The following is a 45,862-nucleotide window of genomic DNA, read 5'->3' as shown; positions in this document are numbered from 1 at the left end:
AGTCTTCGTATGTCCGGGGCGGGACGGTCGGTCAAGGGTGGAGCGCAGCGACATCGCGAAGCGACGCGACGACGAAGGAGGAGCGCCCTTGAGGGGCCGGCCCGACACGGAGAGACGATGAGACTGACGGGAAACCCCCATACGCCTCCCTGATTCCGCCCGAGCGGCTCCCGCCCCCCGAAGCCCCCGCCACACCTCCCCCCCCGCCCCCACCCCCGGCACATCGCGCCGCTCTGTCAGAGCGTGCCAGAAGGGTGGCCCCGAGGCTGGTTTCTGACGTACCGTCATATCCGCCTGAGCCGCCCCCCGAAGCCGCCCCCGAGCGGCCCCGAAGCCGTCCGTCCAGGAGGTTCGCCATGCCCGCCGACCGGCCCGTCGCGCTCGACGAATACCCCATCCACCAGGCGCCGTTGTCGATGAAGCACGTCGTCAGCGGTGACCGCAACGCCTACGACCGGTGCATCTTCCACGTCTTCGATCACGCCGGCCGCGCCGTCCTGATACTCGGCCTCGGCGTCTACCCCAACGCCGGGGTCATCGACGCCTACGCCACCCTCCGCGTCGGCGACGAGCTGCTCGCCGTCCGGGCCTCCGACGCCCTCACCGACGACCGGATGAACCTCTCGGTGGGGCCCTTGTCCATCACCGTCGACGTGCCGCTCAAGCAGCTCACGCTGCGCTGCGCCGCCGATCCGGCAGACCCGCACGGGCTCTCGTACGACATCACCTGGACCGCCGAGTTCCCCGCCGTCTGGGAGCCGCACCACGTCCAGCGGCGCGGCGACCGCCTCATGCTGGAAGGCCGCCGCTTCGTGCAGGCCGGCCAGGTGACCGGAACCATCCGGGCCAAGGGGGAGGAGCTCACCCTCACGCCGGGGGAGTGGACCGGCACCCGCGACCGGAGTTGGGGCGTGCGGCCGATCCCGGGGGAGGAGGGGGGCCGCGCGGCCGAGGAGCACCGCCCCGAGGGCTTCCACTGGCTGTGGATCCCGGTCCGTTTCGAGGACCGCTTCGTCATGGTCATCGCCCAGGAGGACGCCGACGGCCACCGCACCCTGAACGAGGCCGTGCAGGTCTTCCCCGAGGGCAGCGGCCGCCACGACGTCCAACTCGGCTGGCCGCACACCGAGATCCGCTACCGGCCCGGCAGCCGGCACCCCGAGCGGGCCGTCGTCCACCTCACCGACCCCTCCCGCAAGCCCCTCGAACTGGGCGTGGAGATCCTGAACTCCTCCCCGCTCGCCGTCGGCGCCGGATATCCGCCCGCCGGTGACTGGCAGCACGGCACCTGGCAGGGGCGCGGCTGGAGCGACCGCCGCGTCTACGACCTCTCCGACCCCGCGGCCCACCCGATGGCCGCCTTCGGGGTGACCGACCACTCGGCCCGCTTCACCCTCGACGGGCGGATCGGCCACGGCATCTTCGAACACGGCAGCTTCGGGCGTCACGACCCGAGCGGTTTCGCCGACTACTCCTCCGTCGCCCCGTAGGAAACCCGGCAAGAAGCCCAGAAGCCCAGTAGGAAAGGGGATCGACCATGGCCACCGCACCACGTCCGCGCACCTCCACCCGGGAGCCCGAGGAGCTCGGCCGCCGTCTCGCCGCCTGGCTGGACACCAGGCTCCCCGGCGCGCAGGTCACCAACGTCTCCGTCCCCGGATCGAACGGGATGTCCAGCGAGACCCTGCTCTTCGACATAGAGCACCCCGACACCCCGCTGCGCGCCTGCGCGCTGCGGCTCGCCGCCGACCCGGCGGCCTACACCGTCTTCCCGACGTACGACATGCCGCGCCAGCACCGCGTGATGAGCCTGGTCGCCCGGCACACGGACCTGCCCGTCCCGCGCGTGCAGTGGCTGGAGGAGGATCCGGGACCGCTGGGGGCGCCGTTCTTCGTGATGGCCCGTGCGGAGGGCCGGGTCCCGCCCGATGTCATGCCCTACACCTACGAGGGCAACTGGCTGCACGCCGCCACCGACGCCGAGCGCGCCGCCCTCCAGGAGGCGAGCATCTCGCTGCTGGCCCGGCTGCACGACCAGTTCCCGTCCAAGGAGGCCGAGTTCCTCCTCCCCGACGGCGAGGGCACCCCGCTGCGCCGGCACGTGGACGCCCAACGCGCCTACTACTCCTGGGTGGTGGGCGGGCTCGCGCCGTCCCCGCTCATCGAGCGGGCGTTCGCCCGCCTGGAGGAGCTGTGGCCGCAGGACGAGGGCCCCGCCGTCCTCAACTGGGGTGACGCCCGCATCGGCAACGTCATCTACGACGGCTTCGCGCCGGTGGCCGTACTGGACTGGGAGATGGCGGCGTACGCCCCGCGCGAGGTGGACCTCGGCTGGACCGTCTACCTGCACCGGTTCTTCCAGGACCTCACGGTCGGCTTCGGCCAGCCCGGCCTGCCGGACTTCCTGCGCCGCGAGGACCTGGAGCGCCGGTACGCCGCGCTCACCGGCCACACCCCGCGCGACATGGAGTTCCACACCCTCTACGCGGCCCTGCGCCACGGGATCGTGATGCTGCGCATCGCCTACCGGCAGGCCCACTTCGGGGAGGTCGAGGTCCCGGCGGACCCGGACAGCCTGATCCTGCACCACGCCAGCCTGGCCGCCATGGTGCAGGGAACGTACTGGTAAGGGAGCGGAGCGGCCGTCAGGCCGCCTGCGCGTGCTGCTGCCGCGTCTGCGCCTGCGGCCGCGGCAGCACGGGGCTCATCACACGGACCGGGCGCGAGCCCGGACCGCCGACGTGCGAGAAGGGCTGCGTCCGCCAGTCCAGGCCCTGGGGCAGGTCCGACAGGACGACGGGTTCGAGCTCCTGTGCCTCCACCGGCTGGATCATGCCGACGGTGGGCAGGGCATCGGTGGCGGGCCGGCCGGTGCCCGCGCACACGGTGAGGCCGAAGGGGTTCCACGGGGTCAGGCAGAGGGCGTGCTGCGGCAGGAACTCCTCGTCCGCGACGAGGGCGATCGACTGGCCGCAGTCGGGGCAGATCGCGTGGTGGATCTCGAATCCCTCGATCTCGTCGAGGTAATCGCCGTCCCCGCCGTCGTCCGGGTACGGTCCGTCACCGGAATCGAGCAGTTCCAGGGGCTCCGGTTCGGTGCGACCGGCGCGCTTGGTGTTCAGCATGGATGTACTCCCCCTTGGGTGGGCCGGGCGGGCAGGTTCTTCGGCCTCGGCCACAGCAACCAATTCCCGTCGAGCGTCACGAGTAACCACAACAGACAGGCCTCCACCTGCATACCCCTGTGGCCTTGGTCACATGCCTGCCGCAGATGCCTCCAGTGGGCGGACAGCACTGGGCCTGGAGCGCCCTTGGGCCGTAAGTTGAGCGGCTATGAGCGCAATGGAGGAGCTGGACCGCCAGATCGTTGATCTGCTCGTGCGGGACGGGCGGATGAGCTACACGGATCTGGGCAAGGCCACGGGACTGTCCACGTCGGCAGTCCATCAGCGAGTACGACGTCTGGAGCAGCGCGGGGTCATCCGCGGCTATGCGGCCGTGGTCGATCCGGAGGCCGTCGGCCTGCCGCTGACCGCGTTCATCTCGGTCAAGCCCTTCGACCCGAGCGCCCCGGACGACATCGCCGACCGGCTGGCCGGCGTCCCCGAGATCGAGGCCTGCCACAGCGTCGCGGGCGACGAGAACTACATCCTGAAGGTGCGCGTCGCCACCCCCCTGGAGCTGGAAGACCTCCTGGGCCGCCTGCGCGCCCTCGCCCACGTCTCGACGCGCACGACGGTCGTCCTGTCCACCCCCTACGAGGCGCGCCCGCCCCGCGTCTGACCCGCGCCCGAGCGGGGACCCGGTGGTCGGGCCGGGGTGGGCGACGCGGGACACTGGTCGGCATGACTGACCGCACCGCCCACTCCGCCGAGGCCGCCGGAGCACCGACCAGGACCGTTCTCCTCCGCGGGGGCGAGGTGCACAGCCCCGCCGACCCGTTCGCCACCGCGATGGTCGTCGAGCGCGGCCGCATCGCCTGGGTCGGTTCCGAGGGCGCCGCCGACGCCTTCGCGCAGGGCGTGGACGAGGTCGTCGACCTCGGCGGCGCGCTCGTCACGCCGGCCTTCACCGACGCCCACGTCCACACCACCTCCGCGGGCCTGGCCCTCACCGGGCTGGACCTCTCCGGGGCGCGCACCCTGCCCGCCGCGCTGGACCTCGTACGCGCCTACGCCGCGAGCCGCCCGGCCGACCGGGTGCTCCTCGGGCACGGCTGGGACGCCGCCCGCTGGCCCGAGCGCCGGGCCCCGTACCGCGCCGAGCTCGACGAGGCCACCGGCGGCCGCCCGCTCTACCTCAGCCGCGTCGACGTGCACTCGGCCGTGGTCACCACGGCCCTGCTCGCCCTCGTCCCGGCGGTACGGCCCGACGGCGACCGGCCGCTGACCGGTGACGACCACCACGCCGTACGGAGGGCCGCGCTGGCCGCAGTCACCCCCGCCCAGCGCGCCGAGGCCCAGCGGGCCGCCCTCGACCGGGCCGCCTCCCTGGGTATCGGTTCCGTCCACGAGTGCGGCGGGCCCGAGATCTCCTCCGCCGAGGACTTCACCGGTCTGCTCGCCCTGGCCGCCGAGCGGCCGGGGCCGCGCGTCTTCGGGTACTGGGCCGACCGGGACCTGGAACTGGCCGCGGAGCTCGGGGCCGTCGGAGCCGCCGGAGACCTGTTCGTCGACGGCGCCCTCGGCTCGCACACGGCCTGCCTGCACGCCCCGTACGCGGACGCCGCGCACACCGGCACCGAGTACCTCGACGTGCACGCCGTCACCGAGCACGTGGCCGCCTGCACCGAGGCGGGTCTGCAGGCCGGGTTCCACGCCATCGGGGACGCGGCGATCACCGCCGTCGTAGAGGGTGTCCGGGCGGCTGCCGAGAAGGTCGGCCTGGCCCGGGTCCGCGCCGCCCGGCACCGGGTGGAGCACGCCGAGATGATGACCCCTGCCACCATCGCGGCCTTCGCGGAGCTGGGGCTGACCGCCTCCGTGCAGCCCGCGTTCGACGCGGCCTGGGGCGGCGAGGACGGCATGTACGCCGACCGGCTCGGCGCCGGGCGGGCCCGCACCCTCAACCCGTACGCCGCCATGCTCAAGGCCGGTGTCCCGCTGGCCTTCGGCTCGGACGCGCCGGTCACTCCGCTCGACCCGTGGGGCACCGTCCGCGCGGCCGCCTTCCACCGGACCCCCGAGCACCGGATCTCCGTACGGGCCGCCTTCACCGCCCACACGCGGGGCGGCTGGCGGGCCCTGGGCCGCGACGACGCGGGCGTCCTCGTCCCCGGCGCACCGGCCGACTACGCGGTCTGGCAGACGGGTGACCTGGTCGTCCAGGCCCCCGACGACCGGGTCGCCCGCTGGTCCACCGACCCCCGCTCGGGCACCCCCGGACTGCCCGACCTGACCCCCGGATCCGCCCTGCCGGTGTGCCTCGCCACCGTCGTCGGCGGGCGGGAGGTATTCGTACGCCCACAGGGGTGATCCGGCGGGCCTCGGTTCGGTACGGGCGGTCGGACCCGGATAGGTTCGGCCGGGTCCACCACAGGAAGTCCGTGCCGGACGACTCCGTCTGCGCAGCGCGCCCGCGCCTCGGGGGCGAGGGAAGGTTTCGCCGGGCGGCGGGTGGCCCCGGTCGAGGTCCGCGGTCCAGTAGACAACGGTCACGGCGGCCCGCAGCCAGCGGGCGTCTGACCGGCCCGAAGGACCGCGGGCCCCGGCCACTGTTCTAAAGTCATCCTCTGCGACCAGACGTACAGGACGTGCAAGCGCACAAAAGGGGACTCAGTGAGCGACGGCGGACAGCGGACCTACGGACCGCTCGGTACGGCCTTGGTGATCATTCCGACCTACAACGAGGCGGAGAACATCGGGCTGATCGTCGGGCGTGTGCGCGCGGCCGTGCCCGAGGCCCACATTCTCGTCGCGGACGACAACAGCCCGGACGGCACCGGCAAGCTCGCCGACGAGCTGGCGGTCGGCGACGACCACGTCCACGTGCTGCACCGCAAGGGCAAGGAGGGGCTGGGCGCCGCCTACCTGGCCGGCTTCGTCTGGGCCCTGGAACAGGGCTACGGGGTGATCGTCGAAATGGACGCCGACGGTTCCCACCAGCCCGAGGAGCTGCCCCGCCTGCTGACCGCGCTGGCCGGCGCGGACCTGGTCCTGGGCTCCCGCTGGGTGCCGGGCGGGCGGGTGGTGAACTGGCCGAAGAGCCGGGAGTTCATCTCGCGCGGCGGTTCGACGTACTCCCGTCTGATGCTGAACCTCCCGATGCGGGACGTGACCGGCGGCTACCGGGCCTTCCGCCGGGAGACCCTGGAGGGGCTGGGGCTCGACGAGGTGGCCTCGGCGGGCTACTGCTTCCAGGTCGACCTGGCGCGAAGGGCCGTGCAGAAGGGCTTCCGCGTGGTGGAGGTCCCCATCACGTTCGTCGAGCGTGAGTTCGGCGACAGCAAGATGAGCAAGGACATCCTGGTCGAGGCGCTGTGGCGGGTCACCCAGTGGGGCATCAAGGCCCAGGCCTCCAAGCTGCTGGGCAAGGACAGCGGCAAGGACAGCGGCAAGGGCGGCGGCCCGGATACCGGCAGGCCGGGCAGCGGGGCCTGACGGGCCGGACACCCCCTAGGGGATGTCCGGTACCTCCGGCTGAGGCCGCTTTTATGCGGCCCCAGGCACACTGGATGCTATGACGACCGGCATTTCCACGGCCCCCCGGCGGCGCTCGCCCGCCCGTACGTTCCTCCCCCTGGCGATCGCCGCCTGGCTGATCCTGGAGATCTGGCTGCTCACCGTGGTCGCGGACGTGGCCGGCGGGCTCGCCGTCGCCGCGCTGCTCGCGGGCGGCATCGTCCTGGGCGCGGTGGTCATCAAGCGGGCCGGGCGGCGTGCCTTCAAGAACCTGGCGAGCACCTTCCAGCAGGCCCAGCAGGGGCAGCAGCCCACTCCGCAGCAGCCCGGCCAGGGCAACGGCCTCACGATGCTGGCGGGCCTGCTCCTGATGCTTCCCGGCCTGATCTCCGACGTGGCGGGCCTGGTCCTGCTGCTGCCGCCCGTCCGGGCCTGGATCGGCCGCAGGGCGACCCGTTCGCTGGAGCGGAAGATGGCCTCGGCCCCCGCCGGCAGCTTCGGTGACGCCTTCCAGCAGGCCCGCATCCACCATCCCGACGGCAAGGTCGTCCAGGGTGAGGTCGTCCGCGAGGACCGGCCCGGCCGAGAGGGCGGCCCGGACGCGGCGTACCGCCCGCCGCTGGCCCCGTAAGGCGCCCGCAGAGCCCCGGCAGGGCCTCGCGTGAGGCGAAGAGAACACGGACAAGCCGAGGGGCCCCGCCACACAGTGTGTGGCGGGGCCCCTCGGCTTGTGTATCCGTCCGGCTGTCAGGCGGACTTGCGGCTGTCCCGCGGATGCACGGCAATGTTCATGGCGCCGGAACGCAGAACTGCAAGCCTTTCGGCCAGCACTTCCTCCAGCTCCTCGCGGGTGCGTCGCTCCATGAGCATGTCCCAGTGCGTTCGCGCAGGCTTGCCCTTCTTCTCTTCGGGCCCATCCCCGTCCACCAGGAGTGCCATGGCGCCGCACGCCTTGCACTCCCACTCCGGCGGAATTTCTGCCTCAACCGAGAACGGCATCTCAAATCGATGTCCGTTCTGGCATGCGTACTCCACCGCCTGGCGCGGGGCCAGATCGATGCCGCGGTCCGTCTCGTAGCTGGTAACCACGAGGCGCGTACCGCGGAGAGCTCGCTCACTCATGAATCGTGCCTCCCGGGCTTGTCGCCCACAGGACAGGTGTCGCTGTCGTCGTCATCCGGTCAACGTCCGGTCGGCGGTATAGATTCCCGCTCCGGGTCGTGCGTCGCCCGTCGTGCCGCCCCTTGTTGTACCCACCAGTGCCCGTTTTGTCACATCTGGCAGCAGATGTCACCCAACGTCCACGCTTCTTGAGCGCGCAGTAACGGTCCGCCTGGCAGGCCAAAGGCGTACACTACCGGCCCTTTGCTTCAACGTCTAAATTCGTTCGGAATTCGTTCGCAGATCCGGGCGGGGCGCACTCGCGGACCCACTCTCAGATCCGCTCCGGTACAGGATTGCCTGCCGCCTCCACCGCGCGCCGCACCGGCACTCGCGCCAGGAGCACGAATCCCAGTGCGAAGAAGACCACCAGCGAGATGATCGCGTCCCGGTAGCTGCCCGTGAGCTGGTACGTCAGGCCGAACACCAGCGGCCCCACCCAGCTCAGGCCCCGGTCGCTCATCTCGTACGCCGAGAAGTACTCGGCCTCCTTGCCCGCCGGCACCAGGTGCGAGAACAGCGAGCGCGACAGCGCCTGGCTGCCTCCCAGCACCAGCCCGATCATCGCGGCGAGTGCGAAGAACCACACCGGGGTCCGGGCCGGCAGGAAGTATCCGGCCGCCAGCGTCACCGCCCACGCGGCCAGCGAGCCCAGGATCGTCCGCTTGGCTCCGTAGATCCGGGCGAGGCGGCCCATGCCCAGCGCGCCCGCCACCGCCAGGATCTGCACCAGCAGCACCGCCCCGATCAGGGTGGACTGCTCCAGCTTCAGCTCCTCCGAGCCGTAGATGGAGGCCTGGGAGATCACGGTCTGCACGCCGTCGTTGTAGATCAGGTACGCCAGCAGGAACGACAGGGTCAGCGGATAGCGCCGCATGTCCTTCAGGGTGGCGACGAGCTGCTTCCAGCCACTGACGGCCGGAGCCGCCCCCGGCTCCCGCACCACGGCCCGGTCCCGCAGTCGGCGCAGCGGGATCAGGGCAAAGGCCCCCCACCACAGGCCCGCGGAGGCCAGGCAGATCCGGATCGCCATGCCCTCGGAGAGGCCGAAGGAGTCGTGCCCCATGTAGAGCACCAGGTTCACCACCAGCATCACGGACCCGGCGGTGTAGCCGAAGGCCCAGCCCCGCGAGGAGACGGTGTCCCGTTCGTCGGGGGTGGAGATCTGCGGCAGATAGGCGTTGTAGAGCACCATCGAGACGGACAGCGAGGCGTTCGCCACGACGAGCAGCAGGCCGCCCAGCAGATAGCGCTCACCGCCCAGGAAGAACATGGCGGCCGTCGCCGCGGCGCCCGTGTAGGCCGCCGCCGCCAGCAGCGGCTTCTTGCGACCGGTCCGGTCGGCGACGGCCCCCACCAGCGGCATCAGCAGGACGGCCAGGATCACCGAGGCCGAGACGGAGTAGGCGAAGAAGGATCCGGCGCGCACCGGGATGCCCAGCGGGTGCACGAAGCCCTCGGCGTCCGCGGCGGCCTTGGCCACCGCGGTCAGATAGGGCCCGAGGAACACGGTCAGCACGCTCGCCGAGTAGACCGAGACAGCAAAGTCGTAGAAGTACCAGCCCCGCTGCTCGCGCTTGCGCTCGGCGGTCGCGGCGGTCGCGGCGCTCGCAGCGGTCGTGTCGGCCTTGGTCGTCGTGGCGGCCGCGGCTCTGTCGTCCTCCGCCCCGGGTTCCGCTTCCTCGGTCCTGCTGCTCTCTTCCGCACTCATGCGGTGTCCCCCTCGCTGGTCCCGTTCCGCAGCGGCATTCCGGCCCGGGCGAGGGGTGAAGGGCGAGTCAGGCCCAGGCCCCGCGCCGGTCCAGCACCGTGCGCAAGATGTCGATCCGGTCGGTCATGATGCCATCGACACCCAGGTCGAGGAGAGCCTCCATGCGTTCCGGTTCGTTCACGGTCCAGACGTGCACCTGGAGTCCCCGCTCGTGCGCGGTCCGTACGAACCGGCGGTCGACCACGCGGATGCCGGCCTGGGTCTCCGGAACCTGCGCCGCCACCGCGCCCACGCGCAGCGCCGCGGGAATGGCGTACGAGCGCAGCCTCAGGCCGAGCACCCCGCGCACGCCGTAGGAGGTCGCCAGCCGGGGCCCGGCGATCTTCTGGGCGCGGGCCACCCGGCTCTCCGAGAAGGAGCTCACGCAGACCCGGTCCCAGATCCCGGCCCGGGCGACCAGATTGACCAGCGGGTGCAGTGCCGACTCCGCCTTGACGTCGATGTTCCAGCGGGCGTCCGGGAACTCCTCCAGCAGCTCCTCGAAGAGCGGCAGCGGCTCGGTGCCCCCCACCCGGGCCTCACGGACCCGCTTCCAGGGCAGTTCGGCGATCCGGCCCCGGCCGTCGGTGACCCGGTCCAGCGTGGAGTCGTGGAAGGCGACGAGTTTCCCGTCCGCCGTGGCGTGCACATCGGTCTCGAAGTACCGGTAGCCCGCTTCGGCGGCCCGGCGGAAGGCGGCGGCGGTGTTCTCCAGCCCGTCCGCGGCACCGCCCCGGTGCGCGAAGGGGATCGGAGCCGGGTGGTCCAGATACGGATGGCGAAGGCGTACGTGCGTCACGGCGGCAGTATGCCTCTTGTTACCCGTGGGGAGGGTGCGGCCCGGTGGCTGCGTGGTGAACGGCGCGCCGTTCACAGCCGTGCGGCCCCACCGCCGGGGGTTCAGGTACCCCCCGCCCCTGGTCCGGGTGGCCCCCGGCGTGACAGGGTGTAGGGGCGGAAGCAATCCAATACAGGCCGCGCCCGGGGTCGGGCGGGGCCAATTCGACGAAGGTGGACCGGACAGCATGGCCGAATGGACCTCAGCGGTCGGTGCCGCACAGCTCGCCCGCCTCATCACCTCCCAACAGGAGCGGCCGAGCGTCCCCGGGGCGCGCAAGCTGCCCGCCTACCGGACCCTCGCCGACGGCATCCGCCTGCTCGTCCTCGAAGGCCGCGTCCCCGTCGCCGCCCGGCTGCCCGCCGAGCGGGAACTGGCCGTCGCCCTCTCCCTCAGCCGCACCACCGTCGCCGCCGCCTACGAGGCCCTGCGGGGCGAGGGGTTCCTGGAGTCCCGCCGCGGCGCAGGCAGCTGGACCTCCGTCCCGGCCGGGAACCCGCTGCCCGCCCGGGGCCTGGAGCCGCTGCCGCCCGAGTCCCTCGGTTCGATGATCGACCTCGGCTGCGCCGCGCTCCCGGCCCCGGAACCGTGGCTCACCAAGGCCGTCCAGGGCGCTCTGGAGGAGCTGCCGCCGTACGCGCACACCCACGGGGACTACCCGGCGGGCCTGCCCGCGCTGCGCCGGATGCTCGCCGACCGCTACACGGAGCAGGGCATTCCGACCATGCCCGAGCAGATCATGGTCACCACCGGTGCGATGGGCGCCATCGACGCCATCTGCAGCCTCTTCGCCGGGCGCGGGGAGCGGATCGCCGTCGAGTCCCCCTCCTACGCCAACATCCTCCAGCTCATGCGTGCCGCCGGGGTCCGTCTCGTGCCCGTCGCCATGGCCGCCGGCCTCAGCGGCTGGGACATGGACGTCTGGCGGCAGGTGCTGCGCGATTCGGCCCCCCGCCTCGCCTATGTGGTCGCCGACTTCCACAACCCGACCGGGGCCCTGGCCTCCGAGGACCAGCGCCGCGCGATGGTGGAGGCCGCCCGCTCGGCCGGCACCGTCCTGGTGGCCGACGAGACCATGGTGGAGCTCCAGCTGGACGCGGACCTGGCGATGCCCCGCCCGGTGTGCTCCTTCGACCCGGCCGGCAGCACGGTCATCACGGTCGGCTCCGCCAGCAAGGCGTTCTGGGCGGGCATGCGGATCGGCTGGGTCCGCGCGGCCCCCGACGTGATCCGCAGCCTGGTCGCCGCCCGCGCCTACGCCGACCTGGGCACCCCGGTGCTGGAACAGCTCGCGGTGAACTGGCTGATGCGGACCGGGGGCTGGCAGGAGGCCGTCGGGATCCGCCGCGAGCAGGCCCGCGAGAACCGGGACGCGCTGGTCGCGGCGGTCCGCCGGGAGCTGCCGGACTGGGAGTTCGCGGTGCCGCAGGGCGGGCTGACCCTGTGGGCCCGCGCGGGCGGGCTCTCCGGCTCGCGGCTGGCCGAGGTGGGGGAGCGGGTCGGGGTACGGGTCCCCTCGGGGCCGAGGTTCGGCGTGGACGGGGCCTTCGAGGGCTACGTCCGGCTGCCGTTCACCGTGGGCGGGCCGGTGGCCGAGGAGGCCGCCTCCCGGCTGGCGGCGGCGGCCCGGCTGGTCGGCACGGGCGCGGGCGGCAGCGGGGCGGAGCCGCCCCGTACGTTCGTGGCGTAACCCACCGGACCCGCTGCCCGATGCCCGCTGGCTGTCGGGGTCGGGTGCGTGCCGGGGCGTCCCCGCAGGGCGCCGAACGCGGCCACCCCTCGCGCTCCGGCCCCTCGCCGCATTCGGCGTCCGAGGAGATGCCCCGGCGCGCCCGGCCCCGTCTCAACCGGCCTACGAAGCCTCGGCCTCGGCCGGCACCTCCGCGATCTCCGGGACGTCCAGAGCCGAGCCCTGCGCCGGCGGCTGCCCCTGGAGCGGCTTGCCCAGCGTGCTCCGGTCCCGCCCACCGCCCCCGACGGGCGCGAGCCGGTCCGGCAGGAGCTCCAGCACGGCCTGGCGGTACGCCGGGTGCGCGGCCTCGTCGTACGGGTCCGGGGTGGCGGGCACCTGAAGCCGGTGCACGGGCCCGGTGCCGAGCCGGGCGTACCCGCGCCCCGGCGGCACCTGGGCCGTCGGGGTGGTGTGCGGCGGCAGCCCCAGTACGTCGGCGACCTGCTGGACCGCGGCGGGCCCGAGCACGACGCGGGCGCGGGTGTGCTGCCAGACGGCGTCGTTCAGCAGTTCCAGGTGCCCGAACTGCTCGGCCACCACCACGGTGACGTGCGCGGGCCGTCCGTGCCGCAGCGGCACCTGCAGCTGGGCCAGCGGGTCGGGGCCGCCCTCGGCGACGGAGAGGTGGGCCAGCACGCTCGGCTGGTCCAGCAGGATCCACAGGGGCCGCCGGGTGTCCTCGGGCGCGGGCCGGCCGACCTCGCGGGCCCGGTGGGTGGCGATGAGCCGCCGTTCGGTCTCCTGCGCGGCCCATTCCAGCGTGGCCTGCGCCCCGGTCGGGCCGCACTCCACGGCGAGGACGCCGCTGCGGCCGGACAGGCAGGAGTACTCGCCGCTGCCGCCGCCGTCGACGATCAGTACGTCGCCCCCGTGCCGCAGGGCCTGCAGGGCGACGGAGCGCAGCAGGGTGGAGGTGCCGCTGCCGGGCTGGCCGACGGCCAGCAGATGGGGCTCGGTGGAGCGGGGCCCGGTGCGCCAGATCACCGGCGGCACGTCCCGGGGCTCGTCGCCCTCCAGGACGGGCAGGGTGCGCTGCACGCCGCCGGCGTCGGTGAAGCCGAGCACGGTCTCGCCGGGGGAGGTGACGAACGGCTGGGCGGCGATGCCCGTCGGCAGCGCCGCCAGCACCCTCAGGCCGAGCTGGTTGCCCTCCTCGTCCCAGTCGAAGAGATACTCCCGTCCGCGCCCGGACTTGGCGTGCAGCAGTGCCTCGATCCGGGTCCGTGAGGTGGCCTCGCCGTCGGTGAAGTAGGCCGGGTAGCGGATGTGGAGCCGGGTGATGCGGCCCGCCTCGTCGAACTCGTAGCCGCTGAAGGCCTTGTCCCAGTCCCCGCCGTGGGCGAAGAGCGGACTCGGGTCCTCCGGGATGGAGAAGTACGGCACGAGGGCTTCGTAGAGGGAGCCGAGCCGTTCGGTCTCGGCATCGCTGGGTCCGGTCTTCGCCGGGGTGCGGTCGCGTCCGTGCCAGGCCGCCGCCGCCATGAGGGTGATCAGGGCGAGGAGGGGGCCGTAGGAGACGAGTGCGACCACCAGGACGCAGGCGGCTCCGAGGAACAGCGCGGGACCACGCTTGTCCTTGGGGGTCTGCGACCACCGGCGCCGCCCGGCCGCGGCCAGGATGCGCAGGCCGCGTCCGATGACGAGGAGCGGATGGAGGACGTCCGTGGCACTGTCGGCGGCCGTGCGAGCGAGGTCGCGGCCCCGGGCCAGCGACGTGGTGCCGCTGCTGAGGATGCGGGGAAGTGGGCGCCGGGCCACGGGCGTCTCCTGGAGTTGTGGGTGTGACGGTGTTCCGGGTGCTGCTGGTGTGGCTGCCTGATGGCCGGGCTAGAGCTTGATCCCGCCGAGCAGGCTCGCGAGGCTCGCCGTGCTCGCCGTGATGCTCGGGGCGATGGCGGAGCCGGCGAGGAAGAAGCCGAAGAGCGCGCAGACGAACGCGTGCGTCAGCTTCATCCCGTCCTTCTTGAAGAAGAGGAAGCAGATGATGCCGAGCAGGACCACGCCTGAGATGGACAGGACCATGAGGTTTTCTCCTGGTTGGTGGGGACAGTCACCATCAGTTCTTCCAGGCTCACAGGAAGTATCAATGCGACAAAAGGTGCATACGGGTGAATTTCAGGGTTTTTCACTTGACCGGCTCAGCCCGGCTGGCGTGCCCGGCGCGCAGGCGGTCGAAGGTGATCATTGCCTCGGCCCGACCCGGACATGTGCAGGCCAGGGCGCTACTCTGGCGATTCACCCGTACGGACGCAGCGCCGTGCACCCCCCTGCCTCCGACCGGGTCTTCGACGTCGTGACGGGCGGGCGGACCATGTCAGCAACGAGTGAAAGGCGGTACGAACCATGAGCGAGCACGCAGCCGGGGGCTCCGGTTCCCAGGACGTCCCCGACGAGGACGTCATCGAACTGGCCACCAAGATCTTCGACCTCGCCCGCCAGGGTGAAACCGAGGCGCTCACCGCCTACCTGGACGCCGGGGTTCCGGCGAACCTCACCAACGACCGCGGCGACACCCTGGTCATGCTCGCCGCCTACCACGGCCACGCCGACGCCGTGTCGGCCCTGCTGGCCCGCGGCGCCGAGGCCGACCGCGCCAACGACCGCGGCCAGACCCCGCTCGCCGGCGCGGTCTTCAAGGGCGAGGAGGCCGTCATCCGCGCGCTGCTCGCCGGCGGGGCCGACCCGAAGGCCGGAACCCCCTCCGCCGTGGACACGGCGCGCATGTTCGCCAAGGCCGACCTGCTGGAACTTTTCGGAGCCGAGTAGTCCGGTTTCGTCGGGGATCTGGCCGGGCCCGGACGCATCCCCAGCTCACAGGTTGGTCACGGCGGCCATAAATGTGGTCGCGGCGCACAAACCGCCTGGGTCATCATGGCGTCGGATTCGATTCGCGAGCACGGGGGACGGGCAGAAGCGGGCGAGCGAGAACACGAAGGGTGTGCGAGGCCAGCCCGGCCTCCATGATCACGAAGCACCGACGAGAGTGAGAAGGCAATGGTCTACATCGAGCGGAACATGACGGCGGACGTCCTCACATGCTGTTACGCGGCCCTGTGAATCCCGATTCCCGGTTGCGTCCCCAGCTTGATTTGAGGCCATTCCCATGTTCGAACCAGTCATAGCGCCGAGCGGTACCCTGCTCGGGCTCCTCCAGCGGGGCCGTGGCGACGGCACGCTGCACGCACTCGCGGCACCCAGGGCGGAGGCCCTTGAGGCCCTCAACCAGTGCGTGCTCCGCGATCCGCGCCAGGACTGGCAGGTCGAGAACCGCTCCTTGTACTACGCCCGGCTGTACCTGGACCTCGCCGGTCCCCTGGGCGAGATCGAGGCCCACCTCTTCAGCGCCGACGACCTCGTCGACGAAGAGGACCACCGCACGGGCCTCGCCCTGTCCGTCCTGGGCCACCTGGCCTCCTACGGCCGCGACGACGCGCTCATGCTGCTGCGCCGCTACGCCGCCTCCGGGGCGAACTGGGCCTGGGCACTCGACGAGCTGGCCCTGCGCGACGACGACGAAGGCCTGCGGTCCCTGGCCTCGGCCGTCCTCGCCCGCTTCCCCGCCACGGCGGAGGGCGAGGCGCGGCTGGCCGCCGCCGTCCGCGACGCCTACGAGCCCCGCCCGTGGTGCCTGTGGGAGGAGACCCCCCAGTACGGGGAGCGCCTGCGCGCCGCCCGTCAGCAGGGTTCCTTCGACCGCTGGCAGCGTCAGATGACCCCGAGCGGGCCCCGGCCCGGCTGGGGCGTCCAGGCCGTCTTCGACTGGGCCGCCGACGGGCTGCGCCGCGGCACCCCGCTGCACGTCCCCGCGGCCCGCTGTCTCGCCGCCGTGGCCCAGCCCGAGGACCGCTCCGCCATCCTCGCGGCCGCCGCCGGCGCCGACGGAGAGGCCGCCCGGGCCACCGCCCTGCACCACCTGGTCCTCGCCGAGCCGGACAACCCGGCCGTGCTGGACCTCATCGAAGCCGCCGCCGACGAGCCCGCCGTGGCCGCCTACGAGCGCATGTGCGGCCCCGAGGCCGTCGAACGGGCCCGGCGCTGGGTCCACCGCCCCGACGCGCTCGGCGGGGCCGCCGCGGCCATCCTGGCCGCCCGCGGCGGAGCCGAGGACGCGGGCCTGGTGCTGGGCGCCCTGCGCTCCACCGTGCGCGGTGCGGGCCCGGACACCCGGCGCCTGTTCGCCCTGGTGGACGGGGTCGGCCGGCTCGCCGTCGGCTGCGCGGCCCCCGTGCTGCGCCACATCTACCGCGAGACCGCCTCGTCCCACCTGCGCGGCCGGGCCGCACGGGCCCTGGCCAGCACCGACCCCTCCTTCGCGGCGGGCTTCGCCGTCGAATGCCTGTGGGACTGCGAGGAGACCACCCGCGAGGTGGCGGCCCGCCACGCCGAGACGGCCGACGCCCGCGTGGCACCCCGGCTGCGCCGCCTGGCCGCCGATCCGGCGGAGGAGGAGGACGTCCAGTCGGCCGTCCGCAGCCGCATCGCACCGGAGTCCGCCGTGTAGCCCCGCCGGCAGCCCCACCGACACCACTCGGCCCGGCCCCCTGACAAGAGGGGGCCGGGCCGAGTGTTGTGACGGCGTGCGGCCGCGCAGCGCGATCAGGGCGAAGGCGTCATGGTGGCCGGCAGGGTGGGGACTCGGGTGGGGGGCCCCGACCGCTGCGCCTCCAGGAAGGCCTCCCGGTAGTCGTCCGCGCAGTACGGGACGTGTTCGTTCGGCAGGATTCCGAAGGCGAGTCCTTCCCTCCCCTCCCACCACGGCTGGAAGTACGCCCACGCGAGCACGAGTGTGTGTCCTGCGGGGACCGCCTTCGGGTTGACCTTGAGGGTGTGTCCGTCATCGCCGCGCGACAGACCGGCCGCGGGATCGGCCTGCGGGCCGCGTCTCCAGCCCTTGACCGCCTTGCACTCGGTTTCCGGCAGCGGCGGGACCGCGACGGCCCGGACCCCCAGCTCCTTCAGCCGGTCGGCCAGAGCCGGGAGCTGCGCCTGCCGGGGCGGATCGAACCGCAGCGACCCGTCCGGCTCCTTCGTGATCTCGGGCGCGCCCGAGGCCGAAGGGGTCGGCGTGCCGGCCGGCAGGGGCCCGGTGCGGCTGCCGCCCGTGAGCGTCATGACGGCGACCACGGTGGCCGTGGCGGCGCCCACCGCGAGCGGAATGCCGTACCGCCGGGCGAAGGACCGGGCGGGGGGCGTGGGCACCGCCTCCGGGAGACGGGCCAGGAGCGCGGCCTTCAGTCGCTCCTCGAAGCCACTGGGGCTGCTGTTCATCGGGCTGCCTCCATCTGGCGTGCGGTCATGGAGCCCGGGGCGCCCAGGGCGCGCCGGGCCCGGTGCAGGCGGACGCGGATCGTCGCCTGGGTGACGCCGAGGGCCTGGGCGGCTTCGGCCGGGGTGAGCTGGTCGAGCACGACCAGGTCGAGGGCGGCGCGCAGCGGCTCGGACAGGGCGGCGTGGCGCTCCGCGAGCTCCCTGAACGCGCGCTGGGCGTCGATCCGCTCCTCCAGCGCCGCCACGTCCTCGTCGTCGAGCAGGCGCCGCCCGCTCAGCCGCGCCAGCGCGCCGCTCTCGCGGGCCAGCCCGCGGGCGTGGCCCGACAGGACGTTGCGGGCTATTCCGAACACCCAGGCGACCGGCGCTCCCCTGTCGGGCCGGTAGCCGCGGGCCGAGCCCATCGCGGCGAGGAAGATGTCGGCCGTCAGGTCCGCCGCCAGGTGCGGGTCGGCGACCCGGCGCGTGACGAAGCCGAGTACGGCGTCGATGTGTTCCTCGTAGAACGCCGCGAACCCCTCGGGCGTGGTGAGGTCCGGTGGTCCGGTCTCGTGTCGTGGGCTGGGCACCCGGTTCCTCCCCTGCGCGGGGGACCCGGTCGGCCCCCTCAACCAGTACTTGGCCGAAGCCGCCCCGAACGTTTCACCGGGACCTCACGAACCTGACCGGCGCGCCCGGCCGGGCCTGCGCCGCCGCGTCCAGGGCCGGGCCCGGCGGGACCACGCCCACCACCGGGTAGCCGCCCGTCACCGGGTGATCGGCCAGGAACACCACCGGCAGCCCGTCCGGTGGCACCTGGACCGCGCCCAGCACCATGCCCTCGCTCGGCAGCTCGCCCGCCCGGGCGCGGACCAGCGCGGGGCCCGCCTCCGTCCGCAGCCCGATCCGGTTGGACGCCGCCGACACCCGGAACGCCGCCCGCCACAGCCCGGCGAGGGACGCCTCGGTGAACCAGTCCGCCCGCGGCCCGAGCCGCAGCGGGAGCAGCAGCTCCGAAGGCGGCCCGGGCAGGCCGCAGGCATCCGCCCCGGGGGCCGGGTCCGGGCCCGGCGGGCCCACCGGCAGCAGCATCCCGGCCGACAGGGCCGGCGGCCCCAGCCCGGACAGCAGGTCCGTGGAGCGACTGCCCAGGACCGGCGGGACGGTGAGGCCTCCCCGCACCGCGACGTAGCCGCGCACTCCCGACTCCGCCCGGCCCACCTCCAGCTCAGCCCCCGCCGGGAGCCGGACCGGCGCCCCCCAGGCCACCGGACGGCCGGAGATCCGTACCGGACAGGGCGCGCCCGTGACCGCCACGGTGGTCGCAGCCAGGGCCCGCAGCCCGACCCCGTCCAGGGTCGTCTCCAGCGCCGCCGCGTCCGGCGCGTTGCCGACGAGCCGGTTGGCCAGCGCGTACGCCGCCGTGTCGAGGGCTCCCGAGCGCGGGACCCCCAGATGCGCGTACCCCGGGCGCCCCCGGTCCTGGACCGTCGTCAGCGCACCCGGCCGCACCACGAGCAGCCCCGGGAGTTCCTCAGCCACGGCCGGCCTCCTCCGTGAACCGGACGCGGACCCCGGGCGCGAACAGCGCCGCCGGTTCGCGCCGCGGCTCCCACAGCACCGCGTCCGTGGAGCCGATCAGCTGCCAGCCGCCGGGGGAGGAGCGCGGGTACACCCCCGCGTACTCCCCGGCCAGCGCCAGCGAGCCCGCCGGGACGGCCGTACGGGGCGTCTCGCGGCGGGGGACGTGGAAGCGCTCCGGCAGCCCCGTCAGGTACCCGAAGCCCGGCGCGAAACCGCAGAAGGCCACCCGGAAGACGGTGGCGCCGACGATCCCCGGGACCTCCCGCGGGGCGACCCCCCACAGCCGGGCCACCTCCACCAGGTCCGGGCCGTCGTACCGCACCGGCACGGTGACCTGCGGCCCCTGCGTCGGCGCGAGCGGCGGCACCTCCCACCGCGCGATCCGGGCACCGAGCGCCGCCGGGTCCCGTACGCCGTCCAGCAGCACGGTCCGCGCGGCCGGCACGAGGTCCCGTACGGGCCCCAGCTCGCCCGCCTCCCGGCGGCGCAGCAGCTCGGCGTGGAGCGCGGCGACCTCGTCCGCCGAGTCCAGTTCGATCAGCAGCGCCGCACCACCCACCACCAGGGGCCTCACGCGAAGGCCTCCACCCGGACCCCGGCCGCGCCCAGCGCCTCCCGGACCCGGCGGGCGAGCCCGGCCGCCCCCGGGGTGTCCCCGTGCAGGCACAGCGAGCGCGCGGCCACCCGGACCGGCGACCCGTCGGCCGCCGTCACCGCCCCCTCGGCCGCCATCCGGACGGCCCGGGCCACGACCGCCTCCGGGTCGTGCAGCACGGCGTCCGGCTCGCCGCGCGGGACCAGCGTCCCCGCCGGCGTGTAGGCGCGGTCGGCGAAGGCCTCCGGTACGGGAGCCAGCCCGGCCTCCCCGGCGGCGGCGAGCAGCAGCGATCCGGGCAGCCCCAGCAGCGGCAGGCCCCCGGTGGCACCGGACCCGGCCGCCATCCGGACGCCCGCGACCACGGCGGCGGCCTGGCCCGCGTCGTGCACGGTGCGGTTGTAGAGCGCGCCGTGCGGTTTCACATAGGACACCCGGGAGCCGGCCGCCCGGGCGAACACCTCCAGCGCCCCGATCTGGTAGGCCACCTCGTCGGCGAGCTCACCGGGCGGCACGTCCATGGAGCGCCGCCCGAAGCCGGCGAGATCGCGGTAGGACACCTGCGCGCCGATCCGCACGCCCCGCTCCGCGGCCAGCTCGCACACGCGGCGCATGATGGACGGGTCACCGGCGTGGAAGCCGCAGGCCACATTGGCGCTCGTGACGACGGAGAGCAGGGCCTCGTCGTCGGTGAGCGTCCAGCGCCCGAAGCCCTCGCCGAGGTCGGCGTTGAGGTCGATCACCGGAACGGATGCGATCATGGAATCCATGCGCCGAGCGTAGAGCAGGCGGCCGGACCGGCTGCCGGGACGATCCGGCCGAACCATGCCGTTTGGGATGTTGTCAGTAACAGGACCTAGTCTTTGTCCGTGACTCTCCCCGCCCCGGCGAAGACCCTTCCGTCCCCGGCGCCGGGCCCGGCCGCCGACGAGGGCCTGGCCCGGCGGCTGCGCGCCCTCGCCTGCACCGCCCCGCTCCACGACCTCGACGTACGCAAGGCCAATCTGGCCGGCGAGTACGGGGTCTACGCGATGGCGGAGGTCGCGCTGGCCGCGATCGACCTGGTCACGCTCAACATGGACTTCGACACGGGCGCCGACCACGAGCAGATAGTGGCCAGGCTGCTGCCCCGCGTCGCGGCCCAGGCCCCCGCCCGCCCGGCGGCCGAGCACGAGCGGGTGGCCCGCTGGGTGCTGGAGAACCTGATCAACGTCGGCAGCGTGGACCGCGGTTTCCGCGCGATCTACGGCACCTTCGGCACCGACGGCGTCTACGTGCGCCGGGACTACGACTTCAAGCTGATCGAAGAGGTCCCCGGCTACGGCGGCGTGGTCTACCTGCGCACCACCGACGAGGCCGTCAACGTCCTGGTCGGCGCCCTCGACACGGACGTCACCAGCGCCCAGATCGCCGCCGAGGTCAAGCTGGAGGTGCTGATCAGCCGCGGCCGCCTGGCCGACGCCCAGCTCGCCGCCGAGCAGGCCCGCTACCGGACCGTCCAGTACGCCGAGACCCTGCGCCGCACGCTGGACGCGACGCGCCGCAACGTCCGGGCGGTGGACTGGCTCCAGGCCGTGCCCGACATGATCGCCGAGGCCCTGGACCACGTCGCCGACCGCTACCGCCACGAGAACGCGATCCTGACCAACATCCGCAAGGCGCGCGACGAGGCGGAGGCCGTGTTTGATTCAAAAGCGGGGGAGAACAAGCGGCGCGCGGCCGAACTCGTCGACATCGTCAAGGACTGCATCCGCCGTCACACCCAGCTCCAGTCCCGGCTGCTGGACGCCGGCCCGCTGTTCCGCGCCGAACAGGACCGCCAGGCCTTCGCCGCCCCGGCACCCCGCTCCGGCATCGACCTGTACGGCCAGCTCGTCGCCCCGCTCCTGCCGCTCCCCCTGGAGCAGGCGAGCCGGGTGACCGCCGCCTTCTTCGCCTCCGGCGCGGGGCTGCGCACGCCCGTCTCGGTGCGCGTGGCCGACCTGGTCGAGATCCTGCTCACCCCGCCGGTGGAGCGCGAGCACCTCGGCGCGGAGATGCCCGAACCGGACCTCATCGCCACCCCGGACGACAGCCGCTTCAGCGAGGAGCAGCTCACCGCCGCGATGGAGCTCCTGGACCTCCCGCACGACGCCCCGCGGCGGCTGTCCGGACTCCTGGCGGAGGCCCGCCGCAGCGATCCGGAACTGCCGTACCTGGTGGCCCTGCTGGCCGTCCACGCGGCGAGCCCGGCCGTCGGCACGGCCTACCGGCAGGGGGAGGAGCGCCTCCTCTTCGCGGTGGACGACGGCACGCAGCTCGACGACCCCGAATTCGGCGGCGCCGACCTCATCGTCGGCACCGCCCTCCTGGACGCCGCCGGCATGGCGGCCGACCGTGCGGAGGCGGTGTGACCGTGCACGCGGCTGCGCTGCCACGCCGGGCCCGTTCAGCCTCGGCTCGGCCAAATCCAGCCTCGCCGGCGTTTGAGGCGCAGGTCCGGGCGGAGCCCGGTGCCCGGCGGAGCCGGGTTCCCTGGGGCGCCGCCCCAGACCCCGCGCCTCAAACGCCGGCGAAGCTGGATGTGGCTGAGCCACCGGCCGGACGCCCGCGCGTCGCGAACCACGCCGGCGAGGCCGCATCCCCTGCGCGGCTCGGCCGCACGCTCCGTACCGCCCGAACGACCCGCACCGCCGAGGAGACCCACCCGTGAGCGACCACCACGCCGAGCACCCCGCGTGGAGCGAGCCCGTGCCAACGGCCCCGGCCGCGCCGGTCCAGGCCGCCGCGCCGGTGACTCCCGCCGACGCCGCCGACGCGGCCCGGCTCGTCGCCTTCGGGCTGCAGCCCAAGCTGCTCCCCGCCCGGGACGCCGAGTACGCGGAGCTGCTCCGCCGCTACCGCGAGGACCCCGCCTTCGGCCGGCTCGCCGACGCCGTCGCCACCGGCCTCGGCCTCGTCGTCCTGGAAGTGTCCCCGCGCGCCGGCATGGCCGTGGCCGCCGGTGAGGACTCCGTCTTCGCCGTCCGGATGGGCGACTACGCCCGCCGCACCGCCGCCGACTCCGCCGACCGCTTCCTGCACGGCCTCGCGCACCTCGCCGTGGCCGCCCTGGCCTTCCCGCGCCCCGAGGACCTCGCCGACGACGGCTACATCGGCCGCATCACCGTCAACGGCGTCGACGCCTTCGTCCGGCAGACCTGCCGCCGCCTGGAGGAGCGCGCCGAGGAACTCGGCGAGAACACCGACCCGGCCACCGACGCCCCCGGCCTGGAGGCCGCCTGGCGCGTCTACGCCCGCCGCAGCGCGACCGGCGCCACCAAGGACGCCCGCCGCCTCGCGGGCTCCACCACCGGCATCGTCGGCAAGGCGGCCGCCTTCCTCACCGACTCCGGTTTCCTCCAGCGCACCGCGGACGAGGCCGGCGGCACCTACCGCACCACCCCCCGCTACCAGCTCCAGGTCCGTGACATGGCGGGCAGCGCGGCGATGGCCGAGCTCCTGGAACTCGGCGTGGTCCCCGTCAGCGACGGCTCCGCCACCCTGCTGCCGCCGCCCGAGGGCGACGACCTGGAACTGGCCGCCGACGCCGGGCTCCCGTTCCACGCCTGAGCCCCCGGGCCCCGCGGCCCGCGCCCCGATCCCCGTACGTCCTGCCTCACCAAGACACCACGAGAGTCCGCCGCCATGTACGAGCTGTCCCGGATCCGCCTCTACTCCATCGGGCCCGCCGGCGCGCGCTACGCCGACACCGTGCTCGACCTGCGCGGAGTCGGCGAACCGGTGCCCCACCCGGCGCCGACCCAGGCGGAGTTCTTCGAGGACGAGCCCACCGGCCCGCCGCGCCGGCCCGCGCCCGCCGGGGTGCTCTTCCTGGAGAACGGCGGCGGCAAATCCGTCCTCCTCAAGCTGATCTTCTCGGTGATGCTCCCCGGCCACCGCAACACCCTCGGCGGCGCCAGCTCCGGCGTCCTGCGCAAGTTCCTGCTCGCCGACGACTGCGGCCACGTCGCCCTGGAGTGGCAGCACACCCAGACCGGCGAGTGCGTGGTCGTCGGCAAGGTCAGCGAATGGCGCGGCCGCCAGGTCTCCAACGACCCGCGCAAGTTCGCCGAGGCCTGGTACTCCTTCCGCCCCGGCCCCGGCCTGAGCCTCGACAGCCTGCCCGTCGCCGAGGCCACCTCCGTGCGCCCGCCCGTCGAAGGCGCCTCCGGGGCCCAGGGCCGCCGCCGCACGATGAAGGGCTTCCGCGACTCCCTCACCGAGGCGGGCAAGGCGTACCCGCACCTGGAGGTGTACTTCGAGGAGATCCACGACCGCTGGAACGAGCACCTCACCGAACTCGGCCTCGACCCCGAACTCTTCCGCTACCAGCGCGAGATGAACGCCGACGAGGGCGAGGCGGCCGGCCTCTTCGCGGTCAAGAAGGACTCCGACTTCACCGACCTCCTGCTGCGCGCCGTCACCGACACCCGCGACACGGACGGCCTCGCCGACCTCGTCCACGGCTTCGGCAACAAGCTCGGCCGCCGCGCCGAGCTCATGGCCGAACGGGACTTCACCGCAGGCTCGGTGGACCTGCTCACCCGCATCGTCGAGGCCGCCGGAGCCCGCTCCCGGCTGCGCGACGTACACGCGGGCGCGGAACGCCGTACGCGCACCCTCGCCCGGCGGCTGTCCGCCCGCGCCGCCGAGGAGCGCGGCCGGGCCGCCGACCTCGCCCAGCAGGTCACCGGCGCCGCCCACCAGGTCACCGCCGCCGAGTCCGCGCGCACCCGCAGCGCCGCCGTCTCCGCCGAACTCGCCTACCGGCATGCCTCGCTGGCCCTGACCGTCGCCGACAAGGCCGCCGCGGCCCAGCGCCGCGAACTCCTCGAAGCCCGGACCCTGCACTCCGCGTGGCAGGCCGCCGAGAACGTGCTGCGCCACCGGGCAGCCGCCGACCGCTCGGCGCGCGTCGCCGCCGCGATCCTGGAGGCCGAGCGGGACGCCGCCCCGGCCCTGGCCGCCCGCGCCACCGCCGCCGGTGAGCTCGTCCGCGCCCTGCACACCGCCGCCGAGCACGGCGAGCGGCTCGCCAACGAGGAGGAGGAGCGTTCCGCCGCGCTCCAGGCCACCGGCGAGGACGCCCACCGCGACGCCACCGCCGCCGCCACGGCCGCCCAGCGGGCCCGCAGCGAGGCCGAGCACCTGCGCTCGCGGCTGGCCGAGGTCCAGCAGGAGACCGCCGAGGCCGTCCGCGCCGGCTGGCTCGACGACACCGCCCCCGACGCCGACCCGGCCCGCGCGGCCCTCGCCGCCGCCGACGCCGAGAAGACCGCCGTGGCAGCCTGGGACGAGTCCCGGGAAGCCGCCCGCGCCACCGCCGAGGCCGCCCGCGAGGCCGCCGCCGCGGAATCCCGCGCCGAGCTCACCGCCGCCCGCGCGGCGGACGCCGCCGACGCGGCCGGGGCCGCCCACGACGCGGAGCACCGGGCCGCGGCCTCCCTCGCCACCGCCCCGCGCCTGGCCGAGCTGCTGGGGCTCCCGTCGGTCCCCGCCTCCTTCCTTCCCCACCCGCGCACGCAGAGCGGTACCCCCGGCGCCCTCGCGGGCTCCGGCGCGCAGGCCGCGTCGGCCGCGTCGGCCGGGGCCGCGCACGGATCCGCCGGGCACGGCCCCGCCCCGGCCGGTCCCGCCGGCCGCCCCGAAGCCGCCGGCGGCGGGCTCACCGTCGCCGACCTCGACCGCAACGCCGACGACCTGCGCACCCTGCTCACCGACGGGGTCGCCGCGGCCGAACGCCAGCTCTTCGAACTGCGCACCGCGGCCGCCGACGACGCCCGCATCCTCGGCGCCCTCGGCGACGGCGGCCTGCTGCCGCCCGGCCCGGACGTCCTCGCCACCGTGGAGTACCTCGGCGAGCACGGCATCCCCGCCCTCCCCGGCTGGCGCTACCTCGCCCAGTCCGTGGACCCCGCCGACCACGCCGCCGTCCTCGCCGCCCGCCCCGAACTCGTCGACGGCGTCGTCATCACCGACCCCGACACCCACGGCCGGGCCCGCGAGGTCCTCTCCGGCGCCGCGCTGCTTCCCCGTTCCACCGTCGCCGTCGGCACGGCCGCCGCCCTGCTGGCCCCGCTGCCGCCGGCCGGAGACGACACCGACACCGGGGTGTTCCTCGTACCGCCGAACCCGGCCATGCACGACGAGCACGCCGCCGACGAGGAGCGCCAGGCGCTGCGCGCCCGCGCCGCCGCCCGCGACACCGAGATCCGCGACCTCGCCGCCCGCCTCGGCGGTGACCGCGAACTCGCCGCCCGCCTCGCCTCCTGGCGCACCGGCTGCCCGCCCGGCCGCCTCACCGAACTCGCGGAAGCGGCGGCCGCCGCCCGGATGTTCGCCGAGGAGACCGACGCCGAGCTCGCGGAGGCCCGTACCGTACGCGCCGAGGCCGACGAGGCCGCCGCCGACGCGGCCCGCGTCCGCGAGGAGCGCCAGGACGCCGCCCAGCGCGCCCGCCGCGCCGCCGACGCCCTCGCGGGGCTGGCCTTCCGGCTGCGCGAGCGCGCCGGCTGGCAGGCCAGGCTCCGCGAACTCGCCGACGACGCCGCCGAGTCCGAGGCCCGCGCCGAGGTGTGCCTGGACCGGGCGCGCGCCGCCGACGAGGACCGCCGCGCCGCCCAGCGCGCCGCCGACGACGCACGCCGCACCGCCCGCGCCCTGCGCGCCGAACGCGCCGAGATCGCCGGCGCCCCCGACCAGGTGACCGACAGCGACGGTGACGGCCCCCGGGCGCCGCTGCCCGACCTGCGCGAGGCCTACCGGGCGGCCTCCCAGCTCTACGAGAAGGTCGGCGTCGGCGCCGACCTGCGCGCCGAACAGGCCCGCGCCGAGAGCGACGAGAGCGCCGCCCTGGCCGAGCTCGACCGCCTCACCAACAAGGTCCGTACCCGAGCCGCCCAGCTCCTCGAAGGCACCGACGGTGCCGACGGCCCCTCCCGGCAGGCCGCGGCCGCCCGTGCCGAGTCCCTCGTGCAGATGCTGGAGACCCGTGCGTCCACCGCCAGCGAGCAGCTCGGCCGGCTGCGCGGCGAGGCCGAACGGCACGCTCCCACCGAGGGCGAGGCGCACACCGAACTCCCCGAGGAGCTCGTCCCCGAGGACGTCGAACAGGCCCAGGCCCTGCTGCGTACGGCCACCGCCCAGCTCGCCGCCCACAGCGCGGCCGTGGAGAGCGCCCGGGCCGCCCACGCGGACCTGCTGCGCGCCCACCGCACCGCCGAGGACGGCGCCGGCGGCTTCGACGAGACCGCGGCGATGCTCCGGGACCTGCTGCGCGACCACACCCACCAGGACGACGAGCAGGAGCCGGTGCCCCATGCGGGCACTCTGGAGGAGGCCCGCCAGTCCGCGACCGAGGCCCGCCGCTCCCTGCGCGGCTGCTCGGCCGACCTCTCGGCCGCCGAGTCCGCGGTGCGCGAGGCGAGCGACATCCTGGTCCGGCACGCCAACGCCACCCGCTACGAGCAGGTACGCACCCCCGCGCGCCAGCAGATCCGCGAACTGCCCGCCTCCGCACTGCCCGAGCACGCGGCGGCCTGGGCCGCGGCCTTCGCGCCCCGGCTGCGCGTCCTCACCGACGAACTGGCCCAGCTGGAGCGCAACCGCGACAGCATCGTCGACCGCCTGCGCGGCCTCGTCGAATCGGCCCTGGCCACGCTCCGCTCCGCGCAGCGGCTCTCGCAGCTCCCGGAGGGCCTCGGCGAATGGTCGGGCCAGGAGTTCCTGCGGATCCGTTTCGAGGAGCCGGACCAGGCCACGCTCACGGAGCGGCTCGGCGAGGTCATCGACGAGGCCACCCGCGCTGCCGTGAAGAAGAACAGCAGCGCCTCCTTCGGCGAGGGCCGCCGTGACGGCATGTCCCTGCTGCTGAGGGGCGTCCAGGCGGCCCTGGAGCCCAAGGGCATCTCCGTGGAGATCCTCAAGCCCGACGCGGTGCTGCGCGCCGAGCGGGTGCCGGTGGGGCAGATGGGCGACGTGTTCTCCGGCGGGCAGCTGCTGACCGCCGCGATCGCGCTGTACTGCACGATGGCGGCGCTGCGCAGCAACGACCGCGGCCGTGACAAGCACCGGCACGCGGGCACGCTGTTCCTCGACAATCCGATCGGCCGCGCCAACGCCACGTACCTGCTGGAGCTCCAGCGGGCCGTCTCCGACGCACTGGGCGTCCAGCTGCTCTACACGACCGGCCTGTTCGACACCACGGCCCTCGCCGAGTTCCCGCTGGTGATCCGCCTGCGCAACGACGCGGACCTGCGGGCGGGCCTGAAGTACATCAGCGTCGAGGAGCACCTGCGCCCGGGGCTGCCGCAGCAGTCCGCGGAGACGGAGACCATCCACGGCGAGATCACGGCGACCCGCATGTTCCGCCGCAGCGGCGTTTCCTGACACGCGGGGGCGCCGGTACGAGGGCGTCAGCGCGCGGAATACCGGCCGGAGGCCGCCAGAGGGCCCTCCTCGCGGGGTATTCGGCCCGCGGCGGCCTTCCGGGCCTCCCGGGCCGCCCGGGAGGCCCGACGGGCCTCCCGGCGGCGGCTGCGTGCCGTGCTGCTCGGTTCCGACAGGACCCCGTACCGCTGGTTCCAGGTCTGCCGGGTGATCCACACGTCCAGCACGCCCCAGGTGGCCACGATCGTCCCCGCTATCGCGCCGAGCCCCATCGGAAGGGCCAGCCAGGACCCGGTCAGGGTCAGGAAGAACGTGATCGCCGCCTGCGTCAGGGTCACGGCCACGATCAGCACCGCCCGCACCGCGGAGGTCCGTACCGAATCCGGCATCCGGCGCCGCCGGGCCGGCTCCTCGACCCACAGTCCCCGCCCGGCCCCACCGGCACCCAGGCCCGCACTCGCGCCGCCGCCCTCGTCACTGCTCATGGTCCGCTCACTCCCCACCGCGCGGTCCGTCATGCCTGCTCGCCCTGCCTACTTGCCACGTCTGCCCACCACGTCCACCCCTCACGTCCGCTGCGAGGTTCCCCCTCGAACAGACAGACGTTCGGCGGTGCCGAGAGATTCCCGGATCGCGGATACCCTCGCGGGCCGGAATGATCGCGGAACGAACAATTCCAGCCATCCATCGAGTTGCGGGAACCGACGCCCCACCGAGTGTCATCTGCCACATATCGGGCCGCAGTTGACCGGAAGTGTCGGACAACTGGTGATCTTCCTACCGGGGTCAGGCCGAAAACGTCCGGACACGCCTTCGAAGCTGCCCCGCAGCAGTAGTAGGCTCACGCCGTTTAAATGACGGAACACCGACCCCCGGCAACGGGGTTGACCTGGGGGAGGCTGGGGAGGCCATGCGCTTTCGCGGGAAGTCCATCCGCCGGAAGATCGTGGCGTTGCTCCTTGTGCCGCTCGTCTCCCTGACCGCCCTCTGGGGCTTCGCGACAGTCATCACCGGCCGTGAGGCCGTCCAGCTCTTCGACGTGGCCTACATCATCGACAAGGTCGGCTACCCCGTCGAGGACATCGCCCGCGTCATCCAGAAGGAACGGCGCCAGACCCTGGTCGTCCTCGGCGACCCCCGGGCCGCCACCGCCACGGCCGAACTCACCAAGCGCCGCGCCGAAACCGACCTGGCCGTCGAGCAGATCAGCGTCAGCGCCCGCGACCCCAAGGTCATCGACGAGCTGAGCCCGCAGAGCGCCCAGCGCCTGCGCTCGATCGTCGCCGCCTTCCAGGGCATCGGCACCATGCGCCGCTCCGTCGACCAGAACGCCGTGGACCCCACGCAGGCCCTGGATCTCTACAACCGGCTGGTCGACCCCTGCTACGACTTCCTCATGAACCTCCACGGCCTGGACAACGTGGAGGTGGACAAGGAAGGCCGTGCCCTCATCGGCATCAGCCGCGCCCGCGAACTGCTCTCCCGCGAGGACGCCGTCATCGCCTCGGCCCTCGCCGCGCGCAACGTCACCGCTCCCGACGTCCGCCGCGTCTCCGACTTCGCGGCCAACCGCGGCCTGCTCTACGAGTTCAATCTCGTGACCCTCCCCGCCGACGACCGGGAGCGCTTCGAGAAGTACTGGAAGGACCCCGCGACCCAGCCCCTGCGCGACGCCGAGGAACGCTTCATAGCCGGCGGCGCCGTCAACAAGCCGCGCAGCGTCACCGCCGCCCAGTGGGACGAGGCCTCCACCAAGGTCCTCGAAGACCTGGCCGCCATGAACACCGACGCCGGCAACCGCTACCAGGAACGCATCGAGCCCGTCGCCATGGACGTCATGGTCCAGGCCGCCGCCGCCGGCATCCTCGGCTTCCTCGCCCTGATCGTGTCCCTGGTGCTGTCCGTACGCATCGGCCGCGACCTCGTCCGCGACCTGTCCCGGCTGCGCAAGGAGGCCCACGAGGCCTCCGGCGTCCGGCTGCCCAGCGTGATGCGCCGCCTCGCCGCGGGCGAGCCCGTGGACGTGGAGACCGAGGCACCCCACCTCGAATACGAGAAGGACGAGGTCGGCCAGGTCGGCCAGGCCCTCAACACCCTCCAGCGCGCCGCCGTCGAGGCCGCCGTCAAGCAGGCCGACCTGCGCCGCGGCGTCTCCGAGGTGTTCGTCAACCTGGCCCGCCGCAACCAGGTGCTGCTGCACCGGCAGCTGACCCTCCTCGACACCATGGAACGCCGTACCGAGGACACCGAGGAACTGGCCGACCTCTTCCGCCTCGACCACATGACCACCCGCATGCGCCGGCACGCCGAGGGCCTCGTGATCCTCTCCGGCGCCGCGCCCTCCCGCCAGTGGCGCAAGCCCGTCCAGCTGATGGACGTCGTACGCGCCGCCGTCGCCGAGGTCGAGGACTACGAGCGCATCGAGGTACGCCGGCTCACCCGCCTGGGCATCGTCGGCCCGGCGGTCGCCGACATCACCCACCTCGTCGCCGAACTCCTGGAGAACGCCACCGTGTTCTCGCCGCCGCACACCGCGGTCCAGGTGCACGGCGAGCGCGTCGCCAACGGCTTCACCCTGGAGATCCACGACCGCGGCCTCGGCATGACCCCGGAAGCGCTGCTCGACGCGAACCTCCGGCTCGCCGAGACCCCCGAGTTCGAGCTCTCCGACACCGACCGCCTCGGCCTGTTCGTCGTCAGCCGCCTCGCACAGCGCCACAGCGTCAAGGTCGTCCTCCAGCCCAGCCCGTACGGGGGCACCACCGCGGTGCTCTTCCTGCCCGCGGCCCTGCTGACCGAGGCTCCCGAGACCAACGGCGCGGGCGCGCGGTTCGACGGCGCCCGCGCCGCCGCCAAGCCCCTCCGGTCCGACAAGGCCGGCCACCTCGGCCGCGCCGGTTCCGAGCGGCCCGCACCCGCCGCCATGGAGCGCGCGCCCTCCGGCCGCCAGCTGCCCGCCGCCGAACTGCGCGGACCGGTCGAGCTGGAGGCCCCGCTCCCGGCCGGCGGCCTGGACCGGCTGGACGGCCTCGACGACGCCGCCGCGCTCGACGGCGCCCCCACGGCGATCACGAGCCGCATCGGCGCCGCCGGCCGCCCGGTCATGGCGACGCTCGACGACGAGACCCCGCCGAACGGCATCCCGCGCAGCGCCCTCCTGGGCCTGCGCCCGGCGGACCGGCCGCACACCGACCGGCACGCGGACCGCGGCGGCTCCCGCAAGGGCGACCGCGACCGCGAGGCGCTCGCGCCCACCGGCCCGGTCCGGCTGGACACCCAGCGCGTGGAGACCCCGCATCCGGACAGCTCCCGCTCCCAGGGCGCCGTACCGCTGCCGCGGCGCCGCCCGACCCCGACTCTGGTCGCCGAGCACGGCCGCCGGGTGGAGCCCCGCCCGGTGTCCGTGGTCCCGCAGCCCTCCCCGGCCGCCACGGCCGGATCCGATCCTGGATCCGATGCCGGGGCCGCCGCACCCGGCCCCGGCATCAGCGGGCTGCCCCGCCGGGTCCGCCAGGCCAGCCTGGCGCCCCAGCTCAAGAAGTCCCCGTCCGCCGCACCTGCCGAAGCCGCCCCCGACCAGGCGGCCGACCGCGACGCGGATGACGTACGTACGCGCATGTCCGCACTCCAGCGTGGCTGGACGGCGGGCCGCAACCAGCACGCACAGCAGAAGTCCGAGACCGAGGCCGGCACATCCGCCGCCGACGGTCCCGCGAACGAGAACGAAGGGGACGGTCGATGACCGCACCGCAGACCGGCAACGACACCAGGGGCCGCGGCTCCGGCCCGCTCAACTGGCTCCTCGACGAGCTCGTCGACCGGGTCGGCTCCATCCGCAAGGCGGTGGTCCTCTCCGGCGACGGCCTGCCCACCGGCAGTTCCAAGGACCTGACCCGCGAGGACAGCGAGCACCTGGCGGCGGTCGCCTCCGGCTTCCACAGCCTGGCCAAGGGCGTCGGCCGCCACTTCGACTCCGGCCGGGTCCGCCAGACCGTGGTCGAGCTGGACGAGGCCTTCCTCTTCGTCATGGCCGCGGGCGACGGCAGCTGCCTGGCCGTCCTGGCCGACGCCGACTCCGACGTCGGCCAGGTGGCGTACGAGATGACGCTCATGGTCAAGCGCGTCGGCGACCACCTGGCGACCGCCCCGCGCACCGGGCTGCCAGCCGGAGGGTGAGTCGTAAGGCATGAGCGATTCAGGCCAGGACCACCCCACCGGAATTCCGGCCGGCTTCACCGTCGACCCGTCCTACTCCGACCCCGACCACCTGGACCCCGACCACGCGCACTGGTTCGACGCCGACGCGGGGCCCGTCGTCCGCCCGTACGCCATGACCCGCGGCCGGACCAGCCACGCGGGCCAGCACCGACTCGACCTGATCGCACTCGTCGTCGCCGAACCGGCGGCCGACGATCCGGTCTGGGACATGACCCTCTCCCCGGAACACGCCCACATCCTCGGGCTGTGCCGGGGCCGACCACAGTCGGTCGCCGAACTCGCGGCCGATCTCGACCTCGCCGTCGGGGTCGTCCGCGTCCTGATCGGCGACCTGGTCGACGAGGAACTGGTCCACGTGACCAGGCCGGTACCACCGGCAGAACTGCCCGATGAATCCATTCTGCGTGAGGTGATCGATGGCCTTCGGGCGCTTTAGCCGCACCGGTGCCATGCACGCGGTGTCGCCGGTCGAGCCGCTGACCTTGAAGATCCTGGTCGCGGGCGGCTTCGGGGTGGGCAAGACCACCCTGGTCAGCGCGGTGAGCGAAATCAGACCGCTGCGCACCGAGGAACGGCTCTCCGAGCCGGGCGTCGGTGTCGACGACACCGGGGGAGTGGAGGGCAAGAGCACCACCACCGTGGCCATGGACTTCGGGCGCATCACGCTCCGCGAGGACCTGGTGCTGTACCTGTTCGGCACGCCCGGGCAGGACCGCTTCTGGTTCCTGTGGGACGAACTCGCACAGGGTTCGCTCGGCGCCGTCGTCCTCGCGGACACCCGCCGCCTCGCCGACTGCTTCGCCGCCATCGACTACTTCGAGCGGCGCGCGATCCCGTTCGTCGTCGCGGTCAACTGCTTCGACGGAGCCGACCGGCACCCCGTGGTGACCGTACGGACGGCACTGGACCTCGACCCCGGGGTACCGGTGCTGCTGTGCGACGCACGGGACCGGGAATCCGTGAAGGACGTGCTGGTGGGGGTCGTGGAACACGCGATGTCCCTGGCCCGCGAACGGCGCCGGAGCCTCTCGGCGGGAGCCTGACACGGAGGCGGCCCGTACCCCCGCCGACTGGGGTACGGGCCGCAGCTCTCACGGGGGGACCAAGGTCCCGGTCGCGGCGCGGGACTGTGGAGCGAGTGTGAACCTGCCGCCGGGGGCCGTCAAGCGTTCGGACAACACCGGCAGTTCAGCGCACTGCCACGACGGCCGACCCGTGCCCGAACAGCCCCTGGTTCGCGGTGATCCCGGCCCGCGCACCGGGCACCTGCCGCTCCCCGGCCGTACCGCGCAACTGCCAGGTCAGCTCACACACCTGCGCGATCGCCTGCGCCGGCACCGCCTCCCCGAAGGAGGCCAGCCCGCCACTGGTGTTGACCGGGATCCGGCCACCCAGCGCCGTCGCCCCCTCCCGTACGAGCTTCGCCCCCTCCCCCTCCCCGCACAGCCCGATGTCCTCGTACCACTCCAGCTCCAGGGCGGTGGACAGGTCGTACACCTCGGCGAGCGAGAGGTCGTCCGGACCGAGCCCCGCCTCCTCGTAGGCGGCGCGCGCGATCGAGGACCTGAAGGACCCGGCCGCGGGGGCCACCGCCACCGCCGAGTCGGTGGCGATGTCCGGCAGGTCCAGCACCGTCCGCGGATAGGTGGGCGTCACCGTCGAGACGGCCCGGATCCGCACCGGATCGGCCACCCCATGGGCTCGGGCGAAGTCCATGCCGGTGAGCACCAGGGCCGCGCCCCCGTCGGAGGTGGCGCAGATGTCGAGCAGCCGGAGCGGATCGGCGACCACCGCCGAGGCCGCGACCTCCTCCGGGGTGACCCGCTTGCGGTAGCGGGCGTACGGATTGAGCAGACCGGCCGCCGCGTTCTTCACCTTGACCTGGGCGAAGTCCTCCAGGGTGTCTCCGTGGAGGGCCATCCGGCGCCGGGCGTAGAGCGCGAAATAGGCCGGGTTGGTGGCCCCGAGCACGCGGAACCGCAGCCAGTCCGGATCGTCGGGCCGGTCGCCGCCCGCCGGTGCGAAGAACCCCTTGGGCGCGGCGTCCGCGCCGACCACGAGCACGACGTCGGCCAGGCCGGCCAGGATCTGCGCGCGGGCGGCTCCGATGGCCTGGGCGCCGGACGCGCAGGCCGCGTACACGCTGGTGACCCGCGCGCCCTGCCAGCCGAGCGCCTGGGCGAAGGTGGCGCCCGCCACGTAGCCCGGGTAGCCGGAACGCACGGTGTCGGCGCCGACGACCGACTGCACCTGCTTCCAGTCCAGTCCGGCGTCGGCCAGCGCCGCCCGTGCGGCGGACCGCCCGTATTCGACGAAACTGCGGCCCCATTTGCCCCAGGGGTGCATACCGGCCCCGAGGACGGCGATGTCGGCGCTCACTCGGCGTCCCCCACCGGCCGGAACTGCCAGGTGGTCCAGACGGTCCCGTCGGATCCGTCGGTCCCGGACGCCCCGGTGGTCCCGGCGTCCTCGTTCAGCACGCCCCCGACCACCTCGACCGCCATACCGACGGCCAGATCGGCGACCCCCACCCCCGGCGCGGCCTGCCCCAGCACCACCATCCCCTCGGCCTCCAGCTCCACCGCGACCAGCGTGTACGGCTCCCAGGGCGCGGCCGGGTCGGACACGTACGGCGCGGGCGGCCGGTAGCGCCCGTCGGTGTAGGACCAGACCCGGCCGCGGGGGGAGAGGGGGACCTCGGCGAGTTCGCCGCCGCCGGGGCAGTGCGGATTGCGGCAGTAGGCGTCCTCGCGGGGGAAGAACACCGCGGTACAGGCCGAGCAGCGGGTGCCGAGCAGCCGGAAGCCGCCGCCGTCCGGTGCGTCCTCGGTGAACCACCCGCTCACGACGGGTGTGCGTGTGCGTGCCACGATGCCCCTCCCTGGTCAGCAATCTGACGGATCGTCAGGAGTCTGCCACGGGTGAACGGCCCTGACACGGATTCTCGGCAAGCCACTTCTGCGCGATCTCGGCCAGCTCCGCGTCGCGCCCGGCCAGCATCATCCGGATCATCTGCGCATCCCCGCGCAGCGACCATCCGGGATGGCCGAAGGTGGCCGGATTGTTCCCCTCGATCAGGAAGTGCGCGGGCCAGGCCGTCCCGTACCCGATCAGGGGCAGGGCGGCGAGGTAACGCCTGCGGCCGCGCGCCAGCCCGTAGGCGGTCACCGCCAGACCGGTGAGGGTGCCGGTGAGATGGATCCAGCGGGTGGCGGCGCGCGAATGCATCGCGACGTAGTACGGCCAGAATTCCTCGTACGAGGTGAAAGTCATGCGGGCACGGTACTCACGGCCGCACACGGGCGACAGTCTCCGGCAAGCCCCGGGGCGGCGCCGCAACGGCCCTCATCCCCAGGCCCCTTGGCATACGATCGCCGGATGCCGGCACAGCTGAAGGACTCGCACTGCTCCACCTGCGGAGCCCCGTACTCCACCCCTGCCTGGCCCCGCACCTGCGCGGCCTGCGGGGCGACCGCCTACCGCAATCCGCTCCCGGTGGCCGTCACCCTCCTCCCCGTCGAGGATGCGGACGGCACCGGCCTCGTGGTCATCACCCGCACCATCGAACCGGCCCTCGGCGGCGTCGCCCTCCCCGGCGGCTTCATCGACTTCGGCGAGGACTGGCGCGACGCGGTCGTCCGCGAGCTCTTCGAGGAGACCGGTATCACGGCCCCGGCCTCGGAGGTCGTCCTGGCCGACGCCCTGAGCTCCCCGGCGGGCCACCTCCTCCTCTTCGGCCTCCTCCCGGTCCGCCCGGCCGCGGACCTCCCCGCCTCGAAGCCGACGGACGAGACCACCGGCTGGCACGTCCTGCGCACCCCGTCGGAGCTGGCCTTCCCCCTGCACACCCAGGCGGCGGCGTCCTGGTTCGCGGGCAAGTACGCCTGAGCCCGACGCCCTGAGCGCGACGCCCTGAGCCCGAGGCTGCTCGCAGCCTCGGGCTCAGCAGCGGTGGCGTCAGTGCCAGTTGCTGATCTGCACGTCGCGCGGATGCGGCGCGCCGTAGCCCGTCTCCACCAGAGACTTCAGGCTCATCAGGAAGATCGCCCACTTGGTGCTGCAGTGGTTCATGAACTCGACCGGTTCGCGCCAGCCCGCGTGCGCGAACATCAGGATCGTCCATTCGCCGTCCTGGGTCAGGTCGAAGCTCACCGTGGTCCCGACCCACTCGGCCGGACCGTCGACGACCTCCCACAGCACCCGTGCGTTCGGCCGCAGGTCGAGCACCTTCATGTCGAAGCCGCCGACGTCGCCGAACCGGAACTCCAGGACGCCGTCGCCGTTCCCGCTCGTGTCGGTCGTCCACCACGCGGCCAGGCCCTCGACCGTGGTGAGCGCTTCGTACACCTTCTCCGGGGTCGCGGTGATGCCTACCCGGTGCAGGATGTCCACCATCTCGCTCTCCTCACTTCTCCGTGTCACTTCTGCGCGTCCTTGGCTCGTTGGATCGCTTCGGCGAGGCTCTTGACGCGCCGCAGGCGGGCGTCCCACATCTCGCCGACCGAGTTCAGCTGCGCCACGGCCCGGGCCAGCTGGGCCTCGTCCACCTGATAGCGCTTCTCCCGTCCCGCCGGCGCGGACCGCACCAGCCCGACCCGGTCGAGCACGGCCAGGTGTTTGGTCACGGCCTGCCTGGTCACCGGCAGGTGCGCGCTGAGGGTCGTCGCCGTCCCCTGGCCGTCGGCCAGCAGGAGATCGATCATCCGGCGCCGGGTCGGGTCGCCTATCGCGGACCACAGGTCGTCGTCGACGGCGGTGCTCATCGCGCGGCCGCCAGCCGGTCGGCGGTCGCGACCAGGCGCGGCAGGTAGAAGTCCCAGCCCTGCCGGTGGTCGTTGTAGTGGGCTTCGAGCACGGCGGCCTCCCAGCCCCGCTCGCGGTAGCCGCTCTCGCGGAAACGGACCGTGGTCCCCGTTCCCGCGGGGACGAGCTCGAAGGTCACCAGCAGCGAGTTGCCCGGACCCGCCGTCTCCGTCTCCGTCTCGTCGTAGGTCCACCGGAACGAGAACATCCGCGGCGGGTCGGCCTCGACGACCGTGAAGGGCGCGGACTGGTGCCCGCCGGTGTCCTGATCCGTCCACGTGAGACGGCCCGTCGCGCCCGCGGCCGGCTCGAACGCGGTGGTCTCGGCGCTCCACCACTCCCGGATGTGCTCGGGGCTGCTCAGCACCTCGAACACCACCTCGGGCGAGGCGTCGACGTGCAGCTCGCGTTCGATGCTCCCGTACTCCATGGCCGTCTCCATCTTTCGCAACCTTCGGTTGCATATAAAGCTAACCCCCTCCCGGCGGATGCGCAACAAATGGTTGCGCATCCGCCGGGAGGGGGAGGCGACAGCGGCACCACGGGCCCCTACGGCCGGCCACGGTCCCCTACGGCCACGGGCCCCACGGTCACGGGCCCCACGGCCACCGGCCCGTGCGCCTACAGGCCCCGTACGGTGACCCCCTCCACCGGGTTCCCCGCCTCGTCCTCCACCACCACCGCGTCCCCCAGCCAGCGCACCGTGTACCGCTCCACCGCGCCCGCCGCGAAGCCCGGCCCCGGGTCCCGGATCACCACCCCGCCCCCCGTGCGCCCCCGCGCCGGAGCCCAGACCTCCAGCTCCACCCCGTCCCCGGAGGCGGCCCGCACCGGCACCACGGCCCCCGCCCGCGCCAGCACCGGGATCCGGCCCTGCGGCGCCTCCAGCAGGATCTGGCCCGGGCCCTCGTACGCCGCCCCCGTCGCCGTGTCGTACCAGCGCCCCCGCGGCAGCCGTACCGCCCGCCGGTCCGCCCCGCACTCCAGCACCGGCGCCACCAGCAGCGCGTCACCCAGCAGGAACGCGTCCTCGCAGTCCCGCAACCGCCGCTCCTCCGGCGTCCCCCACCACACCGGCCGCACGTACGGGGCACCCGTCCGCCGTGCCAGATGGGCCAGCGTCACGAAGTACGGCCGCAGCCGCTCCCGCTCCGCCATCACCGCCCCGGCCTGCTCCGCCACCTCCGGCCCGAACTCCCACGGCTCCCGCCGCCCCGCCCAGATCGCCGAATGGGTCCGGAACAGCGGCAGGTAGGCCCCCAGTTGCAGCCACCGCACGTACAACTCCGGCGACGGGGACCCCCCGAACCCGCCGACGTCCGGGCCCGAGTACGGCACCCCGCACAGCCCGAGCCCCAGCACCAGCGCCAGCGAGGCCCGCAGCCCCTCCCAGCTGGACTCCACGTCTCCCGACCACGTGCCCCCGTACCGCTGCATCCCCGCCCACCCCGACCGCGAGAACAGGAACGGCCGCTCGGCGGGCCGCAGCCGCACCAGCCCCTCCCACCCCGCCCGCGCCATCGCCAGCGCGTACACGTTGTGCCCCTCACGGTGGTCACCGCCCGCGCCGTCCAGCGCGTGCCGCGCCGACCTCGGCAGCGTCGTGTCCCCGAACGGCGCGAAGGACACCGGCTCGTTCATGTCGTGCCAGAAACCGGCGAAGCCCTGCGCGAGCCGCTCCTCGTACAGCCCGCCCCACCACTCCCGCACCGCCGGATCCGTGAAATCCGGGTACGCGCACTCGCCCGGCCACACCTCACCGCGCACCTCCCCGCCCCGCGCGTCCCGCACGAAGGCCCCGCCCGGCCCCACCGTCAGCCCCGACGCGTGCACCCCGTCGCCCGCCTTCACCGCCGGATCCACGATCGACACGAGCCGCACCCCCAGATCCCCCAACTCCCGGGCCAGCGCCGGCAGATCGGGGAACCGCCCCTCGTCCACCGTGAACACCCGGTGCCCGTCGTAGTGATCGATGTCCAGGTGCACGGCCGACAGCGCGAGCCCGCGCGCCGCGTACCCGGCCACCACCCGCCGCACCTCGTCCGCGCTCCCGAAGCCCCACCGCGCGTGCTGGTACCCCAGCGCCCACTCCGGCGGCACCGCCGCCGCGCCCGTCAGCCCCGACCACCCCTGCAGCACCCGCGCCGGCGTCCCCACCAGCACCCAGCACCGCAGCGGCCCGCCCTCCATCCGCAGCTCGCTCGCCCCCGGCCGGTCCGCCCCCGAACCGGCACCCTCCTCACCCTCGCGCAGCACCACCCGCCCGTCCCACGAGTTGTCGTGGAACACCAGGTGCGTCCCCGCGTCCGCCACCACCAGCTGTACCGGCATCGTCAGGTACAGCGGATCGACCCCCGGCCCGAAGCCCCCCTTCGGATCCGTGTTCCACAGCCGGTACGCCCCGTCGCGCAGCCGCGGCCCCGCGGCCCGCCCGCCCAGCCCGAAGAACCGCGCGTCCGCCGGCACCTCGCTCCGCTGCAGCCACCGCGCCGCGCCCATCCGCGGATCCACCGGCTCCCACCACCGCGGCGGCGCCTCCCGCCGCAGCACCGCCCCGCCCGGCGTACGCACCTCCAGCGCCCCGTGCCGCGACACCGCCACCGTCACCCGCTCCGACACCACCCGCCAGCCGCCCCCGGTGTCCGGCTCCAGCACGGCCCGCGGATCCGGCTCGGGGCCGTCGCCCACCACCGCGTACGAGGGCGTCGGCCCGGCCCCGTCCCAGCTCCAGAACACCGCGCCGCCCACCGCCACCCGCACCAGCAGCTCGGAGCGCGCGAACCGCAGCACGCCCCCGCCCGGCCGGGCCTCCGTACCGGTCAGCAGCCCCGGCACGCGCGCCCGCTCCGCGCCCCGGCGCGGAAGCCCCACCGCGTCCGAGCGCCGGTGGCGCCAGGCCGAGCGCCAGGCGCGCCGACCGCGCTCCGTACCGATGTCTTTCACCGCACGTACCAGATCACGACCGTTCATGCCGCTCACCCTGCCACCGGCCCCTGGCCGAAGGGACGGCGTTCAACTGCCGTTCACCCGGCAGCGGCACCCCCGTGCCGATCACCCGACCCGCCAGGACAGCCCTGGTGCAGGGGACGATCACATGGCATGGTCCCCTGTGAGCCGCCGCGCCCACACCCCCGCGCGACGGCACCGTACGCACACGAAGCGCGAGCCGCAGACTTGACCGGGAGCCGACCCATGACCTCAGCCACGCAGCCGGAACCCCTCTGGGCACCGGGCCCCGACCGGATCGCCGCGGCCCGGATCACCGCCTTCCAGGCCTGGGCCGCCGAGCGCCACGGAGCCCCCGCCGACGGCGGCTACCCCGCCCTGCACCGCTGGTCCGTCGACGAGCTCGACACCTTCTGGCAGGCCGTCGCCGAGTGGTTCGACGTCCGCTTCACCACCCCGTACGCGTCCGTCCTCGCCGACCGGTCCATGCCCGGCGCGCAGTGGTTCACCGGAGCCACCCTCAACTACGCCGAGCACGCCCTGCGCGCCGCCGAGGACCCGGCCCGCGCCGGTGACGCCGCCCTGCTGTACGTGGACGAGACCCACGAGCCCGTCCCCGTCACCTGGGCCGAGCTCCGCCGCCAGGTCGGCTCGCTCGCCGCCGAACTGCGCGCCCTCGGCGTCCGCCCCGGCGACCGGATCAGCGGCTACCTCCCCAACATCCCCGAGGCCGCCGTAGCCCTCCTCGCCACCGCCGCCGTCGGCGGGGTCTGGACCTCCTGCGCCCCCGACTTCGGAGCCCGCAGCGTCCTCGACCGCTTCCAGCAGGTCGAGCCCGTCGTCCTGTTCACCGTCGACGGCTACCGCTACGGCGGCAAGGAGCACGACCGCCGCGACACCGTCGCCGAGCTCCGCGCCGACCTCCCCTCCCTGCGCGCCGTCGTCCACATCCCGCTCCTCGGCACGCCCGCCCCCGCCGGCGCCCTCGACTGGTCCGCCCTGACCTCGGGCGACACCGAGCCCGTCTTCGAGCCGGTCCCCTTCGACCACCCCCTCTGGGTGCTGTACTCCTCCGGCACGACCGGCCTCCCCAAGGCCATCGTCCAGTCCCAGGGCGGCATCCTCCTCGAACACCTCAAGCAGCTCGGCCTGCACTGCGACCTCGGCCCCGAGGACCGGTTCTTCTGGTACACCTCCACCGGCTGGATGATGTGGAACTTCCTCATCTCCGGCCTGCTCACCGGTACGACCGTCGTCCTCTACGACGGCAGCCCCGGCTACCCCGACACGGGCGCCCAGTGGCGCATCGCCGAGCGCACCGGCGCCACCCTGTACGGCACCTCCGCCGCCTACGTCATGGCCTGCCGCAAGGCCGAGGTCCACCCGGCCCGCGACTTCGACCTCTCCGCCGTGAAGTGCGTGGCCACCACCGGCTCCCCGCTCCCGCCCGACGGCTTCCGCTGGCTCCACGACGAGGTCGCCGAAGACCTCTGGATCGCCTCCGTCAGCGGCGGCACCGACGTGTGCAGCTGCTTCGCGGGCGCCGTTCCCACCCTCCCGGTGCACATCGGCGAACTCCAGGCCGCCTGCCTCGGCACGGACCTCCAGGCCTGGGACCCCTCCGGCAAGCCGGTCACCGGCGAGGTCGGCGAGCTCGTCGTCACCAACCCCATGCCGTCCATGCCGATCCACTTCTGGAACGACCCCGACGGCAGCCGCTACCGCGACAGCTACTTCGAGATGTTCCCCGGCGTCTGGCGCCACGGTGACTGGATCACCCTCACCGACCACGGCTCCGTGATCATCCACGGCCGTTCCGACTCCACGCTCAACCGCCAGGGCGTCCGGATGGGCTCCGCCGACATCTACGAGGCCGTCGAACGCCTCCCCGAGATCAAGGAATCCCTGGTCATCGGCCTGGAGGAGCCGAACGGCGGCTACTGGATGCCGCTCTTCGTCCACCTCGTCCCCGGCGCGACCCTCGACGACGACCTGCGCGCCCGGATCAAGGCGACGATCCGCGAGGAACTCTCCCCGCGCCACGTCCCCGACGAGATCATCGAGGTCCCCGGCATCCCGCACACCCTCACCGGCAAGCGCATCGAGGTCCCGGTCAAGCGCCTCCTGCAGGGCGCCCCCCTGGCCAAGGCGGTCAACCCGGGCTCCGTGGACAACCTCGACCTCCTCCACTTCTACGAGGAGCTGGCCCGCACCCGCGGCTGAGGCCACTGTCAGTGGCGATGATTACTCTGAGTGAGCAAGTGATTGCGACACTCAGGGGGAGCCATGCCACGCAAGAACGACACCGGTACGCCCACGGGCACCCACCGGACCCGCACCGCCGACCGGCGCCGCCTGCTGCGCCGCGAGGTCCCCGGCACCATCGGCCTACTGGCCGACGCCGGGGACTTCGCGGCCATGCGCGGCTACCGCAGCTTCACCTTCGACGACCACCAGGACTACCTCCACCACGTGGACGGCCTGCTCAGGTCCCGCGCGGCCCAGGGCATCCACACCACCGTCGCCCTCTTCGACCCCGAGGAGTACGCCGAGTTCTGCGGGGAGACCGGCCTCGACCCGGACACCGCCGAAACCCGCGCCCGCTTCACCGCCGAGCTGGCCGGCAGCGGCGCCCTCCTGCCCTACGGCGGCCAGCCCATCGACGAGCTCGTCCCGCTCCTCGTCGACGAAGCCGTCCGCCAGGCCACGTGGGAGTACGCCACCGGCCTCCTCGCCGAGGTCGGCCACTGCGCGGACTGCGGCGAGGACATCGGCCACGCCTCCTTCGACCGCGCCTCCGACGCACTCAAACGCCTCGTGGCCGGCGCCGGACCCGGCCACCACCACTTCGTCTGCAGCATCCCGACCGAGGCACAGCAACTCGTCGCCGTCCTGCACGCCGACACCACCGGCGACCCGGACACCCCGCCTCGCCTCGACGGCCGGGAAGGCCTCGACTTCGTGACGGTCCTCGCCGCGGGACTCGCCCTCGGCGGCACCGGGGGACTGGTGGTCCGCACCACCGGAGAGAGCCGCCGGGACCGGGTCCACGGCTGGCGCCTGGACCGCGGCCGGCTCACCGCCCTGTCGGCCGCGGCCGTCTTCAACGCCTACTGCACCGACGCCGACACCGGAGAACCCGTCGCCCCCGAATCGGGCGTCGAATACTGCCCGGGATACGAGGTCGACGCACCCGGGCCGCACCACTGACCGGTCCGGGACGGACCGAGGGGCCCTCGCCACCGGCGAAGGCCCCTCGAAACCGCACCACACCCTCCGGCTACTCGCCGGACAGCACCGCCTGCGCGGCCACCCGGGCCTCCTCGGCGCTGTCCGCCGCACGAGCCGCCGCCGCGGCACGCTCGCACTGGGCCAGCGTGTACTTGGCGAGCGTCGCCCGCACATAAGGAATCGAAGCGGCACCCATCGAGAGAGAGGTGACACCCAGACCGGTCAGCACACAGGCCAGCAGCGGATCGGAAGCGGCCTCGCCACAGACACCGCAGCTCTTGCCCTCCGCCCTGGCGGCATCCGCCGACATGGCGATCAGGTCGAGCAGCGCCGGCTGCCACGGGTCCTGGAGCCGCGAGACCGCGCCGACCTGCCGGTCGGCGGCGAAGGCGTACTGGGCCAGGTCGTTCGTGCCCAGCGACAGGAACTCGACTTCCTGGAGGATGGAGCGTGCCCGCAGCGCGGCGGAAGGGATCTCCACCATCGCGCCGAACTTCGCCTTCAGACCGGCCTCCCGGCAGGCGTCCGCGAAGGCCTTGGCATCGATCCGGTCGGCCACCATCGGGGCCATGACCTCAAGGTAGACCGGCAGCCCCTCGGCCGCCTTGGCCAGCGCGGTGAGCTGCGTACGCAACACGTCCGGGTGGTCCAGCAGCGAGCGCAGCCCGCGCACACCCAGCGCCGGGTTGGGCTCGTCGCCCGGCGTCAGGAAGTCCAGCGGCTTGTCGGCGCCGGCATCGAGCACCCGCACGACGACACGTCCCTCGGGGAAGGCTTCGAGCACCTTGCGGTAGGACTCGATCTGCTTCTCCTCGGACGGCGCCTTCTTGCTGTCGTCCAGGAACAGGAACTCGGTGCGGAACAGGCCCACACCCTCCGCCCCAGCTTCGACGGCAGCCGGCACGTCCGCGGGACCGCCCACGTTGGCCAGCAGCGGCACCTTGTGACCGTCGGAGGTCGCACCCGGACCGGACGACGCGGCCAGAGCCGCCCTCCGCTCGGCGGCCGCGGCCTCCAGCTCGGCCCGCTTCTGCGGCGACGGGTCCACGAACAGGTCACCCGTGCTGCCGTCCACCGCGATCATGGTGCCCTCGGCGATCTCACCGGCACCCGGCAGCGCCACGATCGCAGGCACGCCCAGCGCCCGCGCGAGGATCGCGCTGTGGCTGGTCGGCCCGCCCTCCTCGGTCACGAAACCGAGGACGAGCGCCGGGTCGAGCAGCGCCGTGTCGGCAGGAGCCAGGTCCCGCGCGATCAGCACGTACGGCTCGTCGCTGTCGGGCACGCCCGGCATCGGCACACCCAGCAGCCGCGCCACGATGCGGTTGCGTACGTCGTCCAGGTCGGCCACCCGGCCGGCCATGTACTCGCCGGCCCCGGCGAGCAGGTCGCGGTACGCGGCGAACGCGTCGTACACACCGCGCTCCGCGGTGCTGCCGACGGCGATCCGCCGGTCGACGTCCGCCATCAGCTCGGGGTCCTCGGCGATCATCGCCTGGGCCTCAAGCACGTGCTGGGCCTCGCCACCGGCCAGCTGGCCACGGGCGATCAGATCGGCCGCCACGGCACTCACGGCCTGACGGGCGCGCCCCTGTTCGCGCGCCGCCTCATCCGCGGTGATCTGCCTGGCCGGCGGCTCCAGAACCGCCGTGCCCATGTGCCGCACCTCGCCGATCGCCACCCCGTGGCTCACGCCGACGCCTCGCAGCGTTGTCTCCATTTCACCCGTCTCCGATTGAGCGGCGGGCCGAGCCGCCGCGGTGGATGTACGACTCGCCCGTAGAGGCGGACGCGTCACTGCCAGCTGAAGAGAGCGTCGTCAGCCTTCACGTCGCCGGATTCGACGACGCCGGAGAGGGATTCGGCCGTCGCTTCCAGCGCCACGACGGGGCAGATCGGCGATTTGCCGGCTTCCTCGACGGCAGCGGGGTTCCAGCGGATGACGGCCTGGCCGCGGGTCACGGTGTCGCCCTTGTTCACGAGGAGCTCGAAGCCCTCGCCGTTGAGCTGGACCGTGTCGATCCCGAGGTGCGTGAGTACGCCGTGCCCCTCGCTGTCGACGACTACGTACGCGTGCGGGTGCAGGGAGACGACCACACCGTCGACGGGGGACACCGCCTCCGACGGCTCACGCACGGGATCAATAGCGGTGCCCGGTCCCACCATCGCGCCGGAGAACACCGGATCGGGCACTGCCGCGAGTCCGATGGCGCGCCCGGCAAGTGGGGACGTCACGCTGGTCATGGGGGCCTCCCAGGGGTGGGGCTCTTCGTGTCGCCGTCACTACCTGTCGCGAACGGCGTACTCTTCAGAAGGATATGGCACTAGATGTTCGGGTTCGCCCGATGTAGGTCCTGATCCGGGCGTCTCCGTTGGCACGGAGACTAGTGGACTAGACCGGTGGACTAGACCATACGCCTGAATCGATTTGCTTGGGCACCCCCAGAGCTGTACTGTCGTGACTCCCGCCAGGACGCCTCGTGTGAACTTCTCGCGAACGGCCGATGGACGGGACTCCTCCTCTTCAGTATCGATCTTGATCCCCTTCTTTTCGTATGCCTTTTCGGTAATGCGGAGAGTGGTCAGGGAGAAGGAAAACCGCTGATAGAGTCGGAACCGCCGGAAAGGGAAAACGCGAAAGCGAAAACCTGGAAAGCACCGAGGAAGTCGGACACGAAAGAGTCTGATAGAGTCGGAAACGCAAGAACAGAACGAAAGCCCGGAGGAA

At 73.6% G+C, this 45,862-nt stretch carries 40 protein-coding genes; 19 read left to right on the top strand and 21 right to left on the bottom strand.

The window, feature by feature from the left end; all coding sequences use genetic code 11:
• Positions 1-356: 356 nt before the first annotated feature.
• Positions 357-1,490 carry a hypothetical protein gene (locus ACFY0D_RS38755; protein WP_390802575.1) on the top strand — a complete coding sequence of 378 codons (1,134 nt, stop codon included), beginning with the start codon at positions 357-359 and terminating at the stop codon, positions 1,488-1,490.
• A gap of 47 nt (positions 1,491-1,537) precedes the next feature.
• On the top strand, positions 1,538-2,629 hold the full coding sequence (locus ACFY0D_RS38750) for a phosphotransferase family protein (RefSeq protein WP_390802574.1): 1,092 nt from the start codon (positions 1,538-1,540) through the stop codon (positions 2,627-2,629).
• 16 nt (positions 2,630-2,645) lie between these two features.
• On the opposite strand, the gene ACFY0D_RS38745 is transcribed toward ACFY0D_RS38750, so the two are convergent.
• Positions 2,646-3,125, bottom strand: coding sequence for a hypothetical protein (locus ACFY0D_RS38745; RefSeq protein ID WP_390802573.1), 480 nt, complete (start codon positions 3,123-3,125; stop codon positions 2,646-2,648).
• A 217-nt stretch (positions 3,126-3,342) separates the two neighbouring features.
• On the opposite strand from ACFY0D_RS38745, the gene ACFY0D_RS38740 reads away from it, so the two are divergent.
• From ACFY0D_RS38740 to fxsA, 4 genes are all read left to right on the top strand, one after another.
• Positions 3,343-3,783 (top strand): Lrp/AsnC family transcriptional regulator, encoded by a 441-nt coding sequence (locus tag ACFY0D_RS38740; RefSeq protein ID WP_030011705.1) that lies wholly within the window; start codon positions 3,343-3,345, stop codon positions 3,781-3,783.
• Between the two features lie 62 nt (positions 3,784-3,845).
• Positions 3,846-5,474: an amidohydrolase gene (locus tag ACFY0D_RS38735; RefSeq protein WP_390802572.1), complete on the top strand. Its 1,629-nt coding sequence runs from the start codon at positions 3,846-3,848 to the stop codon at positions 5,472-5,474.
• Between the two features lie 303 nt (positions 5,475-5,777).
• Entirely contained in the window at positions 5,778-6,599 is an 822-nt protein-coding gene (locus ACFY0D_RS38730) for a polyprenol monophosphomannose synthase (protein ID WP_390802571.1), read from the top strand.
• 79 nt (positions 6,600-6,678) lie between these two features.
• A complete protein-coding gene (fxsA, locus tag ACFY0D_RS38725) occupies positions 6,679-7,251 on the top strand; it encodes an FxsA family membrane protein (RefSeq protein WP_390802570.1) in 573 nt (190 codons plus the stop codon).
• 116 nt (positions 7,252-7,367) lie between these two features.
• Here the strand turns inward: fxsA and ACFY0D_RS38720 are convergent, their stop codons facing one another.
• The 3 genes from ACFY0D_RS38720 to ACFY0D_RS38710 all read right to left on the bottom strand — a co-directional run bounded on the left by ACFY0D_RS38720 (position 7,368) and on the right by ACFY0D_RS38710 (position 10,330).
• The gene (locus tag ACFY0D_RS38720; RefSeq protein ID WP_007262928.1) at positions 7,368-7,742 is read right to left on the bottom strand and encodes an RNA polymerase-binding protein RbpA; all 375 of its coding nucleotides are present in this window, start codon (positions 7,740-7,742) and stop codon (positions 7,368-7,370) included.
• Between the two features lie 313 nt (positions 7,743-8,055).
• On the bottom strand, positions 8,056-9,492 hold the full coding sequence (locus ACFY0D_RS38715) for an MFS transporter (RefSeq protein WP_390802569.1): 1,437 nt from the start codon (positions 9,490-9,492) through the stop codon (positions 8,056-8,058).
• A 67-nt stretch (positions 9,493-9,559) separates the two neighbouring features.
• The gene (locus ACFY0D_RS38710) at positions 9,560-10,330 is read right to left on the bottom strand and encodes a glycerophosphodiester phosphodiesterase family protein (RefSeq protein WP_390802568.1); all 771 of its coding nucleotides are present in this window, start codon (positions 10,328-10,330) and stop codon (positions 9,560-9,562) included.
• A 226-nt stretch (positions 10,331-10,556) separates the two neighbouring features.
• Here ACFY0D_RS38710 and ACFY0D_RS38705 point away from each other — a divergent pair, with 226 nt between their 5' ends.
• The gene (locus ACFY0D_RS38705; RefSeq protein WP_390802567.1) at positions 10,557-12,059 is read left to right on the top strand and encodes a PLP-dependent aminotransferase family protein; all 1,503 of its coding nucleotides are present in this window, start codon (positions 10,557-10,559) and stop codon (positions 12,057-12,059) included.
• Between the two features lie 162 nt (positions 12,060-12,221).
• Here ACFY0D_RS38705 and ACFY0D_RS38700 read toward each other — a convergent pair whose 3' ends face one another.
• Both ACFY0D_RS38700 and ACFY0D_RS38695 read right to left on the bottom strand, forming a co-directional pair.
• On the bottom strand, positions 12,222-13,859 hold the full coding sequence (locus ACFY0D_RS38700; protein ID WP_390802566.1) for a hypothetical protein: 1,638 nt from the start codon (positions 13,857-13,859) through the stop codon (positions 12,222-12,224).
• A gap of 69 nt (positions 13,860-13,928) precedes the next feature.
• A complete protein-coding gene (locus ACFY0D_RS38695) occupies positions 13,929-14,123 on the bottom strand; it encodes a hypothetical protein (RefSeq protein WP_007262923.1) in 195 nt (64 codons plus the stop codon).
• Positions 14,124-14,444: 321 nt separating this feature from the next.
• Between ACFY0D_RS38695 and ACFY0D_RS38690 the strand changes: the two genes are divergently transcribed.
• Both ACFY0D_RS38690 and ACFY0D_RS38685 read left to right on the top strand, forming a co-directional pair.
• Positions 14,445-14,867: an ankyrin repeat domain-containing protein gene (locus ACFY0D_RS38690; protein WP_390802565.1), complete on the top strand. Its 423-nt coding sequence runs from the start codon at positions 14,445-14,447 to the stop codon at positions 14,865-14,867.
• A 337-nt stretch (positions 14,868-15,204) separates the two neighbouring features.
• On the top strand, positions 15,205-16,602 hold the full coding sequence (locus ACFY0D_RS38685; protein WP_390802564.1) for a HEAT repeat domain-containing protein: 1,398 nt from the start codon (positions 15,205-15,207) through the stop codon (positions 16,600-16,602).
• A 95-nt stretch (positions 16,603-16,697) separates the two neighbouring features.
• On the opposite strand, the gene ACFY0D_RS38680 is transcribed toward ACFY0D_RS38685, so the two are convergent.
• From ACFY0D_RS38680 to ACFY0D_RS38660, 5 genes are all read right to left on the bottom strand, one after another.
• A complete protein-coding gene (locus tag ACFY0D_RS38680) occupies positions 16,698-17,369 on the bottom strand; it encodes a hypothetical protein (RefSeq protein ID WP_390802563.1) in 672 nt (223 codons plus the stop codon).
• Positions 17,366-17,938, bottom strand: a complete 573-nt coding sequence (locus ACFY0D_RS38675; protein WP_390802562.1) for an RNA polymerase sigma factor — start codon at positions 17,936-17,938, stop codon at positions 17,366-17,368. The genes ACFY0D_RS38680 and ACFY0D_RS38675 overlap by 4 nt, the downstream gene beginning before the upstream one ends.
• 73 nt (positions 17,939-18,011) lie before the next feature.
• Positions 18,012-18,890 carry a biotin-dependent carboxyltransferase family protein gene (locus ACFY0D_RS38670; RefSeq protein ID WP_390802561.1) on the bottom strand — a complete coding sequence of 293 codons (879 nt, stop codon included), beginning with the start codon at positions 18,888-18,890 and terminating at the stop codon, positions 18,012-18,014.
• The gene (locus ACFY0D_RS38665; protein ID WP_390802560.1) at positions 18,883-19,506 is read right to left on the bottom strand and encodes an allophanate hydrolase subunit 1; all 624 of its coding nucleotides are present in this window, start codon (positions 19,504-19,506) and stop codon (positions 18,883-18,885) included. Before ACFY0D_RS38665 ends, ACFY0D_RS38670 begins: the two co-directional genes overlap by 8 nt.
• Entirely contained in the window at positions 19,503-20,297 is a 795-nt protein-coding gene (locus ACFY0D_RS38660) for a LamB/YcsF family protein (protein WP_390802559.1), read from the bottom strand. The genes ACFY0D_RS38665 and ACFY0D_RS38660 overlap by 4 nt, the downstream gene beginning before the upstream one ends.
• Positions 20,298-20,396: 99 nt before the next feature.
• On the opposite strand from ACFY0D_RS38660, the gene ACFY0D_RS38655 reads away from it, so the two are divergent.
• From ACFY0D_RS38655 to ACFY0D_RS38645, 3 genes are all read left to right on the top strand, one after another.
• Positions 20,397-21,920: a hypothetical protein gene (locus ACFY0D_RS38655; protein WP_390802558.1), complete on the top strand. Its 1,524-nt coding sequence runs from the start codon at positions 20,397-20,399 to the stop codon at positions 21,918-21,920.
• A gap of 295 nt (positions 21,921-22,215) precedes the next feature.
• Complete coding sequence (locus ACFY0D_RS38650) at positions 22,216-23,118, top strand: hypothetical protein (RefSeq protein ID WP_390802557.1); 903 nt, start codon at positions 22,216-22,218, stop codon at positions 23,116-23,118.
• Positions 23,119-23,193: 75 nt separating this feature from the next.
• Positions 23,194-27,936: a hypothetical protein gene (locus ACFY0D_RS38645; RefSeq protein WP_390802556.1), complete on the top strand. Its 4,743-nt coding sequence runs from the start codon at positions 23,194-23,196 to the stop codon at positions 27,934-27,936.
• A gap of 26 nt (positions 27,937-27,962) precedes the next feature.
• Here ACFY0D_RS38645 and ACFY0D_RS38640 read toward each other — a convergent pair whose 3' ends face one another.
• Positions 27,963-28,421 (bottom strand): hypothetical protein, encoded by a 459-nt coding sequence (locus ACFY0D_RS38640; RefSeq protein WP_390802555.1) that lies wholly within the window; start codon positions 28,419-28,421, stop codon positions 27,963-27,965.
• A 425-nt stretch (positions 28,422-28,846) separates the two neighbouring features.
• Between ACFY0D_RS38640 and ACFY0D_RS38635 the strand changes: the two genes are divergently transcribed.
• The 4 genes from ACFY0D_RS38635 to ACFY0D_RS38620 are packed head-to-tail and all read left to right on the top strand — an operon-like array spanning position 28,847 to position 33,197.
• On the top strand, positions 28,847-31,678 hold the full coding sequence (locus ACFY0D_RS38635; protein ID WP_390802554.1) for a nitrate- and nitrite sensing domain-containing protein: 2,832 nt from the start codon (positions 28,847-28,849) through the stop codon (positions 31,676-31,678).
• Positions 31,675-32,112 carry a roadblock/LC7 domain-containing protein gene (locus ACFY0D_RS38630; protein ID WP_030016314.1) on the top strand — a complete coding sequence of 146 codons (438 nt, stop codon included), beginning with the start codon at positions 31,675-31,677 and terminating at the stop codon, positions 32,110-32,112. The genes ACFY0D_RS38635 and ACFY0D_RS38630 overlap by 4 nt, the downstream gene beginning before the upstream one ends.
• A 10-nt stretch (positions 32,113-32,122) precedes the next feature.
• Complete coding sequence (locus ACFY0D_RS38625) at positions 32,123-32,590, top strand: DUF742 domain-containing protein (protein WP_301372505.1); 468 nt, start codon at positions 32,123-32,125, stop codon at positions 32,588-32,590.
• Positions 32,571-33,197 (top strand): ATP/GTP-binding protein, encoded by a 627-nt coding sequence (locus tag ACFY0D_RS38620; RefSeq protein WP_030016310.1) that lies wholly within the window; start codon positions 32,571-32,573, stop codon positions 33,195-33,197. Before ACFY0D_RS38625 ends, ACFY0D_RS38620 begins: the two co-directional genes overlap by 20 nt.
• A gap of 145 nt (positions 33,198-33,342) precedes the next feature.
• Here ACFY0D_RS38620 and ACFY0D_RS38615 read toward each other — a convergent pair whose 3' ends face one another.
• Genes ACFY0D_RS38615 through ACFY0D_RS38605 form a run of 3 tightly spaced genes read right to left on the bottom strand, consistent with a single transcriptional unit; the run spans position 33,343 to position 35,427 of the window.
• Positions 33,343-34,533, bottom strand: coding sequence for a lipid-transfer protein (locus ACFY0D_RS38615; protein ID WP_390802553.1), 1,191 nt, complete (start codon positions 34,531-34,533; stop codon positions 33,343-33,345).
• Positions 34,530-35,024 carry a Zn-ribbon domain-containing OB-fold protein gene (locus ACFY0D_RS38610; RefSeq protein WP_390802552.1) on the bottom strand — a complete coding sequence of 165 codons (495 nt, stop codon included), beginning with the start codon at positions 35,022-35,024 and terminating at the stop codon, positions 34,530-34,532. The genes ACFY0D_RS38615 and ACFY0D_RS38610 overlap by 4 nt, the downstream gene beginning before the upstream one ends.
• Positions 35,025-35,058: 34 nt before the next feature.
• Positions 35,059-35,427 carry an Mpo1-like protein gene (locus tag ACFY0D_RS38605; RefSeq protein ID WP_390802551.1) on the bottom strand — a complete coding sequence of 123 codons (369 nt, stop codon included), beginning with the start codon at positions 35,425-35,427 and terminating at the stop codon, positions 35,059-35,061.
• 105 nt (positions 35,428-35,532) lie between these two features.
• On the opposite strand from ACFY0D_RS38605, the gene ACFY0D_RS38600 reads away from it, so the two are divergent.
• Positions 35,533-36,042, top strand: a complete 510-nt coding sequence (locus ACFY0D_RS38600; RefSeq protein ID WP_390802550.1) for an NUDIX domain-containing protein — start codon at positions 35,533-35,535, stop codon at positions 36,040-36,042.
• A 69-nt stretch (positions 36,043-36,111) separates the two neighbouring features.
• On the opposite strand, the gene ACFY0D_RS38595 is transcribed toward ACFY0D_RS38600, so the two are convergent.
• The 4 genes from ACFY0D_RS38595 to ACFY0D_RS38580 form a co-directional block, all read right to left on the bottom strand.
• The gene (locus ACFY0D_RS38595; protein WP_390802549.1) at positions 36,112-36,576 is read right to left on the bottom strand and encodes an SRPBCC domain-containing protein; all 465 of its coding nucleotides are present in this window, start codon (positions 36,574-36,576) and stop codon (positions 36,112-36,114) included.
• Positions 36,573-36,917 (bottom strand): ArsR/SmtB family transcription factor, encoded by a 345-nt coding sequence (locus tag ACFY0D_RS38590; RefSeq protein ID WP_390802548.1) that lies wholly within the window; start codon positions 36,915-36,917, stop codon positions 36,573-36,575. The genes ACFY0D_RS38595 and ACFY0D_RS38590 overlap by 4 nt, the downstream gene beginning before the upstream one ends.
• Positions 36,914-37,399, bottom strand: coding sequence for an SRPBCC domain-containing protein (locus tag ACFY0D_RS38585; protein WP_390802547.1), 486 nt, complete (start codon positions 37,397-37,399; stop codon positions 36,914-36,916). Before ACFY0D_RS38585 ends, ACFY0D_RS38590 begins: the two co-directional genes overlap by 4 nt.
• 179 nt (positions 37,400-37,578) lie before the next feature.
• Positions 37,579-39,927 (bottom strand): TIM-barrel domain-containing protein, encoded by a 2,349-nt coding sequence (locus tag ACFY0D_RS38580; protein WP_390802546.1) that lies wholly within the window; start codon positions 39,925-39,927, stop codon positions 37,579-37,581.
• 222 nt (positions 39,928-40,149) lie between these two features.
• Here ACFY0D_RS38580 and ACFY0D_RS38575 point away from each other — a divergent pair, with 222 nt between their 5' ends.
• Both ACFY0D_RS38575 and ACFY0D_RS38570 read left to right on the top strand, forming a co-directional pair.
• Positions 40,150-42,126, top strand: coding sequence for an acetoacetate--CoA ligase (locus ACFY0D_RS38575; protein ID WP_390802545.1), 1,977 nt, complete (start codon positions 40,150-40,152; stop codon positions 42,124-42,126).
• A gap of 63 nt (positions 42,127-42,189) precedes the next feature.
• Positions 42,190-43,113 carry a hypothetical protein gene (locus ACFY0D_RS38570; protein ID WP_390802544.1) on the top strand — a complete coding sequence of 308 codons (924 nt, stop codon included), beginning with the start codon at positions 42,190-42,192 and terminating at the stop codon, positions 43,111-43,113.
• Between the two features lie 70 nt (positions 43,114-43,183).
• Here the strand turns inward: ACFY0D_RS38570 and ptsP are convergent, their stop codons facing one another.
• On the bottom strand, positions 43,184-44,854 hold the full coding sequence (ptsP, locus tag ACFY0D_RS38565; protein WP_390802543.1) for a phosphoenolpyruvate--protein phosphotransferase: 1,671 nt from the start codon (positions 44,852-44,854) through the stop codon (positions 43,184-43,186).
• Between the two features lie 74 nt (positions 44,855-44,928).
• Positions 44,929-45,378, bottom strand: coding sequence for a PTS glucose transporter subunit IIA (locus tag ACFY0D_RS38560; protein WP_382550567.1), 450 nt, complete (start codon positions 45,376-45,378; stop codon positions 44,929-44,931).
• Positions 45,379-45,862: the final 484 nt, after the last annotated feature.

This window comes from Streptomyces sp. NPDC001502, from assembly GCF_042894785.1.
Classification (GTDB): domain Bacteria; phylum Actinomycetota; class Actinomycetes; order Streptomycetales; family Streptomycetaceae; genus Streptomyces; species Streptomyces kutzneri.
Note: the sequence above shows the minus strand (reverse complement) of the source record. Positions and strands in the feature narration are given on the sequence as shown.

Excerpts from the sequence above, each read along its gene's own strand:
- ACFY0D_RS38735 (WP_390802572.1), top strand. The coding sequence starts at position 3,846 with ATGACTGACCGCACCGCCCACTCCGCCGAGGCCGCCGGAGCACCGACC.
- ACFY0D_RS38705 (WP_390802567.1), top strand. The coding sequence starts at position 10,557 with ATGGCCGAATGGACCTCAGCGGTCGGTGCCGCACAGCTCGCCCGCCTC.
- fxsA (WP_390802570.1), top strand. The coding sequence starts at position 6,679 with ATGACGACCGGCATTTCCACGGCCCCCCGGCGGCGCTCGCCCGCCCGT.
- ACFY0D_RS38580 (WP_390802546.1), bottom strand. The coding sequence starts at position 39,927 with ATGAACGGTCGTGATCTGGTACGTGCGGTGAAAGACATCGGTACGGAG.
- ACFY0D_RS38680 (WP_390802563.1), bottom strand. The coding sequence starts at position 17,369 with ATGAACAGCAGCCCCAGTGGCTTCGAGGAGCGACTGAAGGCCGCGCTC.
- ACFY0D_RS38645 (WP_390802556.1), top strand. The coding sequence starts at position 23,194 with ATGTACGAGCTGTCCCGGATCCGCCTCTACTCCATCGGGCCCGCCGGC.
- ACFY0D_RS38685 (WP_390802564.1), top strand. The coding sequence starts at position 15,205 with ATGTTCGAACCAGTCATAGCGCCGAGCGGTACCCTGCTCGGGCTCCTC.
- ACFY0D_RS38660 (WP_390802559.1), bottom strand. The coding sequence starts at position 20,297 with ATGGATTCCATGATCGCATCCGTTCCGGTGATCGACCTCAACGCCGAC.
- ACFY0D_RS38600 (WP_390802550.1), top strand. The coding sequence starts at position 35,533 with ATGCCGGCACAGCTGAAGGACTCGCACTGCTCCACCTGCGGAGCCCCG.
- ACFY0D_RS38755 (WP_390802575.1), top strand. The coding sequence starts at position 357 with ATGCCCGCCGACCGGCCCGTCGCGCTCGACGAATACCCCATCCACCAG.
- ptsP (WP_390802543.1), bottom strand. The coding sequence starts at position 44,854 with ATGGAGACAACGCTGCGAGGCGTCGGCGTGAGCCACGGGGTGGCGATC.
- ACFY0D_RS38570 (WP_390802544.1), top strand. The coding sequence starts at position 42,190 with ATGCCACGCAAGAACGACACCGGTACGCCCACGGGCACCCACCGGACC.
- ACFY0D_RS38590 (WP_390802548.1), bottom strand. The coding sequence starts at position 36,917 with ATGAGCACCGCCGTCGACGACGACCTGTGGTCCGCGATAGGCGACCCG.
- ACFY0D_RS38630 (WP_030016314.1), top strand. The coding sequence starts at position 31,675 with ATGACCGCACCGCAGACCGGCAACGACACCAGGGGCCGCGGCTCCGGC.
- ACFY0D_RS38575 (WP_390802545.1), top strand. The coding sequence starts at position 40,150 with ATGACCTCAGCCACGCAGCCGGAACCCCTCTGGGCACCGGGCCCCGAC.
- ACFY0D_RS38750 (WP_390802574.1), top strand. The coding sequence starts at position 1,538 with ATGGCCACCGCACCACGTCCGCGCACCTCCACCCGGGAGCCCGAGGAG.
- ACFY0D_RS38560 (WP_382550567.1), bottom strand. The coding sequence starts at position 45,378 with ATGACCAGCGTGACGTCCCCACTTGCCGGGCGCGCCATCGGACTCGCG.
- ACFY0D_RS38640 (WP_390802555.1), bottom strand. The coding sequence starts at position 28,421 with ATGAGCAGTGACGAGGGCGGCGGCGCGAGTGCGGGCCTGGGTGCCGGT.
- ACFY0D_RS38720 (WP_007262928.1), bottom strand. The coding sequence starts at position 7,742 with ATGAGTGAGCGAGCTCTCCGCGGTACGCGCCTCGTGGTTACCAGCTAC.
- ACFY0D_RS38625 (WP_301372505.1), top strand. The coding sequence starts at position 32,123 with ATGAGCGATTCAGGCCAGGACCACCCCACCGGAATTCCGGCCGGCTTC.
- ACFY0D_RS38690 (WP_390802565.1), top strand. The coding sequence starts at position 14,445 with ATGAGCGAGCACGCAGCCGGGGGCTCCGGTTCCCAGGACGTCCCCGAC.
- ACFY0D_RS38740 (WP_030011705.1), top strand. The coding sequence starts at position 3,343 with ATGGAGGAGCTGGACCGCCAGATCGTTGATCTGCTCGTGCGGGACGGG.
- ACFY0D_RS38695 (WP_007262923.1), bottom strand. The coding sequence starts at position 14,123 with ATGGTCCTGTCCATCTCAGGCGTGGTCCTGCTCGGCATCATCTGCTTC.
- ACFY0D_RS38745 (WP_390802573.1), bottom strand. The coding sequence starts at position 3,125 with ATGCTGAACACCAAGCGCGCCGGTCGCACCGAACCGGAGCCCCTGGAA.
- ACFY0D_RS38620 (WP_030016310.1), top strand. The coding sequence starts at position 32,571 with ATGGCCTTCGGGCGCTTTAGCCGCACCGGTGCCATGCACGCGGTGTCG.
- ACFY0D_RS38585 (WP_390802547.1), bottom strand. The coding sequence starts at position 37,399 with ATGGAGACGGCCATGGAGTACGGGAGCATCGAACGCGAGCTGCACGTC.
- ACFY0D_RS38605 (WP_390802551.1), bottom strand. The coding sequence starts at position 35,427 with ATGACTTTCACCTCGTACGAGGAATTCTGGCCGTACTACGTCGCGATG.
- ACFY0D_RS38635 (WP_390802554.1), top strand. The coding sequence starts at position 28,847 with ATGCGCTTTCGCGGGAAGTCCATCCGCCGGAAGATCGTGGCGTTGCTC.
- ACFY0D_RS38715 (WP_390802569.1), bottom strand. The coding sequence starts at position 9,492 with ATGAGTGCGGAAGAGAGCAGCAGGACCGAGGAAGCGGAACCCGGGGCG.